The organism is Nocardia sp. JW2 (assembly GCF_051843015.1).
In the GTDB taxonomy this organism is placed as follows: domain Bacteria; phylum Actinomycetota; class Actinomycetes; order Mycobacteriales; family Mycobacteriaceae; genus Nocardia; species Nocardia coubleae.
Genome location: NZ_JBPXLK010000014.1, coordinates 1 through 56,779, shown reverse-complemented (window position 1 = coordinate 56,779; position 56,779 = coordinate 1). Strand labels below are relative to the sequence as shown.

The window sequence follows — 56,779 nt, the reverse complement described above, 5'->3', positions numbered from 1 at the left end:
GGCCGAGCACGGTGTGGTGGCGGATCACCCTGCCGCTGATGCGTCCCGCGCTCATCTCCGGTGCGGTGCTCGCCTTCGCCCGCGCGCTCGGTGAATTCGGCGCCACCCTCACCTTCGCGGGCAGCCTCCAGGGCCGCACCCGCACCCTGCCCCTGGAGATCTACCTCCAGCGGGAAGCCGATCCCGATGCGGCCGTCGCGCTTTCGGTAGTGCTCATCATCGTCGCGATCCTGATCGTCCTCCTCGCCTACCGCCGTACCAGCCCGATCCCAGGCACCCAGCTCGGCAGCGCCCGCACCGGAGGGAGAGCTGAATGAGCCCACACGACGAGCCGCGAAGCGTGCCGTCGGGCTTCGATCCGGCGAGCGCACACCACGAATCTGTGCGGAGCGAGCCGTCGTCCGGTCCGGCGGGGTTCTCCGCGAGCGCACCCGACGAATCGTCAGGGAGGTCGTCGCATCCGGCGGGCCTTTCGGTGGCCGCACGCATCGCGGATCGCGATCTGGACCTGGCGATCGAGGTCGCACCGGGCGAAGTCCTCGCCGTCCTCGGCCCCAACGGCGCGGGAAAGTCCAGCCTGTTGCAGGTGATCGCGGGCCTGCTCGTCCCCGATGCGGGCCACGTGCGCCTGGGCGCCGATATCCTCACCGAAACCGCGAAACGTGTTGCGCTCCCGCCACATCGACGCGGCATCTCGCTGCTCGCCCAGGAGCCGTTGCTCTTCCCGCACCTCACCGTCGCCGAGAATGTCGCTTTCGGCCCACGCAGCCGTGGTAACCGCGACGCGAAAACCGTCGTCGCCGAATGGCTCGAGGCCGTCGACGCCACGCACCTGGCCGACCGCTACCCCGCCGCCCTCTCCGGCGGCCAGGCCCAACGGGTCGCCCTGGCCCGTGCCCTCGCCGTCGACCCGCACCTGCTCCTGCTCGACGAACCCATGTCGGCCCTCGACGTCGATGTCGCCCCCGCCATGCGCTCGCTACTACGCCGCGTCCTGCGCGACCCCGCCCACCCGCGCTGCGCGGTCCTGGTCACCCACGACATCATCGACGCCATCACCCTCGCCGACCGCCTCGTCATCGTCGAAGGCGGCCACATCGTCGAATCCGGCCAGGTCACCGACGTGATGTCGCACCCACGCAGCCCCTTCGCCGCCCGCATCGCCGGCCTCAACCTCCTGCACGGCACCGCCACCGCGCCGCACGGGCCCGACCCGGCCTTCGCGGCAGTGTTGGTCGGACCCGGCCGACACAGCGAACCGATCCCGCCAGGTGACAGCGCAGCCCGGCACCGACCAGCAGCACACCCCGCCGATCGACCGGCGGACAGCGCCGCTACCAGTGCTTCGCTCGGCTCCACAGAACGGCCGACAACCAGCGTCGCCGATGGTGGATCGGGGTCGAGTTCGGCCGGCGGCGCCCGGCACTCGGCACCCGATGGCGAATCGGCGGTCGATGGTTGCGTTGTCGGCGATTTCACCGCAGGCACCCGTGCGGCGGCTGTCTTCTCCCCCGCCGCCGTCTCGGTTTTCACCCGGCCTCCCGGCGGCAGCCCACGCAACGTCTTCACCGTCGACATCACCGAGATCACCGATCGGGGTGGCATCGTGCGGGTGCGTGGTGACGCACCGAACGCGCCCGGCGTGTGCGCCGATCTCACCCCGGCCGCCGTGGCCCAGCTCGGCCTCACCGTCGGCGCGCGGGCGTATTTCGCGGTCAAGGCCACGGAGGTGCGGGTGTACGCCTGCTGAAGCGTGGTCCCGGTGCACGGCGCACAATGAGGGCGTTCATGCACGCGCGCAAACCGGAGGGCAGCATGCCGCTGGACCTGAACAGTGATCTGGGCGAGGGCTTCGGCCCGTGGCGGATGGGTGAGGACGCCGCCATGCTCGACATCGTCACCAGCGCCAACATCGCGTGCGGTTTCCATGCGGGCGACCCGACGATCATGCGCCGCACCTGCGAACTGGCCGTGGCCAAGGGCGTGCGGATCGGCGCGCACGTCGGCTACCGCGACCTGGTCGGCTTCGGCCGCCGCGATATCGCCATCGCGCCCGCCGAACTGCGCGACGAGGTGCTGTACCAGATCGGCGCTCTCGCGGCGTTCGCGCGCGCGGCGGGCGACCGGGTGCGGTACGTGAAGCCGCACGGCGCCCTCTATCACGCGGCCGCTCGCGATCGTCTGCTCGCCGACGCGGTCGCGACCGCCGTCGCCGAGGCCGAAACCGGTCTCGCCCTGCTCGGCCCGGCCGGAACCGAACTCGAACACGCCGCGAACCGGGCGAAAGTGCGTTTCGTCGGCGAGGGTTTCGCCGACCGCGCCTACACCGCCACCGGCACGTTGGCGCCGCGCGGGGTTGCCGGTGCGGTGCTGACGCCCGACGACGCCGTCGCCCAGGCGGTATCCCTTGCGTTGTCGGGGACCGCGCGTACCGTTGACGGTCCGGGTGCGGTCGCTGTGTCCGTGGCCAGTGTGTGTGTCCATGGTGACTCGCCCGCGGCCGTGGAGATGGCGCGCCGCATCAGGGGGGCGTTGGACGAGGCAGGCGTACCTGTCGAACCATTCGGTTGAGGGTGGGAGGCGCGATGGTGACCGACTGGAGCACACGGATCAGGCCCGCGGGTGACCGCGCCGTGCTCATCACCCTCGACGATCCACGGCCGGTGCAGCGCCTGGCGTCGGCGCTGCGGGTGCATGCCATCGCCGGTGTCCAGGATGTGCTGCCCGCGGCGGAGACCGTGCTGGTCACCCTGCATTCGGTGAACTACGGCACGCAGGTGCGCCGGGAATTGCTCGCGCTGCTCGACCGCCTGGATTCCGAATCCGCACAGCCGGATTCGCTCGATGTTTCCCGTGGAACACTGTCCGACCCGGACTGCCCCGACGAGGTGGTCGAGGTGCCGGTGCGCTACGACGGGGTCGACCTGCCCGAGGTCGCCCGGCTGCTCGACCTGTCTGTCGCGGAGGTGATCGCGGCCCATACCGGTACCGTCTGGCAGTGCGCCTTCGTGGGATTCGCACCCGGTTTCGGATATCTCGTCTCGCCCGACGGCAGGCTCACCGTGCCGCGCCGGGCCCAGGCCCGCACCGCCATCCCACCGGGTGCGGTGGCACTTGCCGGTGGGTACTCGGCGGTATATCCGCGTGGCACACCGGGCGGATGGCAATTGATCGGAAGTACCGATCTACGCATGTGGGCGGTCGATCGCGACCCACCCGCACTGATCCGGGCGGGAACGGCGGTGCGGTTCGTCGACATCGCGCAATAGGCAAGGGCTGCTCAATGGTGCGCCGCCTCGACAGATAATCGGGGAGAGATCGCATGGTGATCTTCATCGAGCGGGTGGGGCCGCTCGCGACGATCCAGGACTTGGGCAGACCCGGCTGGTTCGATTCCGGCGTGGGTCCGGCCGGCGCCGCCGACCGCGCGTCGCTGCGGCTGGCGAACCGGCTGGTCGGCAATCCGGAGGACCACGCGGGCATCGAGGTACTGCTCGGCGGGCTCGTCTTGCGTACCGATGCGCACGTCACCGTCGCGGTCACCGGCGCACCGGCGACGGCCACGGTGGACAGCACACCCGTCGGCCATGCGAGCGTTCTCGAACTCGAGGCGGGCCAGACCCTTCGCCTCGGCATGGCAGGCACCGGTCTACGCACCTACATCGGTGTACGTGGCGGCATAGACGTGCCGAAGGTCCTCGGTTCCCGCAGCCGCGACACCCTCTCCGGTATCGGCCCCGACCCGCTGCGACCGGGCATGCAGCTACCCGTCGGTCCCCCGCCGCGCACCTTCCCGACCGTCGAGTTCGCGCCGGTCCCCGTGCCGCCGGAGGTGCTCGTCGTCCGCGCCCGTCCCGGCCCGCGCGAAGACTGGTTCACCGACCCCGCCGCCCTGTTCCGGGGCTCGTGGCAGGTGAGCAGTGAGACCGACCGTGTGGGCGCCCGCCTCGACCGGGTCGCCGGGCCGCCGCTCACCCGCTCGATCACCCGCGAACTGCCCGCCGAAGGGGTCGCCCTCGGCTCGGTGCAGGTGCCACCGAGCGGTCAGCCGGTGGTCTTCCTCGCCGACCATCCGATCACCGGCGGCTACCCGGTCGTCGCGGTCGTGCTCGACGCCGATGTCGACCGCGTCGCCCAACTCCGTCCGGGTGAACGCCTGCGCTTCGAACCCGACGACTGACCGCGCACGGACGCTCTTCGGCGGATCAGGGTGCCCGCCGTGAATTCAGTGCGATCGCGACGATGCCGAGCGCGTACACCCCGGCGCCGACCAGCACCACCGGCAGTGAACGCCCGTCGGCCGGAATCACCAGGGCGGTCGCGGCGATGGCCAGCACGAAGGTCATGTTGAAGACCGTGTCCTGGAGGGCGAAGACCTGCCCGCGCCGGTCGTCGTCGATGTCGATCTGCATGCTGGCGTCGCCGGTGAGTTTGATCGTCTGGCCGGCGAGCCCGAGCCCGAACGCGCCGATCAGCAGCAGCCGGTGGGCGTGGTCGGTGGCCGATTCCGAGGACGCGAGCGCGGTCGGTGTCACCAGGGTGAGCTGCACGACGACGGCCGTCGCCAGCCCGACGAGCACGGTCCGCGGCCTGCCGAGCCGGGGAATCAGCACGGGCGCGAGGATCGCGGCGAGCAGCATGCCCGCCGCGGCCGCACCGATCGCGACCCCGAATCCGACCAGCCCGCCGCTCATTTCGCTCTGCCCCTCGGGCTGACGCAGTACCAGCACCATGATGAGCGTGTTCATCCCGAACACGATGCGATGCGCCCCGATGCCGATCATCGCGGCCGTCACCTGCGTCGATCGCCAGACCGCGCGCGCACCGGTGACCAACCCGGTCGCGATCGCACGCACAGCGCTTTCCGCTCCCGCCGAACCCTTTTCGGGCCCGAGGATGTGCGGTGCGAAACCGGCGGCGAGCAGCGCGCCGACCACCGACCCGACCCCGCTGAGCGCGACCGCCACGGCCGAGGCCGAATCCCCGGCCCCCAGCAGCGCGATCACCGCCACCGACGCCGCCGCGCCCACACCCGCGCAGGCGGACGCCACCGTTGCCAGCACGGAGTTCATCGGAACCAGCCAGCGCTGTTCGAGCACCCTCGGCAGCGCGGCCGACACCCCGGCAAGCACGAACCGGCTGATTCCGACGGTCGCCAGCGCGAGCACGAGCAGCACGCTCTCACCCGCCCCGGCGAACAGCGCCAGCGCGGCCGCCGCGATCAGCGTCGCCCGCGCGATGCTCGCCACCAGCAGCACATTGCGTCGATCCCAGCGGTCGAGCAGGGCGCCCGCGTAGGGGCCGAGCACCGAATACGGCAGCAGCAGCACCGCGAAACCGGCGGCGATGGCCAGGGGGTCGGTTTCGCGTTCGGGGTTGAACAGGATGGCGCCCGACAGCGCCGCCTGGAACATGCCGTCACCGAATTGGGCGGCCAGGCGCAGCAGCGCCAACCGTGGCATCCGTGGATTGCGCCGCACCACACCGCGGCTTTCGCGCAGCAGATGTCGCAGCGAGATCGGCCGCTCATCCGCCGGATTCGAGCCGTCAGCGCGATGGGTCGACACGTCGTGAGGATAGTGGTGCCAGAATTGAGGTGGCGGTACGGGTGCAGCGCAGGAGGAGGGTCATGTCCACATCGACGACACCGCGCATCGAGGTGCATCGGGCCGGTGACCGGATGAAGACCAGGATCTCCTGGCTCGACTCCAAGCATTCGTTCTCCTTCGGCGAGCACTACGACCCCGACAACACCCATCACGGCCTGCTGCTGGTGAACAACGAGGACGTGGTGCTGCCCGGCGAGGGTTTCGACACCCACCCGCACCGCGACATGGAGATCGTCACCTGGGTGCTCGGCGGCAGCCTGGTGCACCAGGATTCGCTCGGCCACAACGGCGTGATCTATCCCGGTCTGGCCCAGCGGATGAGCGCGGGCACGGGCATCCTGCACTCGGAGAAGAACGACTCCTGGCGCCTGGACGGCAAGCTGCCCGAGCACGACGAGCCGGTGCATTTCGTGCAGATGTGGGTGGTGCCCGACGAACCCGGTGTCGATCCGGGCTATCAGCAGCTCGAGATCGATGACGAACTCGCCCGCGGCGATCTGGTGACGGTGGCCTCGGGCCTACCGCGCTACCGCGACCGCACCGCCATCTCGATCAATTCCTCGCACGCGGCGATGCACGTGGCCCGGTTGACCGCCGACAGCGCCCCCGTGACCCTGCCCGATGCCCCCTACCTGCATGTTTTCGTCGCTCGCGGCGAGGTGGACATGGAAGGTGTCGGTACCTTGGCCCAGGGCGACGCCGTGCGGCTCACCCGCTCGGGTGGTCAGCTGATTCGTCCGCACGGCGACACCGAAGTGCTGGTCTGGGAGATGCACGCCCGGCTGGGCGGCTAGGCCGAGCCGGGTTCGCGCACCAGGGCGGTGGTTCTGGCGTTGGCGCGGGTGGCGGCGACGATCTGCGCGAAGTCGGGACGGTAGTCGCCGTCGGGCGGTTGCAGCCAGATGCGGTAGCCGCTGCGTTCGTCGGCCGGGGAGGGCAGCACCACGTCGCTGCCGGGCAGGGCGACCGAGGCGCACACCCGGAACATCTCGGCGAACAGTTCGGTGTCGAGGTAGGAATTGTCGGTGGGTCCGGTGAGGAAGGTCCAGCGGCCGGATCGGGGGTGCCCGATGATCGGCCCGCAGCGTTGACCACGGCTGAGCAGTTGTCCGCGCACTCGTTCGCCCAGCGTGGAGGGCATCACCACGGCTCCGACGGCCCCGATTTCGAGCACGATGCGCCCGAAGGTGGCCTCGACCACGGCATAGAGACCGTTGTGCTTGCGATAGTGACGACAGCGCGCGAGCGCGTCCTGGGTTTCCGAGTATTCCTCGGCGGCGGCATAGCCGCCCTTGCTGTCAGTGCGCTGGCTCATCACTACCTCGTCTCCGTCGACGGTGTGGAGCTTGCATTCGCTAGATATTTGCCGCTATCTACAGCCTAATGCGACACAACGACGCTGACAATAGTCAGTAGCAGGTGTGTTCACCCGGAGTACGATCAGCGCCCATGGCACCCGTTTCGCCTACCGCCGCGCGCTGGGAGCTGGTCCTGCGCCTGCGTGACCTGCGCGAACAGCGTGGTTTCGACTCCGCGGGTTTTGCCAAGCGGGTCGGTTTCACCCCCGCCAACTGGTCCCATGTGGAAAAAGGCCGACGGGTCCTCACACGCACGACTATCGAACCGGTGCTCGATGTACTCGATGTGCCCGCCGACGAACGCCGGGAATTGCTCGCGCTGCTCGAGGCCAGCAAACAGCGCGGCTGGTGGTCCACTTCCGCCGCGCTGATCGGCCCCGAACTGCAGCGTTTGTACGGCATGGAGGCGGGGGCGCAGAGCATCCGCAGCTACGACAGCCTGATCGTGCCCGGCCTGTTGCAGACAGAGGCGTACGCGCGGGCGCTCATCAGTGCCGACGTGATGATCCGCCCGGTGCAAGTAGACCAATTAGTCGCAATACGGTTGCGTCGCCAGCGGCGGCTGCGGGAACCGGAACCGCTGGAACTCACGGCCGTGCTCGGTGAGGCGACGCTGCGTCAGCAGACCGGCGGCCCGGAAGTGTTGCGCGGGCAGTTGCGTCACCTGGTGGAGTTGATGCGCGAACTCGACACCGTCGACGTCCGGGTGATCCCGTTCAGCGCGCCCGAGGGCGCGGTGCTCGGCGGTTCCAGCTTCCATCTGCTCGACTTCGCAAGCGATCAGCTACCGACCTTCGCGTGGGCCGAGAGCGCTGTTTTCGGTGGTCACGTCGACGACGCCGAACAGGTCCGCGATCTCGGCTACGCCTTCCTGCGGGCCAGGGAACAGGCGATGCCGAGATCCGAATCCCTTGCTCTGATCAGCGACTATGCGAGAGTGTAAGATTCGTGTTATGTCGATCACAGCTCGCCGCCGCCCGGCCGATCACGGCTGGTTCACCTCGTCGCGCTCCAACAACGGTAACCAATGTGTCGAGGTTCGCTTCGAAGGTGACGCCGTCCAGATACGAGACAGCAAATTCCGGCGCAACCCGATGAACCGTGGCCTCGACGAGCCGATCATCACCGTCCCCGCCTCCGTGTGGAACGCCTTCCTCGACTGCCTGCTCGCCCAGCGCCCGCACCCCTCCCTCACCACCCAGCACGCAGCCGACGGCGCCACGACCCTGCGCCACGGATCAACCGCCCTGCACTTCACCCCCGCCGAGTGGGAGGCCTTCGTCGCCGGCGTCCGCGACGACGAATTCGCCTGCGTCTAGGGCGGATCCGGCCGCCACCGATCAGAAATCCTCCGCCGCGTCGTCAGTTCTGATGTCCCTCGCACCGGTGGAAGGAATGCCGACATGACCGACGCCGGACCGCTGAGCGCCGACGAGGCCACGTTCCTCGAAGTTGTCCGCTCGGGCGATCCGGCGCGGTTCGCGGTCCTCACCGAGCGCCACCGGCGTGAGCTGCAGGTGCACTGCTATCGGATGCTCGCGAACTACGAGGACGCGCGGGACATGACGCAGGAGACATTCCTGCGTGCCTGGCACAAGCGGGAGTCGTTCAAGGGCAACGCCGCTCTGCGCACCTGGTTGTACCGGATCGCGACCAATGCCTGTCTCGACTTCCTGGACAAGCGCACGCCGATACCCTCGGAGCTGCCCGGTTCCGAGACAGCGCACCTGCAGCCCTACCCCGACCGGATGCTGCCCGAGGATCCGCAGGAATCGGCGGTCGCGCGGGAGACGATCGAGCTGGCGTTCATCGTCGCCGTCCAGCACCTGCCGCCGCGGCAGCGGGCGGTGTTCATCCTGCGCGACGTTCTCGGCTGGCCCGCGTCGAAGGTGGCCGAGGCCCTCGAGATCACCGTCGCCGCGGTGACCAGTGGCCTGCAGCGAGCGCGCGCGACGATACGCGAGCAGCTACCCGACCGCCGCCTCGACTGGCAACTCCCCGCACGCCACGAACTGTCGAACGACGAGCGCGGTGTGGTGCGGTCCTACATCGACGCCCACCAGCGCAACGACCTCGACGGACTGATCGCCCTGCTGCGCGAGGACCTGCGTTTCGTGATGCTGCCCGACTCGGGCATCGTCACCACGACAGCGAAGGACGCGGTGGACGGTTGGGTCGCCGGCGGGCTCTTCCGGCCCGGCCACGACGATTGGCGCGGGATCGCCACGACGGTCAACCGCATGCCTGCCGCCGCGCTGTACCTACGCACCCCCGACGCCCCCGAGTACCGATTGTTCGCCGTCGCCGCCCTGCACATCGTCGGCGGGAAGATCGCCGAGCTCATCGGATTCGACGCCACCGGCAAGCCCTGGCTGGGCCTGCCGACGACACTGCCGGTCGACGAGGCCTGGGTCCAGGGCACCGCGGAAGAGGCCTGAACCGATCGATGCTCACCGCCTCGTCTCGTATCGGGTCAGCACCACGCCGCCGGGAAACGTCCGCGTCTCGAGGAACTTCAGGTTCACCCAGCTGTCCAGCGCGGTGAAGAACGGTGTACCGCCGCCCACCAGCACCGGATGGGTGACCAGCAGGTATTCATCGATCAGCCCGGCTCGCATGGCGGCCGCGGCGAGCGTCGCACCGCCGATATCCATCGGACCGCCCTCCTCGGCCTTGAGCCGGCCGATCTCACCGACCGCATCGCCGCTGACCAGGCGCGTGTTCCAGTCGACCGCGCCGATGGTCGAGGAGAACACCACCTTCGGCATGTCCCGCCAGCGGCGGGCGAACTCGACCTCCGCCGGCGTGGCGCCCGGCTGCTCGTCGGCGGTGGGCCAATGTGAACTCATCGCCTCCCACAACTTGCGCCCGTACAGCGACAGCTCCGTTGCCGCCACCCGGTTGGACCACCACTGGAACAGTTCGTCGCTCGATGAGGAATCCGGCCCCTCACCCCCGCTCCAGCCGTGGTCGTCCCCGGGGGCGGCGATGTAGCCGTCCAGAGTCACATTCATCCCGAAGATCAATTTCCGCATGTCGTCTGCCTCCTGTGAGTCGATCTCCCAGGTACAGACGGCCACGGAGCGAAAAGCTGATCGGAGCGCGATCTGTGAGCGGTCGGCCGATCAGTGCGGCGTCGTCCGGCACGCCCCCGGTTCGCGGTGATGTTTCGGCATACTGGAGCGCGTGACTTCGGATCTGAGCAGCCCCTCCGGTATCGACCTGTCCTTCCGTGATCAGGATGTGCGGGTGCAGGACGATCTGTTCGCGCACGTCAACGGGCGGTGGTTGGCCGACTACGAGATTCCGGCCGACCGGGCGGTGGACGGTGCGTTCCGGACGTTGTACGACCAGGCCGAGATCGATGTGCAGACCATCATCACCGAGTGCGCCGATGGCGCGGCCGACAGCGCGGACGCTCGCAAGATCGGTGACCTGTACTCGAGCTTCATGAACACCGAGCTGGTCGCCGCCGCCGGGCTCACCCCGGTGGCCGACGAACTGCGCGCCGTCGCCACGGTCGCCGACGCGAGCGCGTTCGCCGCGCTGCTCGGCCGCTTGCAGCGCACCGGCGTGCGCGGCGCGCTCGCCTACTACGTCGACACCGACGACAAGGACTCCACCCGCTACCTGCTGCACGCCACCCAGTCGGGCATCGGCCTGCCCGACGAGTCGTACTACCGGTCCGACGAGTTCGCCGAGATCCGCGACGCCTACCGCGCCCACATCACCAAGATGTTCACTCTCGCCGCGTCCGACCCGGCCCTGGCCGGCCTCGTGCCGACCGATCCGGCCGACGCCGCGAACCGGGTGTTCGAGCTGGAACGCACCCTGGCGGCAGGCCACTGGGACGTGGTGCGCCGCCGCGATGCCGAAAAGAGCTACAACCTCACCACTTTCGACGAGCTCGCCACCGCCCACCCCGAATTCGATTGGGCTGCTTGGGCCGACGCCGTCGCCGAGGGTGTCGACCGTGCGGGCGCCGAGCTGTTCGCCGAACTCGTGATCCGCCAGCCCGGTTACGTCGGTGCCTTCGCGCGCGCGTGGTCTGATGTGCCGCAAGCGGATTGGCAGGCGTGGGCCGCGTGGCAGGTGCTGCACGCGCGCGCCCCGTATCTCACCGACGAGATCGTCGCCGCCAACTTCGACTTCTACGGCCGCACTCTCACCGGCGCGCAGGAGATCCGGGAACGCTGGAAGCGTGGCGTCGGCCTGGTCCAGGAACTGCTCGGCGAGGCCGTCGGCAAACTGTATGTGGCCAGGCACTTTCCGCCGGAGGCCAAGGCGCGGATGGTGGAACTGGTCGCCAATCTGCAGGAGGCCTACCGACGCAATATCGCCGAACTCGAGTGGATGGGCCCCGACACCCGCGCCGCCGCACTGACCAAGCTGGAGAAGTTCACCCCTAAGATCGGCTACCCCGACACCTGGCGCGACTACTCGGCGGTCGAGATCGACGCCACCGACCTCGTCGGCAACTACCGCCGTGGCTACGCCGCCGACCACGACCGTGACCTGGGCAAACTCGGCGGCCCCGTGGATCGCGGCGAATGGTTCATGACCCCGCAGACGGTGAACGCCTACTACAACCCCGGCATGAACGAGATCGTCTTCCCGGCCGCCATCCTGCAGCCGCCGTTCTTCGACATGAACGCCGACGACGCCGCCAACTACGGCGGGATCGGCGCGGTGATCGGCCACGAGATCGGGCACGGCTTCGACGACCAGGGCGCGAAGTACGACGGCGACGGCAATATGCAGGACTGGTGGACCGACGACGACCGCGCCGAATTCGGCAAGCGGACCAAGGCGCTGATCGACCAGTACAACGTGCTCTCGCCCGCTGACCTGTCCGACGAGCACACCGTGAACGGCGAGTTCACCATCGGTGAGAACATCGGCGATCTCGGTGGTCTGTCGATTGCCCTTGCCGCGTACAAGATCTCGCTCGACGGGAAAGAGCCGCCGGTCATCGACGGCCTCACCGGACTGCAGCGGGTGTTCTACGGCTGGGCGCAGGTGTGGCGCACCAAGGCGCGGCAGGAGGAGGCGATCCGCCGCCTCGCCGTCGACCCGCATTCGCCGCCGGAGTTCCGCTGCAACGCGGTGGTGCGCAACATCGACAGCTTCTACGAGGCCTTCGAGGTGACACCCGAGGACAAGCTGTACCTGGCACCGGAGGAGCGGGTCACCATCTGGTGATCGGGCGCGACCCTACCGCTGAGCCGGTAGGGTCGAAACCCACTGTCAGGGAGAGGTTTTCATGCGACATCGTCAAGTAGCCGACGACGTGTTCACCATCCGAGGCACGGACGTGAACATGGTCCTGCTGCGCGAGGGCCGCGACCTCACCCTGATCGACGCCGGCTGGTACGGCGACGCGAAGATCATCGAATCGGCGCTCCGTGCCCTCGGCCACCGCCCCGAAGACATCGTCGCCGTCCTGCTCACCCACGCCCACCTCGACCACGTCGGCGCCCTGAACCACCTGCACCGCCACTACGGCACCCCCGCCTACACCAGCCACACCGAGGTAGCGCACGCCCGAGGCGAGGTCCACGAGTCGGCCACTCCCCTCGACGTGATCAAACGCCTCACCGACCCCAGCACCGCGGCCTGGGCATTGCGCATCACCGCCGCCGGCGGCCTCCGCAAGAACCCGGTCCCCCACATCCAGCCCTTCCCTACCGCGGGCACCCTCGACCTCCCAGGCCGCCCCGTCCCCATCTCCTCCCCCGGCCACACCTCCGGCCACACCGCCTTCCACCTCCCCACCCAGGGCGCCATAGCCACCGGCGACGCCCTCATCACCGCCCACCCCACCTCCCCCCACCAGGGCCCCCAACTACTCCCCAAGTTCTTCCACCACAACACCGACCAAACCCTGACCGCCCTCACCACCCTCGAACCCCTCGACGCCCCCCTCGTCCTCCCCGGCCACGGCCTCCCCTTCCGCAAGGGCATCACCGAAGCAGTAATCCGAGCCCGCGAACACGCCACCACCCTCCTCCGATGAACTTGCCGGAGATGCTCGTTTTTCGGTGCATCTAACGCGAGCAAGGTCGGAGATAGTCGCGTTTATAGCAACTAAAGTATAGTAAGCAAATGCCTGCTGTACTTTCTGATCGCAGCTGCCGATGACCTGGCCACAGCATCGCCTCGAAGAACGCGCGTGGTCGCCGCGGCAACGCCAGGGCTCGCGTGACGACCGCCTGTTGGACCGTATTACGGTCTCTGTTCCCCCGCGTATCGCCGATCTGGACTATGTGCCGCCATCGCAAGTGGTGACCGCGGGCGAAGCGGCCGTGATCGCGGTGGCGCGGCTGGAAGCAGGATTCGGCCAGTACATGGCTCCGCTCGCCGACTTCCTGCTGCGCAGTGAGTCGGTAGCGTCGTCGAAGATCGAACACATCGACGCCGGCTGGCGGGCCTTCGGAAAGGCCGTCGGCGGCGCGAAGGCGAGCGATGAAGCGAAATCGCAGCTCGCCGCCGTCCAGGCACTCGCCACGATGGTGGATGCGGCAAGCAGCGGCCCGGTCACGACCTCGGATCTGCTTGCGGCACATCGGCTGCTCATGGCTCCGGACTATTACGCCGCTCGTGAGGCCGGCCGGTTCCGCGATGCGCAGAACTGGATCGGTGGTAGCGACTTCACCCCACTGCACGCGTTGTTCGTCCCGCCGCCGCCCGAGCTCGTCGGTGAGCTGATGGACGACCTGCTGACTTTCACCGCCCGAACCGACCTGCCGATCATGGCGCAGGCGGCGATCGCGCACGCGCAGTTCGAGTCCATCCATCCGTTCGTCGACGGCAACGGACGGATCGGGCGCGCGCTGATCAGCGCGATATTCCGCAGGCGTGGCCTGACCAGCCGGGTCACCGTTCCGTTGGCGTCGGTCATGCTGGCGAACACCGCACGCTACTTCGATCAACTCATGGCCTACCGCGCGGGTCGCGTCGACGAATTCGTCGAGTACGTGGCGCTCGCGGCCGTCCACGCCAGCGACGCTGCAATCGAATCCGCCCGGACGTTGGCGGACTTGCCCGCGCAGTGGCGCGCCTCGGCCCGGCCGAGGGCCGGATCTTCGGACGAGGCGCTGATCGCCGGACTGCTCGACCACCCGATCCTCAATATCGACACGGCACAGCGAATCGCCGGAACGACCGACTCCGCCACCTATCGAGCGCTGGATCGCCTGGTCGAGGCGGGCGTGCTCGAAGTGCTTTCGGCAGCGAAGCGGGGGCGAGTATGGGCGGCAACCGACATTCTGGCCGAACTCGACGCTCTCTCGGCAACGATCGGAAAGCGGACCGCCGCCGGACTGAAATAGGTCAGCGGAGGCGGAGTTCGGTTTCGGCGTCGAAGTAGAAGATTTCTTCGGGTTTGGGGCGGAGGTGGAGGGTTTCGCCGAGGGTGGTGTGGAAGCGGCGGTCTACCCGGACGACGATTTTGCCTGCGCGGGTGGACCAGTCGGTGCCCGCGCCGTGGGTGTAGACGAAGGATTCGGCGCCGAGTTCCTCGAGGAGTTCGGCGACCACGGTGATGCCGTCGGGGTCGGTGGTGACTTCCCAGGATTCGGGGCGGATGCCGAGGATCACGCGTTGACCGGAAACGCTGCGGGGCAGCGGGATTCGCAGCCCGTCGAGGACGGCGTGGCCGTCGACGACAGGCGCTTCGAGCAGGTTCATGCCGGGTGAACCGATGAAACCGGCGACGAAGGTGTTCACGGGGTCGTCGTAGAGTTCGCGTGGTGCGGCGATCTGCTGCAGGGTGCCTTCGCGCAGCACGGCGACGCGGTGGCCCATGGTCATGGCCTCCACCTGGTCGTGGGTGACGTACACCGTTGTGGTGCCGAGGCGCTGCTGCAGGGCGGCGATCTGCGAGCGGGTGCTCACCCGCAGTTTCGCGTCCAGGTTGGACAGCGGTTCGTCCATGCAGAACACCTGCGGGCGGCGCACGATCGCGCGGCCCATCGCCACCCGTTGCCGTTGTCCGCCCGACAGTTTCGCCGGTTTGCGGTCGAGCAGCGGCTCGAGTTCCAGCATGGCGGCTGCCTCGCGGACCCGAACCGAGGTGTCGGACTTCGACATTCCCGCGTTGCGCAGGGCGAAGCCCATGTTCTGCGCGACGGTCATGTTCGGGTACAGCGCGTAACTCTGGAACACCATCGCCACATCGCGCGCCCGGGGCGGCAGTCCGGTCACATCACGATCGCCGATGCGAATCGTGCCGTCCTCCACCGATTCCAGTCCGGCGAGCATGCGCAGACTGGTCGACTTCCCGCACCCGGACGGCCCGACAAGCACGAGGAATTCGCCGTCGGCGATGTCGAGATCGAGTGCGTCGACCGCGGCGTTCTCGCTGCCGGGGTAGCGGTGGGTGACACCGTCGAACTGCACTGTCGCCATGGACTTCTCCTCGAAAACGGACGAGCGGGCCCGCGGCGGTAACCGCGGGCCAACGGGGACTACTTGGGCAGCTTGGGGGTGATCTGCCGGTCGATGATCGCCTGGATGTCAGCGGCGACCTTCGCGAGAACTGTTGCGGGATCGGCGTTCTGCAGACCGATCTGTTCGTATCCGGTGCCGATGGTCTGGTCGGCGCCTGGCACGAACACCCGCGCGTAGTCCTGCGACTTGGTCACCGCGAGTTGGTCGATGGCGGTCCTGGAGTGCGGGTTCTTGGCGAGGAAGTCGACCTCGGTGGGATCGCTCACCGCCGACTTGCGTACCGGCATGTATCCCGTGTTCTGCGAGAAGTACGCCGTATTGGCCGCATTGGTCGCGAACTCGATGAACTTGAGCGCGTTCACTTTCCGCTCCGCGGAGATGCGCGACGGCACCGCAAGACCCGCACCACCGGTGGTGACGCCGGGCCCGCTGGGATGCGGCAGGAACGCCGTGCCGAGCTCGAACTTTCCGGTCGCGTTCTTCTGGATGCCCTTCAGGTCACCGGTGGAAGCGATGGTCGAGGCGGCGACCCCGGTCCCGAAGTCGACGGCGATCTGCGGACGGATCGCCGCGTACTTCTTCACATTGATCGATTCGCGCAGGTAGGTGGCGGCCGCGATCGAACCGGGATCGGTGAACTTCAGTGCCCACTTGTCGGAGTAGGCGCCGCCGAAAGTCCAGTTCGGCCCCTGGAAGGTCCAGCCGAGGTAGTTCTTGGCATCACCCCAGGCGTGTGCGAACTTGTCACCACCGACCACCGACTGGATCTTCGGCCCCCACTCGTCGAACTCCTGCCACGAGTTCGGTCCACGATCCGGCAGCCCCGCCTTGGCCCACACGTCCTTGTTGTAATAGAACAGCGGCGTCGAGCGCGCATACGGCAGCGCGTAGTGCTTACCGTCGAACAGATAGTCCGCGGCCAGCGAGTCGACGTAGTCGTCGAGCTTCACCCCCGCCTCACCGAACAGCCCGTCGAGCGGTTCGATGGCACCGGTCAGCGCGTAGTTGAACCACCAGACATCCGACAGCACAACAACATCGGGCAGGTCACCACCGGTGAGCGCGGCATTGAACTTCTGCGCCACCTCCTCGTAGTTCTTGCCCGCGTCGACGAGGTTCACCTTCAGCTCGGGGTGCTGCGCCTGGAACCGGTTGATGAGCTCGAGCTCGAGTTCCTTGGAGGTGCCGGGATGGTTGGACCAGAAGGTGATCGTGTTCGCGTCGCCGCCACCACCGGACCCGCCGCCGGTGCCCGCACAAGCGGTGAGCGCGAGACCGGCGGCGACACCGCCGGACAGGCCGAGGAAGCCGCGACGGCTCAGCGCCGGAAATCGTGAAGTGGACACGTGGATCTCCTGTTCGAGAATCAACCCTTGACCGCACCGGAGGTGAGGCCTTTGATCATGTGACGTTGCAGCGCGAGGAACACCACGAGAATCGGCAGCATGGTGAGCACGGTGCCCGCCATCACCGGACCCCAGTTGGTGACGCTCGGGTTCTCGGTGTTCTGCAGCAGCGTGAGCCCCACCGGCAGGGTGGCGACATCGGCGGAGTCGGCCATCAGGAACGGCCAGAGATATTCGTTCCACTCGTTCACCAGCGTGACCACCGCGAACGCCACCATCGTCGGCCCCGACATCGGCAGCACCACACGGGTGAGCAGCCGCCACCAGTTGGCGCCGTCCATCCGGGCGGCCTCGATCACCTCACCGGGCAGCGACAGGAAGTGGTTGCGCATGAGGAAGGTTCCGAAGGCCACGCCGCAGAGCGGAATGATGATGCCCTGGAAGGTGTTGCGCCAGCCGAGCTGCGCGATGAGCGCGTAGTTGGAGATGACGGTGATCTGGTTGGGCACCATCAACGCGGCGATGATCGCCAGGAACACGATGTTCTTGCCGGGGAAGCGCAGGAACACCAGGCCGTAGGCGCTGAACACCCCGAGCGTGAACTTCACCGCCGACACCACCCCGGTGACGATCAGCGAGTTGCGCAGGAACGTCCAGAACGGGACGGTGGTCGTGGCGTGCCCGTAGTTCTCCGGGTGCCAGCTGTGCGGCCAGTACACCGCGGGCTGGGTGTAGATGTCGGCGCGGTCCTTGAACGAGGTGATGAGGATCCAGAACAGCGGAACCCCGACCATGACGAGCACGCACAGCATCGCCGCGTATCCGAGCACGGTGATCGCGCGTTCCCGCCTGCGATACGAAACGGTTTCGGGACCAACGTGTTTCATCGTTCACCTCGATCCATCACGCGCACCTGGATCAGGGTCACCACGAGCAGCACGGCGAACATGATCGTCGCGACAGTCGCACCGTAGCCCGCGCGGAAATTGCGGAACGACTCCTCGTACACCTGGAACACCATGGTCGTCGTGCCGTTGCCGAGCGGCCCGCCACGTGTCATCACATTGATGATGTCGAATACCTGAAGCGAGTTCAGCAATACCGTGATCGAAAGGAAAAATGTAGTCGGACGAAGTTGCGGCAGAAGCACTTTGGTGAATGTCGTCCACCGGCTCGCGCCGTCCATTTCGGCGGCTTCCAGCAGTTCGCTCCGCACGCCCTGCAGTGCCGCCAGATAGATGACGAAGGTGTATCCGAGATTCTTCCAGATATAGGTGATCGTCACCATGAACAACGCCCACTGCGGATCCTGGTAGAAATCCGGCACATTCGTCACGCCGAGGCGGTGCAGCACATCTTGCACGAGCCCGAAACTGGGGTCGAAGATGAATTGGAATGCCACGCCGATCGCCGCACCGGAGATCACGAACGGCGCGAAGATGGCGGAACGAACCACATTGCGCCCGAACAACTTCCGGTCGAGCAACATCGCCAGCGCCAGCCCGAGCGCCATGCTAACCACCACCGCCGCGACGGTGAAGATCACCGTGTTGCCGACGACCTTCCAGGAGTCGTCGCGCTGCCACCACTCCACATAGTTGGCGAAACCGATGGGCGTGGCGACGGGATCGGCGATGTTCCAGTCGGTGAACGAGAGCCGGATGTTGTCGGCCAGCGGCCGGTAGACGAACATCCCGAGCAGAACCAAGTTCGGGACTACGAGTAACACGAACAACGCGTAGTCCTGCCACGGCCGATTTCTCAGGCCACGACCTCGCTGCACGGGAAGAACCCGCTCCGGACTGCTACGCACCGCGGCAGCTTTACGGCGCATGGCGAACCGCTGGTTAACCCTGCCCGCCGATTTCCTGAACATCGGGCGCACAAAGACGAGTACAGCAAAAAGCCGAACAACACGACCGGGTTTGATCGTATTGTTCGGCTTTTGTTCAGTGCCGCTGGGGAATCAGTGGCGCCGGGCTGTTAGTTCCAGTCGCCCAGGCCGTCGCCCGCGCTCAGGGTGGGGCCCTGGGTGCCGGTGACGATCACGGCATCACCGCGACGCGAGTTCTCCAGGAACCACTTGGCATCCTCGGTGCTCACGTTCAGGCAGCCGTGGCTGGCGTTGGAGTAGCCCTGCTGACCCACCGACCACGGCGCGGCGTGGATGAAGATGCCGCTGTTGGACAGGCGGGTGGCGTACTCGACCTCGAGCTTGTAGCCCTCGGGGTCGGTGACCGGCACACCGTAGGTCGACGAGTCCATCGTCATCTTCTCGAGCCGCTCGCCGACGATGTAGGTGCCGTTGGGGGTCTCGTAGCCGGGCTTGCCGAGCGAGGTCGGCATCTCGCGCACCACTTCACCGTTGCGGGTGACGGTGATGACCTTGGTGGCGTCGTCCACGGTGGCGACGAAGGCGTCACCGATGTGGAACGAGCTGGTGGTGCCGCCGGCGACGACGGTCACGTCGGTGTTGGCGGGCCAGAACTCGGCGGGCTTCCAGCGCACCTGCTTGTCGCCGGTCCAGTAGAAGTTGCCGGGCACGTTGGCGCTCGAGGTGACCTTGATGGCCCGCTCGGCGGCCGCACGATCCTCGATCGGCTCCTTGAAGGTGATGATGATCGGCTGTGCGACACCGACCGTCTCGCCGTCGGCGATGTTGATGTTCGGCGGCGCGAACGTCGCCTGCGGCGCGGGCTGCTCGACCACGGGGTTGCTGGAACCCGCGCCGGGAAGCGCGGGCTGAGCCTGCGCGGGAACAGCGATGAGCGCGCCGGTGGCGGCGATCGCCGCCGTCAGCAGCAGACCACGGCGAAGCCGATGGGATTGCTGCCGGTTTGCCTCGTAGTGCATTAGGTTTCCTCGTCTATATCTTCGAATGACGCGGAGTCCGCATGGGGTCTCCACGGGGTAACGACGCCCCGACCCTGACCGCTCATTCCTACCCGTCCGGGGTGACAACGTGCCAGCTCCGTTGCATCGCGATCACGGAACGGCAACGTTGTGCGCTGTGTCACATAACAACCTGTGACTCAGCGGCTTTCGTCAAATGCCACGCTCAGGGCGGCGAGTCGGAAAGGCGTCGGCACCACGGTCCGGAAGCACACGCATGTGAGTCTCAAACCTGGAGTGAGGGAGATCACGCCGTGCGTGTGAAGTGGATCGCCCGGTTCGGCGCGGTCGCGAGATTGTGCGGCACCGTGCGCGGCCGTCGGCCGAGGGCCAGCGCGGGGTCCAGGCGCAGCCGCGCGCTCGTGAGCAGGGTGGCGAGCACGACGCGCAACTCGTATTCGGCGAGCGTGGCGCCGATACACCGGCGATGACCGCCGCCGAACGGCGCGTACTCGAACGGTGTGTATTTGCGGCCGAGGAACCGGTCGGGGTGGAACAGCCGGGGTGCGGGCCAGGTCGAGGGTTGGCTGTGCAGCACACCGACGGCCAACCCGATCGTCTGCCCGGCGGCCACGTCGACCCCACGCCACCGCCACGGTTCGCGCAGCTGCCGCAGCACGATGGGCACGGCAGGGTGCAGGCGAAGCGTCTCCTGGCAGACGGCGTCGAGCAGCGGCGCGGTGGCCTGTTCGGCAGGGTCGTCCCCCGTCTGGGCCAGCTCGTCGGTGAGCCTGGCGAGCAGACCGGGTTCACGGTGCAGGTGATACAACGCCCAGGTGAGTGAGGTCGCGGTGGTCTCGTGCCCGGCGACGAGCAGGGTGCGCAACTGTTCGCACAGTTCGGCATCGGTCAGCGCGGAGCCGTCCTCGTAACGGGTGGCGAGCAGCAGATCGAGCAGATCGCCCGCGGCCGGGCCCTCGGCGCGACGGCGCGCGATGCCCGCGAGCAGCCGCCGATCGAGCCGTCCCCTGGCCGCGACGAAGCGGTCCCACGGCCCGAAACCGCCGGTGGCACGGCGCAAAACCGGCGCTACGAGCAGGGGTGTGGTGAACGTCGAGAGGAAATCGTCGACCGCGTCGCCGTATTCACTGTCGGCACCCGCGCCGAACACTGCCGCGAGGATCGTGCGCAGGGTGATGGATCGTGCCTTCGTCAGCACGTCGACCCGGCTGCCGACCGGCCAGGAAACGCCTGTACCACTGTGGGATTCGAGTTCGCGCAGCGTCGATGCCCGGATCACCTCGCCCAGTGCCCGTACCTTCGTGCGATGGAAAGCGGGCGCGAGCATCGCCCGATCCGTGCGATGACGCGGCCCCGAACTGAGGATCAGCGACGCCGTGCCGACCATCGGCTCGATCGGATTCGGCCGCGGCGGGTCGACGAGCTCGACCGGCGCCCGGAACAGTTCACGCGCACCCTCGGCGGTCCCGGTGAACAACACCGGCGGAAACCCAGGAAACCCGACCGCGAACGGGTCACCACTCGCGGCACGTCGACGCAGGTAACCCTCGAAATCGAGGCCCGCGGCCAGGCCGTGCAGCAGGGCAGGGCGTGGCGGGCGCTGACACTTCATGCTGTGTCCAATCGGCATGCTCGGGCGGCCTCCGTGGTTACGCTTCGCTGCCGCCTCCGGCCGCTGACCTCTCATGCCAGGTACTACGGCGTGCGCCCGCGCCTGGTTCGACTACCGCTCGGCGCGGGTGCGCCGCACGGTGCCCTGGGCGATGGCCGCGAGCTTGGCCAGCCGCGCGTCCCCGAGCGCGGTCACCGCGTTGCCGAGCCGGTTGGTGACGAACGCGATCGACATTCCCAGATCGGGATCGGCGTAGGCGCCGGAGCCACCGACTCCGTAGTGGCCGAAGGCATGTCGCGGTTGCTGCTTGGTCATCAGCACGGGCCGGTGGTAGCCGAGGGTGAACCGCAACGGCAATCCGAGTACATAGTCACGGCTCTCGGTCTGCTGCGTACGGTTGATCTGCTCGATCGTCTCCGGCCGCAGGAACTGCACCGGTGAATCGCCGTCGGCCGCAGCATTTTCCGCGTCACCGGTATAGACGACGCCACCGTTGGCCAGCGCGCCGTACATCCGTGCCAGCGCACGCGCCGAGAACACCCCGTTCCAGCCGGGCATCACCGCGTCGTGCACGCGCGGATCGCGGACCAGTTCGTCGAAACTCTCCGGCATCCCCGCCTCCGCGAGCCCGCGCACGGGCCGCACCCACGACAACACCGACGACGCGGTGTTCCAGCGAATACCCGGCGGCGCCAGATGCGGGAAGATCTTCGCGATCCGGCGGCGCTGCGCGACGGGCACCCGGAACCAGAACTCGTCGGTTCCCAAGGGCTGGGCCACTTCCCGGCGCAGCAGCTCGGTGAAGGATTCGCCGGTCGCGCGCTGCAGGATCTCCGCGACGAGCCAGCCGAAGGTGATCGCGTGGTACCCCGAGGTGCGGATGCGGCGCGGGTCGGCCGGGCTCTCGGCCAGGGCGGTCACCACCGCGCCGTAGTCGAGAATCCCCTCGCGGCCCGGAACCAGCCCGCGCACCCGGTGCAACCCGGCCCGGTGCGACAGCACATCGCGCACGGTGACGTCGTGCTTGCCGTGCGCGGCGAACTCGGGCCAGTACTCGGCGACCGGCGCCTCGTAGTCGATCAGCCCCCGCTCCGCGACCCGGTGCAGCACGGTGGCGGCCACACCTTTGCCGGTGGAGAAGGTGAGCGCCACATGCCCGCCGTTCCACCGCTGATCCTTGGCCGCCCACCCCGCCCACACATCGACGACGGGACGCCCGTCGAGGTAGACCGCCAGCGCACCGCCCCCGCGGCTCGGTTGCTGGAACAGCCCGAAGAAGTGGTCGGCCAGCCGGATGAACCTCGGATCGATGCGCATCTGCCGTGGCGCGGTCGGCGTACCCGCGCCCGGCTCGCCCGCCGTTGCTGACACCATCGGCCCAACCTCCTGATGCTGCGTAGCGATCCGCCGACCGGATCGGGTCGACGCCGGTGGCTTCGGTGGTGTATTCACAGTAGGTGTTTGCAGATCTGTCCATCCGCCGGTTGGCCGGCGCGCTCGCCATCACGGCAGTCGCGCTCGGTTCGAGCGCGTGCGGCGGCACCATCGACGGCTACGCCCAGCCGGCGATCGACGTGGTCCCCGCCACCAGCAGCGCCGCACCGACCACCAAGAAACCGGGCAAGTCGACGACGAGCAAACCGGCACCCACCACCAAGAAGGGTGGAACCACCGACTTCCAGGCCAGCGTCGGTGACTGTGTGAATCTCGGCGGCACCGCCGAGGACGCCACCATCGAGAAGGCCTCGTGCGGTAGCCGCTCGGCCAACTACAAGGTGATCGGCAAGGCGCCCAACCGCGACGGCTGTATCGCCGACAGCGACCAGAACTACTTCGAAACCCTCGACGGCGTCGAGACCGGCGCCCTGTGCCTCGACATCGACTGGGTGGTCGGTGGCTGCATGGATGTGGCCGCCGAACAACTCGTCGCGCGCCGGATCGACTGCAACGCCTCGGGCAACGAGCCGGTCCGGGTCGTCACCATCAAGAGCGACGCGACCAGCGCCAACGACTGCCCCGACGACGCCGACGTGGGCTATGTCTACGACACCCGCCGCTTCGTCGTCTGCGCGCAGACGCTGTAACCACCGACGACGAGACGGGCCGCACGGTGTGACCGCGCGGCCCGTTGTCTGTTCACTCGCCGATCAGATCGGGTGGAACCCGGATCCGTGACCGCCCCGCGCGTTCATGTCGTTCATGATCGCGGACATGTTCGTGCCGACCTCGGGGCCGAAGCAGGCCACCGCGAGATAGGCGTTCACCATCCCGACCAGCGTCGACCCGACCACCACCGGCGCACCGGAATCGCCTTCCACGACGCACATCTGCGACCACGTCTCCACATTGGTCGCGAACACGTCGCCCCAGGTGATGCCGCAGGTGTTGCCGGTGGTCCGGCCCTCCTTGCACACGATGGTCGGGAACTGGGCCGGCCCACCGACACCGGTGATGGTGACATTGCCGATCCGGTTCACCGGGGTGATCCGGCCGGGGGTGAATTCGATGACGGCGTAGTCGAGTTCGGTATTGCTGTAGACGAACCTGCCGATCTCGCCGTATCCGCGATCGACCTCGGCGGCCACCGGTGCGCCCGCGTCACCGCAGTGCCCGGCGGTGAGGCCGACGAGCCTGCCCGCGCCGTCGTGGCCGACCGTGGTGAGGGTGCATTCGAAGGTGTTGTCGATGACGATCCCGGATCCGCCGCCGATCACCGGTGGACCGGGTTGTGCCTGCGAGGTGCCCGCGCCGGTGCCGAGTAGAGCCGCACCGAGGGTGAGCGCGAAGGCGGCCGTGGCCACACGCGCGAGTTTGCTGAACATGTCCCTCCAGATGTCGGAAGTTCGCACGATATCAATACGGTCTGTCTATAGCCGCGGTATTCGATCCCGGGCGCGCCAGAGCGAAGCCCTCGGATTGCTGCTTACCAGGCGCCGCGACACCCCGCGCGGTGATAGCGATTCTCTATCGAAATCGTGATGAAGCCGGCCCTGGCGAGTTATACCCGTGATCTGTGCGGGAAATCGGACGTGTCATTCGTTATGTATGACAGTTTTCCGCAATATTCTTTCCGGCAGCCGCAGACGCTGGGAGTCCGCGCCCGGAAACGACATCCGGCGCAAACTCCGGAGCCGGACAATTCAGGGCTGTATGGTCCGTCATGGCAGTGGTCATAAGGGCCGCCGACAGTGATATCCATCTATGACAGCGCTCACATGTCGGTGGTGTGTTCTGCACTACTCCGTAGTAAGGTGCGTCAAGCAAACAAGTCGTCGGGGTGTTGATGGCCTGGCGTCGAGAGGGGTAATAGCAGTGCAGTCGACCAAGAGTCCGCCCGAACGTTCACGGGTCAGTGAAGCTGTGGACTGGACCAAGGGCCTTTGGGAAGACCATCCGAAGAAGTCCCTCGAAACCTTCGGTCGACAGATCACGATGGGTATCGAAGCCATCACGGAGCTGGTCGTCGCGATCTTCCGTAAACGCTTCCCCTTCGACGAATTCGTGCGTCAGTGCGCGTTCATGGCAAGCGTCGCCGCCGCTCCGACGCTGCTGGTCGCCATCCCGATCGCGGTCATCGTGTCCATCCAGGTCGGCGCGGTCGCCGGTCAGGTCGGCGCGACCTCGTTCATCGGCGCCGCCAACGGCCTCGGCATCATCCAGCAGGGCGCGCCACTGGTCACCTCGATCATGATCGCCGGCGCCGTCGGCTCCGCGGTGTGCGCCGACCTCGGCTCACGAACCATCCGCGAAGAGATCGACGCCATGAAGGTGATGGGTGTCGACCCGCTGCGCAGGCTCGTCGCCCCCCGGCTCGGCGCCGCCATGCTGGTGAGCTTCCTGCTCTGCGGTTTCGTCGTGTTCGTCGGCTTCATCACCGGCTACATGTTCAACATCTTCGCCCAAGCGGGCACGCCCGGTTCCTACATGAGCACCTTCGCCTCGTTCGCGGTCACCCGTGACCTCGCGGTGGCGCTGCTCAAGTCGGTCATCTTCGGCATCATCGCCGCGATCATCGCCTGCGACTCGGGCCTCAACGCCCGTGGCGGCCCCGGTGGTGTCGCCAACGCGGTGAACTCGGCGGTCGTGAGTTCCATGGTCATGCTGCTCGGCGTCAACGTCGCGATCACGCAGATCTACGCCGCTGTCTTCCCCCCACAGGTGGTCTGACCATGTCATCGACTTATGTACCTCCGCTGCTGCGGCCGATACGCCAGCTCAAGGCGGCGGGCAAAGCGCCCGTCGACGCGCTCGCGCGCCTCGGCCACCAGGTCTTCTTCTTCCTGCGGTCCGTCGGTTCCATTCCGCTGGCGTTCAAGCAGTATCCGAAGGAGATCTGGCGCCTGCTCTCCGACGTCACGTGGGGAAACGGCAACATCGTCGTCGGTGGTGGAACCATCGGCGTCATCCTCATCATCAGCGCCTTCGGCGGCATGACCGTCGCCATCCAGGGCCACACCTCGCTCGACCTGCTCGGCCTGAGCCCGATCACCGGTGCCATCTCGGCCTTCGCCACCACCCGTGAACTCGGCCCGCTGCTCGCGGCGCTGGCGTTCGCGGCTCAGGCGGGCTGTCGATTCACCGCGCAATTGGGCGCCATGCGCATCTCCGAGGAGATCGACGCGCTCGACTCCATCGCCATCCGCCCGCTGCCCTACCTGGTCAGCACCCGGATGATGGCCGCGGTCATCGCGATCGTTCCGCTGTACTGCATCGGCCTGGTGATGGCCTATCTGTCCTGCTCGGTCACCGTGCAGCTCATCGGTGGCACCGCGGCGGGCACGTACTCGCACTACTTCTACCAATTCCTGGTACCGACGGACGTGCTGTACTCGCTGCTCAAGGCGGTCATCTTCGTCATGATCACCACGTTCATCCAGTGCTACTACGGCTTCTTCGCCTCGGGTGGTCCCGAGGGCGTCGGCGTGGCCGCGGGCCGGGCGATCAAGATGTGCATCATCCTGGTCGTGTTCGCCGACCTGTTCATGACATTGGCGATCTGGGGCGTCGACCCCGGCATCAGGATCTCGGGGTAGGGCCAGATGATCATCGATCCCAGTGGGCGCGGTCCCACCATGAAACAGCTGTACGTCGCGGGCCTGTGCGGCCTGGTCGTCTTCGCTGTGATTCTCGCTTTCCTCATGGCCAGGTACCAGGGCTACTTCGTACCCAAGGTGAACGTGGCCGCGAACCTGTCGACCACCGGTGACGGGCTCCCGTCCAACGCCGATGTGAAGTTCCGTGGTGTGCTGGTCGGCACCGTGAAGGACGTCGACATCGTCGACCAGGGCGCCGTGCAGAAGGTGAACATCGAGCTCAAGCCCGAGTTCGCCAAGGGTGTCCCGAGCAATGTCACCGCCCGCATCGTGCCGAGCAACCTGTTCGCGGTCACCTCGGTGGAACTGGTCTTCAACGGCGCCTCCAACGACTACCTCGAAGAGGGTTCGGTCATCCAGGAGGACCGCAGCGAGGGCACCATCGCGCTGCAGGACACGCTCACCACGGTGCGCGACATCCTCAACGAGGTCGACCCGGTGCAGCTGGGCCGCGTGCTCGGCACCCTCACCCAGGCCCTCGACGGCAGCGGCCGCGTGCCCGGTTCGACCATCCAGCGCCTGGACGAGTGGATCACCACCGTCTCCGACGCGGGCCCGAACCTGGCAGGCATGCTCGACGACTTCTCGGCCTCGGCCAACGCGCTGAACCAGTCGGCGCCGGAACTGCTCGACGTGCTCGGCAGCTCGGTGCAGACCGCCAACACCATCGCGAGCAAGCGTGACCAGCTCGTCGCCCTGCTGATGGGATCGAGCGCGACCACCGACCGGGTCAACGACCTGTTCGCGAGCAACCCCGACGTGGGTAAGGAAGTCACCGTCGGCATGAACGCCACCCTCGGTGCCGTCGCCCACGAACCGAGCTCGATCACCAAGACCTTCCAGGTGTTCGGACCCGGACTCGCCGCGCTGAACACCACCTTCCACGGTGGTCCCAGCGGTAAGCAGATGGTCTGGAACGCGGGTCTCACGTTCACCCCGTACCAGCCCAACACCGTCGCGGACTGCCCGCGCTACGGCGATCTGCTCGGTCCGAGCTGCTTCACCGCGCCCGCCGAGGTGAGCCTGCCGCCGCTCCCGGAGAAGCTGCGTCCCCGGGCGCTCGACTCCGCCGCGGGTCTGCCGCCGCTGGTGAACATCCCCGGGCTGCCGCAGATTCCGGGCCTCACCATCCCGGCCGCGCCGCTGCAGGCGGCGGCCGGAACCGAGATCACGCCGTTCGCCGGTACTCCGCTCGAGGGGCTCGTCCCGTCGTTCCAGATCCCGGGCCTGCCCGGTGCGGCGCCCGCCGCCGCACCCGCGCCTGCGCCCGCGCCCGAGCAGGCACCCGCGGTGCCGTCGGGTACGCCCATCTCCTACCAGGGCAACGACGCCATCGTCGAACTCCTCGGCCGCAAACCGACGGTCTCCGAGCTGCTGCTGCTCGGTCCGATCATGAAGGGCGGAACTCTGACCGTGTACGACAACGAGGGTGGCGCATGAGTATCCGCAAGCCACTGATCGGATTCGGCATCTTCGCGATCGTCTCGATGCTCGTCATCGTGGTCGTGTGGAATACGCTCGCCCGTTCGGTAGACGGTGACACCCGCAAGTACACCGCCATCTTCACCGACGTCCTCGGGCTGCGTCCCGGCGACGACGTCCGGATGGCCGGTGTGCGTGTGGGCAAGGTCGAGAAGATCGAGCTCGACGGCAAGAACGACGCCAAGGTGTCGTTCATCGTGCAGAGCGACCAAGACGTCTTCGACGACACCAAAGCCCTTGTCCGCTACCAGAACCTGATCGGCCAGCGCTATGTGGCGCTCACCCCGGGCAAGTCGCCGAGCCCGCAGGTGCTGGCCAGCGGTTCGGTGATCCCGCTCGAGCGCACCGAGCCCTCGTTCGATATCTCCGCGCTGCTCAACGGTTTCCAGCCGCTGTTCCAGGCGCTGGAGCCGGCCCAGGTGAACGCGATGTCGGAAACGCTGATCCAGGCGTTGCAGGGTGACGGAGTCTCGTTGTCCTCCTTCATCATCCAGGCGGCGCAGATGGCCACCGACTTCCAGCGTCGCGACGCCATCCTGAGCGATGTCATCACCAACCTGTCGGCGGTGATGGCCGGTCTGGCCAAGCGCGGCGACGAACTGGAAACCCTGGTGACCCAGACCCGCGCGCTGATCGGCGGGCTCTACGACCAGGGCCAGTCGCTGCAGAACTCGACAGCGACGCTGGCCGACGCCACTACCTCGCTGGTGGCGATGATGAGCAAGATCCAGCCGCAGCTGGCCGCTACGCAGAACTCCACCACCGCGGCGCTGAACCTGTTGCTCGCCAACGGTGCCAAGCTCGACCAGGTGGCCATCGACATGCCGTCGATGCTCGCCGACCTCGGCCGTATGACGTCCGAAGGCACGCACGCCAACGCCTACCTGTGTGGCCTCGATGTCTCGCTGTACGGGGTGCTCTTCCCGCGCGGCCTGTTCAGCCAGATCGGTGGCACGTCGCACTCGGAGGTGTGCCGATGAGCAAGCTCAAGAAAACATTCCTCGGCAACCGCAACTTCTGGCTCGGCGTCATCGGTTCGCTGGTGGTCGTGCTGTTGCTGGTCGGCTCGAGCATCCTGCAGTTCATCGGGATCGGTAAGCAGAGCATCGAGGCCGAGTTCGTACAGGCCGCGGGCATCAGCACCGGCGACAAGGTCGCCGTGTCCGGTGTTCAGGTCGGCACGGTGTCGGGCGCCAAGATCGAGGGCGACCACGTGGTCATCACCCTCGACGTGGACTCGGGCATCAAGTTCGGACCCGACGCGCACGCCTCGATCAAGATGGCGACCCTGCTCGGTGCCCGCTACGTCGACCTGAAGCCGGGCGACGGCACGGGCCTGAAGAACGACACCATCCCGCGCTCCAATACCGATGTCCCCTACGACATCGCCGATGTGGTGCAGGTCGGTACCCCGAAGTTCGAGGCGCTGGACACCAAGAAGCTGGCCGCCTCGCTCAACACCATCAGCGGCGAACTCGGTGACTCACCGCAGCTGGTCGCCCAGGCGCTCGACAGCGTCGGCGCCCTGGCCAAGGTCGTCGACAAGCGCAAGGGCGAGGTCGACAGCCTGCTCAAGGATCTGGACCGCGTCACTCAGCTGCTCGCCGACAACCGCAACAGTGTGCTGCTCGTCATCACCCAGGGCGAGGCCATCGCCAGCCGGGTGATGGAACGGCAGAACCTGCTGCGTCAGCTGCTCGACAACATCGCCACCCTCACCCGTCAGCTCGAACAGATCGGCGGGGAGAACGGCAACCAGTTCGCGGGCACCATCGGCCAGCTCAACACCATGGCCCAGGGTCTGCAGAAGAACAAGGACAACCTCGACAAGCTGTTGCAGATCGGTGCGCCGACCGCGCGCTACTTCAACAACGCGCTCGGCAACGGTAACTACGGCTCGGTCGCGCTGCCGTGGATTCTCCCCGACAACTGGCTGTGCTTCGCACAGGTGATCCAAGGGTGCGCAGGATGAAACTGAATTTCCGACGCGGTAAGGAGCTCGGTCGCGCGTTGCTGATCGGCGCGACCGCACTGACCATCGGCAGTTGCTCGCTGCTGCCGAATCAGGTGGACGACGCCCTCGGCCGCTCGACCAAGATCACCGCGGACTTCGAGAACATTGCGGGTATGTACGAGGGCAACCAGATCATGGTCCTCGGCTTGCCGGTGGGCAAGGTCGACAAGATCGTGCCCAAGGGCACCTATGTCGAGGTCCACATGACCATCGAGTCGGGGGTGAAGATCCCCAAGGAGGCGATCGCCGCGATCATCTCCCCCTCGATCGTCACCGACCGCCACATCGAGATCACCCCGCCCTACACCGGCGGGGAGGCACTCGAATCCGGTGACCATCTGCCCAAGGCACGCACCAGGACTCCGGTCGAGCTGGACACGATGATCAAGACCATCGACCAGTTCGCCGCCGCGCTCAAGCCCGAAGAGGGCCAGGAAGGCCTCGGCCCGCTCTCGGGCCGGGTGCTGTACCCGGTGCTCAACGGCAACGGCCAGAAGATCCGCGAAACCCTCGACGCCCTGTCGTCGGCGCTGAAGATCGGTGTCGACAACAAGGACGCGATCTCCAACATCATCATCAAGCTCAACGAGCTCACCACCATGCTGGCCGACAACGACCAGTCGGTGCGCGACTTCAGCAACCAGGTCACCCAGATGTCGGGGCTGCTCGCCGAACAGGCCCCCGGCCTGCAGGCCACCCTCGACCAGCTCAACGGGTTCCTGGCCAACACCTCGAGCACCTTCGGCGAGCACGCCGACGAACTGTCGGCCTCGCTGACCGGCCTCACCACCGTCACCAACCAGTTGCGGGCCAACTCCCGCGACATGGTGGAGATCGTCGACGTCGTTCCGCTGCTGATGCAGAACATCGACGGCGCGATGAACAAGGAGAAGGGTTTCGTCCGGCTGCACGGCCTGATCGGTACGACCCTGTCCGGTGAGATCGTCAGCCTGTTCTGCGAGCGCATCCAGATGCGCTCGGACGGCTGCCGCACCGGCAAGGTCGAGGATTTCGGTCCCGACTACGGGTTCACCGCCGCACTGCTTGGACTCACAGAATGACCGGACCCATGACGAACAAGCTCCGCCGCACCCTGCTCGCGGCCACCGCGCTTGCCACCGTGACCATCACCACCGGTTGCGGTTTCACCGTGGAAGACCTGCCGCTGCCCAAGCCGGGCGCCGAAGGCGACACCTACACCATCCACGCCGAGTTCGACAACGCGCTGAACCTGCCCGACCAGGCCAAGGTGAAGATCGGTGGTTCCGATGTCGGGGTGGTGTCCTCGATCAAGACCAAGAACTTCACGGCCGTGGTGGACCTGCAGATCCGCTCCGACATCGACCTGCCCAAGGGCAGCACCGCCGAGCTGCGTCAGGCGACGCCTCTCGGTGACGTGTTCATCGCCCTGAACCGGCCGAAGAACAACACCGGCACCGGCGGCAACCTGGCCGAGGGCGACACCCTCACCCAGGAGTTCACCTCCGCGGGCGCCACCGTCGAGGAACTGCTGATCTCGGTGTCGATGCTGTTCAACGGCGGCGGTGTGGCCAGCCTCAGCCGGCTCGGCACCGAACTCGGGTCCATCCTCAACGGCCAGGGCGGCAACCTGGCGCACCTCATCACCCAGATGACCGGTGTGATCGGCGAATTGAACAACAACAGCGCCCGGGTCGACTCGGTGCTCTCAGAGTTCAACACCCTCGCCGACACCATCGAGGCCAACAAGGCCCAGCTCGGTCAGGTGGCCGACACCCTGCCGCAGGCCATCGGCGCGATCGCCGAGAACAACCGGGCCATCGGTGACCTGCTCACCAAGGTGTCCACGGCAAGCGCCGCGATCGGCGACTACGCCAACACCACCGGTGACCAGCTCTCCGAGCTGCTCACCAACCTCGACAACCTGATGAACGCCCTCGCGGCCTCCGGCGACAGCTTCGGTTACGTCATGGATCAGCTGATCGACATCAAGCCGAAGGTCACCCAGACCTTCCTCGGCAAGTCGCTCGCACCGTACGCGACGCTGACGAACCTCGATGTCGGCCTGCTGACCGACCCGGCCAACAGCAAGTTCCCCGATATGAAGGACGTGAACGACTTCGTCGGCAGCTTCATCCAGGTGCTGCAGATCGTTCAGGGCCGAGTGGGAGGCCACCGATGAACAGGGTCAAGAAGTTCTTCAGCAGCAAGATCGTGCTCGCGAACTCCGCGCTGGTCGTGGTGCTGATCATCGGTGCCAGCTACCTGCTGGTCAATGTGATGCGGGTGAACCCGCTGCGGTCGGAGTACGACGTCACTGTGACGCTCGACCGCTCCGGTGGTCTACAGCCGGGCAACGACGTGACGCTGCGCGGACACCGGATCGGCAAGATCGACACGGTGGACCTGATCGACGAGGGCCAGGCCATCGCGGTCAAGGCCGTGATCGACAAGAGCTACAAGATCCCCGTCGACACCATGATCCAGGTGGCGGCGCTGTCGGCGGCCGGTGAGCAGTACATCGACTTCCGGCCCAACAGCGACGCGGGCCCGTTCCTGCGCGACGGCGCGGTGATCGAGTACAACCCGGAGCAGATCAAGACGCCCGTCCCCGTGTGGGCGGTGCTCGACGATACGAGCGCGCTGATCGGCTCGGTGAATCCGCAGCAGTTCAAGACCATCCTCGCCGAACTCGACATCGCGCTCGGCGCGGGCCCGGATCGGCTGCGCGGCCTGATCAACGGCACGAGTCTCGCGGTGGCGGGTCTGCACAACCTGCTGCCACAGACGGTGAATCTCATCGCCAACCTGCGGGTGATCGCCGACACCACCTCCAACGCCCAGCCGGATCTGCAGACCCTGACCCGCAACTCGGGCTCGTTGCTGACGCAGTTCAACAACGCCAATGCCGAGCTGCAGGCGGTGCTCGACAACGCGCCGGCACAGTTCGAGGCGCTCGGCGCGGTGCTGGACAAGACCGCCGATCCGATCAGCGGGCTCGCGGCGAACTTCGTCGCGATCACCCGGGCGGCACAGTTGCGTCAGCCGGCCCTCCGGATGCTGTTCCCCTCGCTTGCGCAGGGCCTCGGGTCCATCGCGGTTCCCGCCCACGACGGTGAGTTCCACACCATTATCGATATCTGGCCGCGCCCGACGTGTAACTACAACACCGAGTACCGGCGCAACGAAGAGGTGCAGGACGGGTCGATCCCGAAGTGGAACTACTGCATCAACCCGCCCGCTGACCTGCAGATCCGTGGTTCGGCCAACGCGCCGCGCCCGAATGTGCCCGACAACGGCGCGCAGATGCCGGCGGGTGTGGATCCGAACGAACGGACCCCGATTCCGGCCAAGTGAGACCATGCCCGGTCCTACGCTCCGGCGTCGGACCGGGCATACTCGGCGGGGGACACTGTGGCCCGCCTCACGGGCCCACGAACGAAGTCGGTGCGAGTGTGTGCCGGGAAAGAGCAGGATTGATCTAGATGACCAGCGACGACGCCGAGAGCAAGAAGGACGCTACCCCGGCGGAAAAGCCCGAATCGGCCGCTACCGAGACCACCGCCGACGAGACGGTGAAGCTCGACAAGGCCGAGTCCGAGACGCCGAAGGCGGCCGAGCCCGCCGCCACGGCGGCAGCGGCCCCCGCGGAGCCCGCCGCGTCGTCCGGGGCCGAACGCCCGGTCGGCTGGCTGGTCGCGGCGGGTACGGGTGTTGTCGCTGTCGGCGCGATCACCGCCGCGGTGGTGTTCTTCCTGCAGAGCAGCGACCGGGGCGACAAGCTCGACGCCATCGAGGAGTCGACCAAGGCGGCCTGCGCCTACGGCCGGGTGGCCACCAACTACGACTACTCGAACAACATCGACAAGTACTTCGAGGACATGCGCTCGGGTGCCACCGGCGACATCAACGAGCAGTTCACCCAGGCCGGTGACATGCTCAAGGGCCTGATGGTCGAGCGTCAGGTGAAGTCGCGCGGCGAGGACATCCAGTGCGCGTACCTCAGCGGCGGCGAAAACCAGGCCAAGGCCATGGTGACGCTGGCGCAGTACACCTCCAATGCGGCCGCTCCCGAGAGCGAGCCGATGAACATCGCCATCGAGATGACCCTCGACCGCGAGGGCGACAAGTGGCTGGTGAGCAAGATGGAGTCGCCGGTGCTCAAGAACGGTGGCGGCCTGATGGGTGGCGTACCGGGTGGGGCTCCGCAGCAGCCCGCACCGGAGACGCCTGCTCCGGCTCCCGCGCCCGGCAACTGATCCGGTAGTACGACAGTGCCTCCGGCGGAATCGCTTCCGCCGGAGGCACTGTCGGTTGCGGACACACTCCGGTCGCGCCGCGTCAGAACAGGGTGAGTGTTCCCGACGCTGTCGGCGCGACCGGCTTCCCCGTGGTCCGCGGCTGGGTGGTTCGGGTGGCAACGGGTGTGGCGGCGTGTTCGTGGCCGTGTGCCGCGGCGTCGCGTGCGGCGATGCCCGCCAGTTTGTCGGCTTGCTCGTTGAAGTAGTTGCCCACGTGTCCACGGACCCAGCGGAATCGAACGGGCCCTTCGCGGGTGGTGATGGCGCGGTCGATCTGCTTGATGATCTCGACGTTCTTCACCGCACCGCCGGTGGAGGTGCGCCAGCCGTTGCGCCGCCAGCTGCCGATCCATTCCGAGGCGCATTTGATGGCGTATTGGGAGTCGCTCTCGATGAGCATCGGTTCGGTGCCGGGGTGGGCGAGGATGGCTTCGAGGACCGCGCGTAGTTCCGCGATCTGGTTGGTTCCGCTGGCCGCTCCCCCGCTGGCCACCGGTCCTTGATGATTCACCCAGGCCCAGCCGATGGCACCACCGGGATTGCGCAGGCAGGACCCGTCGGTGCTCACGATGATCATGACCGCCACCCTAGGCGATGCGGCCGACAAGATCGGTACCGTGGAATGCCTCTATCTCCCTTCGCAACCGCGATTCTGTGCGGCGCAGTGCCGATCTCGCGGCCGCGTCGACGAGGCCCTGGCACATGCGGCCGAACGCACCGCGTGGTGGTGGATAGCCGGCTTCGGCGGTCAGTACCGACCGTTCGTAGCCGAGTGGGTCGAACCGTAGTGTCACGGTTCCGTATACCCGCCCCCGCAGGGTATACCCGATCACCGCGCCGCGCCGGTATTCGGTGATCTCGCAGGTGAGTGTCATCGGGATCACTCCGCCCAGGCGAACTTTCAGCGAACAGCTCGCCCCGAGCCCCTGTGCCGGTGCCGCGCCCTGTGCGGTGACGGAGGTGACGCCTGCCATCCAGTGTGCGAGATGCTGGAAGTTCTCCGTATAGGCGAAGGCCGCGTCGGTGGGCGCGCCGACGTCGCTCGCGTACCTGATGTGGCCCACAGGCCAAAAATACTACAAGAATCCTATTTATTTGCTGGAAGCTGGATCTGATCCACCAGGTATCGGGCGATCGGCATGGCCGAGGTGGCGGCGGGTGAGGGCGCGTTGAGAACGTGGATGGACCGTGGCGTGCGCTCGATCAGGAAGTCGTGCACGAGGGTGCCGTCGCGCAGGACGGCCTGGGCCCGGATGCCCGCGCGATGGGGCAGCAGGTCGGCGATGCCGAGTTCCGGGCAGTACCGGCGGCATTCGGCCAGGTAACCGTGTTTGAACAGGGAGTTGCGCAACTCGCGCACGCCGGTGCGCAGGTGGGTGCGGGCCACCCGGTGCACGCCGGGGAAGCGCAGCACGTCGAGGGCGTCGCGCCCGTTCACGCTGCCCTTGCGGTAGCCCTCCCTGGCCAGCCCGAGTACCGCGTTGGGGCCGACGGTCAGCTCGCCGTCGATGGTCGGGCTCAGGTGCACGCCGAGGAACGGCAGGGCCGGATCGGGCACCGGATAGATCAGCGTCCGTACCAGTCCGGCACGTTCGGTGGGCAGGCGGTAGTACTCGCCCCGGAACGGCACGATGCGGAAGTCGTTGCGGATCCCCGCCATTCGAGCCAGGCGATCGGCCTGTAGGCCTGCGCAGACCACGAGAGTCTTCGCGACGACCGCACCACCAGGGCCGGAAACCGTGACAGCCGAGTCCGTTTCGACGATCGACTCGACGGTCGTGCCGAGCATGGTCCGGCCACCCATGTCCTGTACCTGCGCGGCCAGCGCGGCGGTGACCTTCGCGTAGTCGATGATGCCGGTTGCGGGCACGAAAAGCGCTCCGACACCACGAATTCCCGGTTCACGACGGGACAGTTCCGCGGCATCGATGGCCTCCACCTCCACACCGTTGGCGATGGAGCGCTCGTAGAGATCGAGCATCCGGGCGTGTTCGGTGGAATCGGTTGCCACCAGCAGCTTTCCGCACACCTCGAACGGAATGTCGTTGGCGGCGGCGAACTCCTTGGTCCACTGCGCGCCCGCGCGGCACAACCGGGCCTTGAGGCTGTCGGGCGGGTAGTAGATGCCGGAGTGGATCACGCCGCTGTTGTGCCCGGTCTGATGGGCGCCGAGCGAGTGTTCCTTCTCGATCAGCACCAGGCTCGCGCCGGGGTAGGCGCTCAGCAGGCGATGCGCGGTGGCGACACCGACGATGCCGCCACCGATCACGCAGAAGTCGTACACCCCGTCATGGGTACCGCCGGAAATCACACGCCGACGGTAGTCGGCTCTTCGACGGTCTCGGATCCGGGCTGGTCGCCGGGCGCTTCGATGCGCACGGTGTGCCGGCCGAGCGTGGGGTCCGTGAGCACGAATTCCACTGCGCCCTTGCGGGTGTCGACCTCGGTGTGCAGCGAGGTGACCCCCACCGGCTCGGTGGTGATGCCGAGATACTTGCCCGCCTTGTTGAGCGCGTTGGTATCGACGGTGAAGCTGACGATGTCGGTGCGCGGCGTCGCGGCCTGGGCGCCGACATAGGTGGTGCCGATGCGGAGTCTGCCCTCGAGTGCCCTGCCGTCCAGTGCCTGGTTGCTCTGCGGTGTCGCGGCAGTGGCGGTCTGGTGCTTGACGGCCGGTGCCCGGCCTGCCTCGGGGACGAAGCGTTCGGTGGTCCAGGCCAGTTCGACCACGTCGTCGGCGACGGCGCGGACGGAGTCGTCGGCCCGGTGGTGTTGCCCCGGGTCGGCGATGTCGGCGGGGGTCGGGTTGTCGTGCGGCGGCACGAGCTGGGGCATGTTGTTGACGATGTAGGCACCCGCGGCCACGGTGAGGCAGAGGCTGGCGGCCCCGGCGGCCACCGTCGCGGACAGCCGCGCGATCTGTGCAGGTCGATGTGCGGTCACGATGCAGTCCTCCCGGTGGGTGTGGATCTACCCGAGCGCTGTGCTCGCATCGTTGAAAGCCACGCGCTGATCCCCACGTTACGCCGGTGCTAGCTGGAGTTAGCACCCCTGATGCTGAGATCAGGGTCACATCTGAAACATGCGTGTATCGCACCTGGTCGGCGCGCGTGTCGACGGCGTGGTTGTTTTCCTCACGTCACACGGGGTATTCCGGGAGTGCAGGCGAGCGTCATTCACGACTGCCACGGGCCTACCCCGGCCAACGTCGTCCGGGGCAGTCAGGAATGGCGCTCAGGGAGGACGCTCGCCTGTGTCTTCCGAGCGCTGGCGCGCTCGAGCGCGGCCCCTGGAGGGCCACGCGATCAACGCTCGAGACTCGCGCTTCGCGCATGCGCTTCGAGCGCTGATCGCGCGGCCGGGCCGCTACGCCGCTTCGCGGCGGACCCTCCTCGAGGTCGGGTCGTGCGGGGCTGGGGATGTTGTCATGGCGGACTTCACGTGAACTGATTGGGCTCTCGGCCGGGTCCAGGTGGACCCGCGAAGGCCTGGGCGATGGTGAGCCAGTGGTCGGCGTCGGGGCCCTCGGTGGTGAGGGCGGTGTCTTCGCGGTGGCGGCGCTGGGTGGCTACCAGGCAGAAGTCGAGGGCTGGGCCCGATACTTTTTGTTTCGCGTCTTCGGGGCCCCAGGTCCAGAGGGTGCCGTCGGGGGCGGTGAGTTCTACGCGGAATTCTTCGGCCGGGCCGGCTTCGCCGTGGACGGTGTAGGCGTAGTTCCTGGCTCGCACGCTGATGTGGGCGACGGTGCGCAGGCGGTCGGTGGGGGTCCGGGTGACGCCGAGTGCGTCGGCCACGTCCTGACCGTGCGCCCAGGTTTCCATGATGCGGGCCGAGATCATCGAGGCGGCGCTCATGGGCGGGCCGAACCAGGGCAGTTTGGTGCCGGGCGGGACGGCGGCCAGGGCGGCGATGAGCTGTTCGCGGCCCGCGCGCCAGCGAGGCAGCAGGTCGGCGGGCGGAGTCTTGGCGAGTTCCTCGGCGGCCTCGTCGACGAAGGTGAACATCTTCGCGGCGGCCTCGGTGAGCAGCTCGGTGAACGCCGCGTTGTCGGTGGCGGCCAGGACGGAAACCTCGTCGGTCCAGGTCAGGTGGGCGATCTGGGTGGCGATGTCCCAGCCGGGAGCCGGTGTGGGGGTCTGCCACTGTTCGGGGGCGAGCGGGGCGACGAGTTTCTCCAGGTCCGCGCATTCGGCGGCGAAATCGTCGAGCAGCGCTGCGAGGTCAGCCATGTGGTTCCTTGGGGCGAAGCGTCGCGCCACCGGTCGGGTGCGCCGTCGTCACCAGAATCGCAGCGCCACCCGGAAAATGCAAGCACGCGTGCTTGTTATTGCCTACCAGCCGAAGATGAGAAGGTGAATCGCGCCGACGGCGATCCCGAGCGCGCCACCGTGCAGGTACAGCAACCAGGCGTCCTGCTCCACCGACGCGTAGAACATCTCCATGAACTCGCCTGGCGTGAGCGTGCGCAACTTGCGGGCCGCGAAATCGTCGATCTTCTTGGCCTGCTCCCGCACGAACTGCTCGTCCTCGACCATGCCCGGCGCCATGCTCAGCCCGGCCCCCGCACCCGAGACGGCGAGGTTCTCGAACTGCTTCTTACCCATCGCCGCGCGCACCATGAACGCGGTCGGCCCCAGCTGACGGTGGATCTCCTCCGACACCACCCGCTCGATGAGCTGGCGCGTCTTGTCCCCGTTGGGTCCCTCGAGCAACTCGTTGGACAGGTTTTCCACGGTGAGCACCTGGTAGGCCAGGATGTGGGCCAGATCGGTCGCGGCCTGCGGCTGGCGCTTGGCCAGCAATGCCTGGCGCCACAGGTACTTGTAGCGCGGCTGCGGGTCGCCCGGCTCGAACACCATCTTGATGGCGATGACGTTCACCGTCACGCCGATCATCGCCGAGGCGAACAGCACGATCACCCAGGCCGGAATGGCGCCCCAGTACGGGATCTGCGAGTGCACGTGCAGGTACAGCGCGAGAATCAGGCCGAAGGGCGCACCGAGCAGACCGATGCGCGCCATGAACTTCAGCTCGGGCGCGGCGATGGTCGTGGTGAGGTCCTTGAGGATCTGCGGGTTCTTCTCCAGGTACCGGATCACAAAGTTCTTCACGTCCAGCAACTGATCGATATTGTCGCCGAGGCTCTCGAACGCACGCCGCGACAAGGTCGGCAGCTGCCGGTCCACCCGCTGGTAGACCGCCTGCTTCATCTGCCGGGGCAGCGAGCGCCACAGGTCGGGATTCTCCCGGTACATGATCTCGTCGACGATCGACTGCACCTGCGGACGGGCATGTTCGGCCAGGTAGTCGCCGATGCCGTCGAGGTCGAGTTCGTGGATGAAGTCGCGCGGGCTGCCGATGCGCATCAGCGCCTTGTCCACGCAGATGCTGGCCATCTTCTCGGCGCGCGCGGGAATGAAGCCCTGGAAACCGAGCATCCGCCCGTCGCCGGAGAACGTGGGAAGCACCTGCACCCGGCGGGGCAGGTACGGGTAGAGGATGTGCAGCATCGGCACCCGGAAGCCCTTGAAATGCAAGGGCCAGAACAGCATCAGCACGCCGGTCCAGTTGGTGAGCCAGCCGGCCAGGGCGCTGAAGATCGGGAAGCTCACGAGATCGACGACGAATTTCGACTGGCCGGTGAGCTCTTCCCAATCGATGAAGAGTCCGGAGGCCAGTGTGGTCATCGAGGAGCCCCCTAGAGCTGACGCGCGAATTTCGTGAAGAACGTGAGGATAAGGCAACCACATTCTGACCGGTCATGACGGGGTGTCAACGAACTGAACACCCCCCGTCAGCGGCGCAGCAACCATTCGGCAGCCGGTTGGCGATAGGCTTGATCCGCGCTTGACGACGAGTTCTTCCCACCACCTGTGTAGAGGGAGTCACCGTGAGTGTTCCGCAGGATCATCTGAATCGTCCGGTCGCCGTGATCGGCGCGGGCACGCTCGGCAGGCGGATCGCCCTGATGTTCGCCACCCGGGGCGGCAAGGTCCACATCGTCGACCCGACCGCGCAGGCCGGTGCCGAGGCGGTGGATTACGTGCGCGAACAATTGCCCACCGTCGCCGCGTCGGTGCCGAGCGGGTCGCCGGGTTCGGTGGAGTACATCCAGGACCAGGCGAGTGCGGTGCGCGGCGCCTGGCTGGTCGTCGAGGCCGTGCCCGAGATCCTCGACCTGAAGAAGAAGGTGTTCGCCCAGCTCGACACGCAGGCCGACGCCGACGCGATCGTCGCCTCGAACTCGTCGTCGTACGCCAGCCGGTTGTTCACCGAGGACTGCGAGACCCGCGACCGCATGCTGAACACGCACTTCTACATGCCGCCCGCGTCCACGGCGCTCGATGTGATGTCGAACGGGCACACCTCGCAAGAGGTGCTCGATTTCGTGCTGCGCACTTTCCCCGAATACGGTCTGCACCCGTTCCTGTGCCGCAAGGAGAGCACCGGTTTCATCTTCAATCGCATCTGGGCCGCGATCAAACGCGAAGCACTCGAGGTGGTCGCCGAGGGCGTCTCGGTGCCCGAGGACATCGATCAGATGTTCGTCCTGAATTTCGGGACCAAGGCGGGACCGTTCCGGATGATGGATCAGGTCGGACTCGATGTGGTGCTCGATATCGAGGAGCATTATCAGAAGGAGAACCCGAATCTGCCCGAGGGCCCGATCACGGTGCTGCGCAAGTATGTCGACGCGGGCAAGCTCGGCGTGAAATCCGGGGCGGGTTTCTACGACGACTACCCGAAGCAGGGCTGAGCGGTGACCGAGTTGCTGGCCCTCGATCTCGCCGCCGGTGCGATCCTCGCCGTCTCGCTCGACGGCAGCGAGGTCCGCACGCTGGTGAGCGGGCTCGATCAGACACCGGACGGCATCGTCGTCGACCAGCTGCGCGGCCACATCTACTGGACCAACATGGGCCGCCCCGATCCCGGCGGGCGGCCGGGGATCGAGCCGGAGTTCTTCTCCCGCAACGGTTCTCTCGAACGAGTCGACCTCGACGGCGGCAATCGCACGACCGTCCTCGCTCCCGGGTCGTTCACCACGGGTAAACAGCTCACCGCCGATTTCGAAGCGGGCCGGTTGTATTGGTGTGACCGTGAAGGCATGTCGGTGCTCACCTGCGACCTGAACGGTGACGACCTGCGACCACTCGTCGTCGCGGGCAACGACGCACAGCTGCAGACCAATTGGTGCGTAGGTATTTGCCTCGACACCGATCGCCGCCTCGTCTACTGGTCGCAGAAAGGCTCTCCCGACGCGGGCGAGGGCCGGATCTTTCGCGCCCCGATCGACCTGCCCGCCGGCATGGACCCGGCCGCCCGCACCGATATCGAGATGCTGTGGGCGGGATTGCCGGAGCCGATCGATCTGGAACTGCGCGGCACCCACACCCTGATGTGGACCGATCGCGGCGCCGAACCCGACGGCAACTCGCTCAACGAGGCTGCCGTCCAACCCGACGTGGGCCGGCCGAAAATCTTGTCGCGCGGGTATCGCGAGGCCATCGGGTTGGCCGGGTTCGACGCCCACTTCTATGTGAGCGACCTCGGCGGCTCGATCCGCCTGGTCGACCTGGGCGCGGGCACCGACACCGAACTGGTCCGTATCGGTAACCCGCTCACCGGTCTCGCCCTAGCCGACCTGTAGCGCGGGGCGCAACACCACCCGGACGGTGATGTCGATCCACCGCCCGATCAGCAGCGACGGCGCGCGCAGACCGAGCTGGGTGCGGTCGAGGACCGTCGAGGCGGTGACGGTGACGGTCGTGTCGGTGACGTCGAAGGCGTCGACGGTGAAGATCAGCGGCACGGTCCGTCCGCGCGCCGAGGCGACCCCGGCGACGCGCCACCGGCCGTCCTCGGCGGTGATGTCCTCGGCGGTGAATGTCATCCGTGGATGACGGTCCAGGTCGAGCAGGCGTGGTTTGCGCAGGTCACGGTCGCGCCGGGCGTGGCCGGTGTCGATCGCGGCGAGGTCGATCACGCCGGTGGCGGTGACCGGCCGGCCGTCCGGCGCCAGCGTGAGCAGGCCTGCCATCACCGGCGCCTCGCCACGGACGTGGTGGCCGAAATGGCCCACCTGGAAGGCGGCGGTGCTGTGTTCGGTATCGGCCACCCAGTCGGTGGCCGTCATGATCGGGTTCATGACCGTGCTCCTTCGGCGTAGATGGTCGCCCGGTCGCGGTGCACGTGGACCGGGTAGATCTCCACCCGGTCGGGGCCGGGCAGCAGGGTCGGGTCCTCACCCGGCAGCAGGTCGGTGGCGAGGATGGCCGCGCGCACGGCGTGGATGGCGGCCTCGGTTTCGGCGATGCCGATCACCAGCCCCGATCCGTCGTGGCGGCGCAATTCGTAGAAGTCGAGCAGGCCGGGCACGGTGGCGACGGCGGGCTGGATGCGGTGGGTGGCGGCGAAGTCGGCGGCCGCCAGTTCGGCGGCGCCGCGCGGGCGGTCGAACCAGACGAGGTGTGCGTACATGATGTGCTCCTGACCTGCGATGATGTGGTGATCTCAGGATCGCCGCGGGCGGGCTCGCGCGGATCAGTGCCGGTACGTATTCGCGGTACTGAACTTCGCCCGATGCGCGGATACTGGGACGATGCAGACTCCGGTCGTCGGGCGGCACGAGGAGCTCGCCCGGTTGCGGGCCGCGGTGCTGGCCGCGCAGTCGGGTTCGGGTCGTTTCGTGCTGGTGAGCGGGCCCGCCGGGATCGGCAAATCGTGGCTGGCCGACCGGGCGGCCGAGCTCGCCGCCGAAGCGGATATGCCGGTGGCGCGCGGCAATGCCGTCGACGACGCGGGTATGCCGCCGCTGTGGTTGTGGCGGCGCGCGGCCCGTTCCGTGCCCGGCCTGGCCGCCGCGCTGGAAACGGTCGCCGAGCCGGGCGCCGCGGCCGAACGCCGATTCCGGATGTTCGCCGAGGTCGCCGACGTCCTCACCGCCGCGTCCTCGGGCCCCGGTCTGCTGCTGATCCTCGAGGACCTGCACTGGGCCGACCCCACCTCGCTCGCCCTGCTCGGCCACGTCGCCGCCCAGACCGAGCGCACCGGACTGCTCATCGTCGCCACCGCCCGCGAACCCGCGGGCGACAACCTCCTCGCCGTCCAGCCCGACTGGCTACGCCTCCCCCACGCCCACTTCCTCACCGTCCCAGCCCTTTCCGAGCCCGAGGTCCGCTACTGGCTCGAATGCCACCATCTCCCTGCGGAATACGCACCCCGCGTCCACGCACGCACCGACGGAAATCCCCTCCTGGTCCGCCTGGTCATCGACTCCGACCCCGCCCGCTCCGGCGATCCCCTGATCGAGGTCCCCGGCTTCCGCCGCCTCATCCTCACCCGCCTCGACCACCTCTCCCCCGAACAGATCGACATCCTCGGCACCGCAAGCGTCCTCGGCGAACGCATAGACGTGGATCTCCTTGTCCGCGTGTACGAGTCGACCTGCGCGCAGTCGGCACCGGGGTACCGGCTGGATCAGGGCACGAGCGTCGAACGGGACGCCTTGCCTGCCGACATGCACACGAATCGCGGTGCTACTGGTGGTCGGAACCGGCCGGAGGTGGACGGCGCGGTCGAGGGTGCCCGCGAGGGCGAGTCCGGTATGGGTGATGGTGGCGTGCACCGCGAGGGCGCACGGCAGCGGGTGCTGCGGGCGCTCGACGCGGCGACGGCGGCGGGGATCGTGCGCCGTTTCGCCGAGGGTGCGAACGGGTTCGCGCACGCGTTGATCCGGGATGCGGTGTATGCCGATCTGGCGCCGTCGCGCCGGGCGGTGCTGCATCGGGCGGCGGCGATCACCTTGGCCGAGACCTGCGGGGACGGGCTTGCGGGACTGATCGCGACGCATTGGCGGCAGGCGAGTGGGTGCGGGGAGTCTTCGTCGTGCCTGTACTGGTCACGGGTGGCGGCCCGTTCGGCACGCGCGGCGGCAGCGTATGCGGAGGCGATTCGGTTCGGGGAGTGGGCCATCGACGCGGTGGGGTCGGCTGCCGAGGAGCGGGCCGAGTTGCTGATCGACCTCGCGCGCGATGAGTTCGCGGACGGACGGATCGCCGACAGCCTCGCGCACTGCGTGCGGGCGAGCGATCTCGCCGAGCAGGCGGGCCGCCCCGATCTGCTCGCCGAAGCGGGTCTCGTCGTCCACGGCGTCACGACGCCGACCGTGATGACACAGCTGGATCACCTGTGTAGCAGAGCCTTACAGCAGTTGGATCCCGCCGAGCACGCCGACCTGATCGCCCGGATACTTGCCCAACGGGCCCTGGCGGCGGCCGATCGCGGCGCGGGTGCCGAGGCCAGACGTCTGTCGGAGCAGGCGATGCGCGCCGCCGAGGGTTCCACCGATCCCGATGTCGCGCTCGATGTCATCCATGCCCGCCACCTCGCGCTGGCCACCACCGAATACCTCGACGAGAGAACGGCACTGGCCGCCCGCGCGATCGAGATCGCCGTCGATGCCGAACAACCACTGGCACAGCTCTGGGGATATGTGTGGACAGCCGACGCCGCCCTGCAACGCGGCGACCTCCCCGCCTTCGACAACGCCCTCGACCACATCGAACTCCTGGCCGACCGCCGCAAACTCCCGGTGGCCCGCTGGCACCTGCTGCGCTTGCGCGCCACCCGCGCGGCCCTGGTCGGCGAACTCGACGCAGCGCTCGAATTCGATGCCGCCGCCTATGAATTGGCACTCGGCATCGGTGACTACTCCCTCGCCGGGCTGCACCACGCCTTCCGGGGAATGCATGCGGTGATCGTCGGATACGTCGACCGCACCGTCCTGGACGAAGCTGTCGCCGCGCTGGCCTTCGCCCCGAAAATACCTATCGCACAACTGTTCTCCCCGATGATGCACGCCCTGGCAGGTGATCTCGACGAGGCACGCACCCTGTTCGAGCCGCTCCGCTCGCTCCCCGACACCCTCGAGATCGGCCCACGCTGGAACGGAACGGTGTACTCGGTCGGCTTGGTAGCCGAACTGCTCGACGACGCCGACACCGCCGACCGGGTCTACCGTGTCCTGGCAGGCCGCGAGCACAACTACGCCGCCGACGGCACGGGCGCCCTGATCTGCGTCGGCTCCCTGGCCCGCGTCCGCGCCGACAACGCCAGGGTGGCAGGCCACCTGAACGCCGCCATCGACCTCTACCGCCTCGGCCTCACCATGGATACCGAAATCGGCGCCCACCCCTTCATCGCCCTCGGCCACCTCGGCCTTGCCCGCACCCACCTGGCCCGCGCCACCCGCGTTCTCAGCGACCCCGCCCGGAGCGACGACGCCGACCCTCTTGCCGGGCGTGCCACCGGCCCGCGTGCCGATCCCACCGCCGTCTCCTCCGCCGACCTGAACGGTGGTGGCCGGACCGCCGGCCCGCATGCCGCCCACACCAGCCCCGGCGCGGACCGCATCACCGACCTCGCCGCGGCTCGCGCAGCCGCCGAACAGGCCGCCACCGCATTCCGGCGTCTCCACATGCCTCACCGCCTGCGGCAAGCCGACGACCTGCTCGCCGCGATCACCACCGCTACCCACACCGCCGACCCCCTGACCGCCCGCGAACGGGAGGTACACGACCTCGTCGCGGCGGGCGCGACCAACCGCGAGATCGCCCATCGCCTGGTGCTTTCCGAGCGGACCGTCGAAACGCACGTCCGACATATCCTCGCCAAACTCGGCATCACCACCCGCACCGAGATCCCTCGCCGCCCCGCCGAGCGCCGGCATTCCGGATAACCTCGCGAGGTAGTTCGTTCGAAGGGGACCTCACGCGATGCAGCCGTTGAACGCCGACGACCCGCGCCGGATCGGGGACTACCGGCTACTCGGTGTCCTCGGCGCGGGCGGTATGGGCAAGGTGTATCTGGGCCGTAATTCCGGTGGTCGCACGGTGGCGGTGAAGGTGATCCGGCCGGATCTGCTCGGCGATCCGGAACTGCGCGCGAGGTTCCGCCGGGAGGTCGCGGCCGCCCGACGCGTGGCAGGCGCTTTCACCGCACCCGTCCTCGACGCCGAAGTCGACGCTCACCCACCCTGGCTGGCAACGGGTTACGTGGCCGGTATCTCCCTGTCGGACGCCGTCACCGAGTACGGCCCTTTCCCCGAGTGTTCCCTGCTCGCCCTCGCGCACGGCCTGGCCGAGGCGCTGGTCGCGGTGCATTCGGTCGGCATCGTGCATCGCGACCTGAAGCCGTCGAACGTGCTGCTCGCCGTCGACGGCCCCAAGGTGATCGACTTCGGTATCGCCCGCGCCACGGAGGACACGGCGCTCACCACCACCGGAAGAGTCATCGGCTCACCGGGTTTCATGTGTCCCGAACAGATCACCGGCGAACCGCTCGGTCCCGCCTGCGATGTCTTCGCCCTCGGCGGCGTCCTGACCTTCGCCGCCTGCGGGCACGGCCCGTTCGGCACGGCCGACATGGTGCAACTGCTCTACCGCATCGTCTATGAGCAGCCGAGCCTCGACGCCGTGCCACCGAACTTCCGGCCGCTGATCGAGGCGTGCCTGGCCAAGAACCCCGCCGACCGCCCGACTCCACAACAGGCGCTTGCCGAGCTGAGGAAGATCGGCACCCCCGACGGGGCAGGCTGGCTCCCACCACTCGTCATGCAGGACGTGAGCATGCGCGCGGTGCGACTGCTCGACCTCGACACCGACCCGGGCGCCCGCCCGACGGCCGTCCCCCCGAGCCACCGCACGGACCCGACTGCCCTCGCAGGCATCACCCCGCCCGACCGCCCGCACACCATGTCGTACCCGCCCCCGGTCGCGCGGACAGCCGGGCACACCTCGGCGCCGCATGGGCATGCCCCGTCACCGGGGAACGCCCCTCATCGCACCAGAACCCGCACCCTTCTGATCGCGGCCGTCTCCGTGACAGCGGTCGTCGCCGCCGTCATGGCCTCGCTCATCGGCATCCGGCTCGGCGACCAATCGGGCACCGCCACGCTGACGATCCCGCCGGGCATGCCCCCGACCGGCACCGAGACCAGCACCCAATCGGTATCGACCGTCCCGGATTCCTTCATCGGCACCTGGACCGGCCAGGCCGCCGACGGCCTCGTCACCTTCGACATCGTGCTGACCATCCGTCCGGGCGAGGTCGGCCAGGAGCTGGCCACGGCGTCCAATACGGGCCAGATCTCGCAGACGCGCTGCGAACGGGCCGAGACCCTCATCCAGGCGACCGCCGACCGCCTCGTCTTCCGCGCCCGCCTCACGGGCGATACCCACGGCGACTGCGTCGACGAGGGCAACACCTCCACCGTCACCCGCCAGCCGGACGGCACCCTCCGATACAGCACGCCGGGAGTGTTCGGCGGTTCCATCGCGGGCACCCTGCACAAGAAGTAGGTAGAACAGGTTGCTGTTCAATTGCCGGAAGTCCGCCGAACGCGCCCCTAATCGGGCGACTGACCAGTAACCTGAGGCCCTGTCGGACGTCCTCGAATGGCCGATATCGCGATAGTGACAATCTACAAACGCACAGGTGATACCCGTCTCAGAAATTCTGCCGTTGCGACCTGAGTCACTCCTGTGCCAGACTCTCGTCCCACACTGTGAAGCCGTTCGGTCTCACAATGTCCGGAAAGGGAGTTGATTGAGTAGGCGGCAGGCGCACGTATTTGCCACCCTCTCGTCGGCTGCGCGCGAATCAATCGAAATCGACAAGTGCCAAGGCGGCACCGGTCAGCAGATCCACCAGTTCGCTGACCGGCGGCCGGGACTCACGCAACAGCCACTCGTGCGCGACTCCGGTCACCGCACCGGTGAGCAGGGCGGTGGTGAGTTCGGCGTCGCCACGCAGGCGCACGCCGATGTCCACCAGTGCCGAACCGATCAGCACCGACCACGCGTGCCTGCGCGAGCGGCGGTGGTTCTCCATCCGGTCGCTCACCCCGACCACCTCGATGAGCGCGACCTGGGCCCGGTACGGGTCCGAGCCGAGCGATTCGAGGTACGCGCGGAACCCCGCGTGCAGCGCGAGCTCGGGGTCGGTGGGCGTGGTGAGTTCGGCGAGCGCGGCGGCGACGGCCGCGGCGGCGTCGTCCTGGATGCGGTCGTAGGCCGCGACCAGCACGTCTTCGCGGGTCTCGAACTCCTCGTAGAACTGCCGCTTGGACAGCCCGGCGGCCGCGCACACCTCGGCAAGCGAGCACGTGGCGTACCCGCGTTCGGCGAAGATTCGCGTCGCTGCTTCCAGGAATCGCTGTCGGCGCTCGGCTTTACGCGCGACGACCGTACGACCCCCATACCGTCTGTCCGCTGTAGTCACCTCTCCAAAGTATCTGAAACTCCGGATAACACAGACATTCCTGTGAATTCCGGGTCGCTCCATTTATCCACCGAACGAAGGACGGCCGACCAGTGCTGAGCACCCGAGGATCGCGGACCGCAGTGTCTGCTTTCGTACTAGCGGCGAGTGCTGTACTCGTGGCGCCCACGCCAACCCTGGCCGCACCGCAGCACGCGGCGCAGCAGAGCGTTCCCGCCATCGCGGAGAACGTGCCCTCCGAGACGCTGGCAGCGCTGGCACCGACGATCGTAGGCGCCATCTCCGGTCCCGGCCTCATCGCCGACGGCGGACAGGCCGCGATCCTGGCCCAGGCGCGCCTGCTGCTGGCAACCCCCGGCATCCCCGCGCAGGTCAAGTCGACCCTCGAGCGGATCATCAAGTTCCTCGACGGCAGCGGCGGTGGCGGCCCCGAGCTGCCGCCCGCGGACGGACCGCGCATCGCGCAGTTCCTGTACCCGACCATCGGCAAGGGCTGCATCGGCCCCACCTCCGACTCGGTCGGTACCGCGCTCGCGGTCCCCGGACCGGCCGAACTGCCCCCGCCCGGACCGGGTGCGGGCCAGACCGGCTTCGTGTTCACCGCGCTCGGCACCAAAACCCCCACGGTCGAGCAGAACCCGCCGATGACCGTGCAGTGGGTCAACCTGGACAACCGCCGCACCGGCACCCAGGTGCTCACCAACGCGGCGGGCATCAACCCCGACGGCCCCGCCACCCTCTCGGCCATCGCCGACACCGGTGCGGGACGGGTCGTCGCGGTCGTCACCGGCTCGCTCACCACCGAAACCGCCGACGGTAACCGGACCTGCTCGTTCGCCCCGACCATCGGGTTCTTCTCCGTCGCCTGAACCGGCACAACGCAATTGGAGTTCGATCTATGAAGTTTGCCGTCCCCGGCCTGATCAGCGGGCTGGCCGGCGCGATCCTCGGGGTGATTGCCGTGTTGGGCATCACCGCTGGCGCGCAACAGAATTCGATTCCCGAGCCGGAGACGACCGGTGACCCGGGTTCGTCGCTGCTCGGCAACGTCACGTACGGCAGCCGATGAGCAACGTGCGCAGGATCATCGCCTGCATCCTCGTCGGTCTCGGTGCGCTGCTGCTCGCGTGCGCCGCCATGATTCCCACCTACACCGTCGGCAAGGTGGCCAAGACGCCACTGGACCTGCGGATCACCACCATCGCCAAGAGCGTTCCCGGCGAGGAAGCCCTCGTGCTCGACGCCAAGTCGCTCACCTCGCCCGAGGGCTCGGCCAAGATCGACACCAATGTGCCGATCGTGTCGCAGCGCTTCCTCACCGTCGAAGAGCCGTCGGACGCCGACGAGATGACCGTGCAGGCGGGTCAGACGCTGCGTCGCGACGACCGCGACGGTGACACCGGGCTGCTCACCGCCTCGGTCGACCGGGTCACCATCGACCGCAAGACCGGCGAGCCGATTCCGGTCTCGCCCAACGGTTCCATCGCCGTCAACGTCGACAAGTCGGGCGCCTCGGTGGCCGACCCGTCGCAGCGGCGTGGTCTGCAGTACCGGTTCCCGATCGGCACCGAGAAGAAGTCCTACCCGTACTTCGATCTCAACGCCCGCGCCACCTACGACATCGACTTCGTCGAGGAGTCCGAGGTCAACGGCGTGCCGGTGTACCACTTCCGCCAGACCATCCCGGTGACGAACATGTGGGACGTCGTCCCGGCCGCCACCAACAAGCTCACCCTGCCCGCCGCCAAGTGGGGCCTCGAGGGTGAGGAGCCGGTCACCATGACCCGCTACTACACCAACACCCGCGACGTGTGGGTGGAGCCGAGGACCGGCGCGGTCCTCAAGGGTGGGGAGTCCATCCACCTGTTCTACGGCCGCAGCGCCGACAAGGTCGACGTCACGGCGCTCAAGGCGCACCTGGTCTTCGACGAGGAGACCATCAATGCCCAGCTCGCCGTGACCCAGGAGAGCCTCGACAAGCTCGATCTCTTCGGTAAGACCCTGCCGGTGGTCTTCGGCATCCTCGGCGCGATCCTCGTCATCGCGGGCATCGTCCTCGGTGTGCTGAGCAGTCGTGGCCGCACTATCGATCCCCCGACCGAAAGGCTCCAGCGCAACCTCTAGAACCCTCGAAACACCATCAACGCACGAACGCCCTCGGCTCCCACCTACCCCTCGGGAGCCGGGGGCGTTCGGCGTTTCGTTCGCCGTGAGTGAACGGTTGCCGGGGTCGGAACAAAGTGCGATCTTCTGTAGTTGAGTCAGCAAAGCTCAACTTTTGGAAGGGTCGATATGACTACAGCTCAGAACCTGCCGGTGCTGTTCCTGACCGATCCGATCGTGCTGCCGGGCATGGTCGTGCCCATCGAACTGGACGAGTCCGCGCAGGCCGCCATCGACGCCGCGCAGGCAGGCAAGACCGGCGCCGTGCTCGTGGCGCCGCGCCTGGACGAGGGCTACGCCTCCTACGGCGTGGTCGCCACCATCGAACAGATCGGCCGGATGCGCGGTGGCGCGCCCGCGGCCGTGCTCAAGGCCGAGCGCCGGGCGCGGATCGGGCACGGAGTCACCGGGCCGGGTGCTGCGCTGTGGGTCGAGGCCGAACCCGTCGAGGCGCCCGCGCCCGACGAACGGACCACCGAACTCGCCGCCGAGTACCGCAAGCTGGTGATCGCCGTTCTGCAGCGCCGCGAGGCCTGGCAGATCATCGACATCGTCAACCAGCTCGACAACCCCGAAACCATCTCCGACACAGCCGGTTACGCGCCCTACCTGTCCAACGAGCAGAAGCGCGAACTGCTGGAAACTCCCGATGTCGCGCAGCGGCTGACCAAGCAGATCGAGTGGATCAAGGCGCATATCGCCGAGGTCGAGGTCACCGAGAAGATCAGCGAAGAAGTGCGCGACGGCATGGAGAAGAGCCAGCGCGAATTCCTGCTCCGCCAGCAGCTCAACGCCATTCGCAAAGAACTCGGCGAGGACGAACCCGACGGCGCCGACGACTACCGCACCCGTGTGGAGAACGCCGACCTGCCCGAGAACGTGCGCGCCGAGGCGCTGCGCGAGGTCGGCAGGCTCGAACGCGCCAGCGACCAGAGCCCCGAGTCGGGCTGGATCCGCACCTGGCTCGACACCGTCCTCGACCTGCCGTGGACGGTGAAAACCGAGGACAACACCGATGTTTCGGGTGCCCGCGCCATCCTCGACGCCGATCACCACGGGCTCGACGAGGTGAAGGACCGCATGGTCGAGTACCTCGCGGTGCGTTCACGTCGCGCGGCGCGTGGGCTCGAGGTGGTCGGTGGCCGCGGCTCGGGTGCGGTGATGGTGCTCGTCGGCCCGCCCGGTGTCGGTAAGACCTCGCTCGGTGAGTCGGTCGCGAAGGCCTTGGGCCGCAAGTTCGTTCGCGTCGCCCTCGGTGGTGTGCGCGACGAGGCCGAGATCCGTGGCCACCGGCGCACCTACGTCGGCGCCATGCCGGGCCGCATCGTGCGCGCGGTGAAGGAGGCGGGATCGATGAATCCCGTTGTCCTGCTGGACGAGATCGACAAGGTCGGTTCCGACTTCCGCGGTGATCCGGCGGCGGCGCTGCTCGAGGTGCTCGACCCCGCGCAGAACCACACCTTCCGCGATCACTACCTCGACCTGGACCTCGACCTGTCCAACGTGCTGTTCATCGCGACCGCCAACGTCATGGACACCATCCCCGGTCCGCTGCTCGACCGCATGGAACTCATCACGGTCGACGGCTACACCGAGGCCGACAAGGTGGCCATCGCGCGCGACTTCCTCGTCCCGAGGCAGCTGGAGCGCAATGCGCTGACGGCACAAGAGGTCTCGATCACCGAAGAGGCGCTGCGGGAGGTCGCGGCGAACTACACCCGGGAGGCCGGCGTTCGCCAGATGGAGCGTTTGGTCGCGAAAGCCTTGCGCAAGGCGGCAACCCGCCTGGTGACCGGTGATGCGGAGCCGAGTAGTGCGGCGTCCACGGGCAAGGCGCAGGTCGGCGCCGCGACGGACGGCGAGGCGACGCTCGGGTACGACCCCGAACTCGGCTACGACAATGTCATCGACATCAGCACCGGTCCGCAGCCGGCGGGCCAGGTGCAGAGCCTGGTGATCGATGTGGACAACTTGACCGACTACCTCGGCCGCCCCCGCTTCACCCCGGACTCGGTGGAGCGCACCGCCGTCCCCGGTGTGGCGACGGGCCTCGCGGTGACCGGCGCCGGAGGCGATGTCCTCTACATCGAGGCCAATGCCGCCGAGGGCGAGCGTTCGCTCACCCTCACCGGCCAGTTGGGTGACGTGATGAAGGAGTCGGCGCAGATCGCCCTCACCTACGTGCGTTCACACCTGGAGGAGATCGGGATCGAGCCGAAGGTGCTCGACCGCAATATCCACATCCACTTCCCGGCGGGCGCGGTCCCCAAGGACGGTCCGTCGGCGGGTGTCACCATGGTCACCGCCCTGGTGTCGCTGGCGCTGGATCGTCAGGTGCGTGCCGATGTGGGTATGACCGGCGAGGTCACCCTCAACGGCCGGGTGCTGCCGATCGGCGGGGTGAAGCAGAAGCTGCTCGCCGCGCAGCGAGCCGGGCTGAAGACGGTCTTCATCCCGGCCCGCAACGAACCGGACCTGGACGAAGTGCCCGCCGAGGTGCTCGAGGCCCTGGACGTGCGCCCCGTCGCCGACGTGGCCGACATCCTGGCCTACGCCATCGAGCCCATCGCCGAACCGGCCGCCGACGGTACGTTCGCCGTCAGTGCCTGATCGAAAAGGGGGGCCGTGCATTCGCGCACGGCCCCTTTTTCGTGCGCCGGGCTACCGGCTGACGGTCGGCGGTAGCTCGGCCATGTCGGCGGTGACGACGGTGAGCTGGTCGGTCTCGTACTCGTCCTCGTCGTCCTCGAATTCGGTGTCCTCGTCCGTTTCGGCCGTGGGGGTGAGATCCTTCTCGACGCGGCGGGTCGTGCCCTGGGCCACGGCGCAGTGGATCGGTTCCTCGCCCTCGGTCTCGGCGTACACGTCGCAGTGGGTGACGGCCTGGCGGCGGGTGGCGCCGAGCACGGTGGCGTGCACGCGCAGCCGCTCCCCCTTGGCCGGACGCAGGTAGGTGATGGTGAAGCCGCCGGTGAGGACATTGGGGCCGAGTACGGTTCCGGCGGCGAAGGTGAGTGCGTTGTCGGCGGCGTAGGCGAGCACCCCACCGTGCACGAAGCCGAACTGCTGGCCGTGCTCTGGCTGGATCTCGATCACCAATGTGGCTGCGCCGTCGCCGAATTCGGTCAGCTCGGTACCGACGAGACGAGCGAAGGGTTGCGCGGCGAGTACCTGCCGGGCCAGGTCGAGGTCGAGGGAGGTGGCTTCGGTCGGCATCGGGTGTTCCGTTCTTCGAGTGGCGGTGCTCGGTGACTATTCGGCGCCCTCGACCCGCAGGGTCGCCCAAGCGGCTGCGGCGAGTTCGGGAGCGACATCGGTTGGCGCGGTACGGATATTGCCACCAAGCCATTGGCGGCTGAATTCCTGTGCCGCCCCGAGCCACAGGGCATAGACGAGGTCGAGTTCGAGGTCGCGCACCGTGCCGTACGCGACATGGGTCCGCCACCAGCGGCGGACCGAGGTGAAGAACTCCAGATTGCGCTCGCTCTCGCGCACACCCGGCGGGCGCGCGGCGGTGAGAACGGTTGCCCGGTACTGGTTTTCCTGCACCCAGCGCAGATGTGCGTGCACGCCCGCGACGACGCCGGTCTCGGCGTCGGCACAGTCGGCGACGGCGGCGTAGAAGTGCTGTTGATAGTCGGTGAGCGCGTTGACCCAGACCTGCCGGTACAGGTCGGCCTTGTCGGGGAAGTGGTGGTAGAGCGCGCCGACACTGGCTTCGGCGGCGGCGCGGATGTCGTTGAGCGTGGCATCGAGGACACCGTGTTCGGCGAACTGCCGCTCCGCGGCGAGCAGCAACCGATCTCGGATCTTCATGACCAGAATTTAGTTCTGTTTTACGCCGTGCGCAAGAGCTGGGCTCCCTCGCGGCGGTGATGCGATAGAACGGAGCAGTGCCCCAGTGGCTCCTGCATGTCGATCTCGACCAGTTCCAGGCGGCGGTGGAATTCCGGCGTCGCCCCGAGCTGCGCGGACAGCCCGTCATCGTGGGCGGTGAGGGCGACCCTTCCCAGCCCCGCAAGGTCGTGACCTGTGCTTCCTATCCGGCCAGGGCCTTCGGCGTGCGCGCGGGGATGCCGCTGAAAGCCGCGCAGCGCAAATGTCCCGCAGGCGTGTTCCTGCCGCTGGACATGGCGACCTACGAGGTCGCCTCCGCGGAGATCATGGCCACGCTCGCCCGGGTGGCCGGTGCCGTCGAGGTGTGGGGCATGGACGAGGCCTTCGTCGCCACCGACGGTGACCCCTGGCAGCTCGCCACCGAGATCCGGAGTGCTGTCACCGAACTAGACCTGACCTGCTCCGTCGGCATCGGGGACAACAAGCTCACCGCCAAATTGGCCACCGGTTTCGCCAAGTCCACCGGCAAGACGTCCGCCGAACCCGAACACGACCCGGGTGCCGCCGGGGGTATCTTCCAGCTCACCGCCGCGAACTGGACCGAACTCATGGGCCACCGCCCCACCGATGCGCTCTGGGGCGTCGGGGCACGCATCGCCAAACGCCTGGCCGAACTCGACATCGCCACCGTCGCCGACCTCATGGCCGCCGACCGCCAACGCCTCGCCGCCGAATTCGGCCCCAACACCGGCCCGTACCTGTGGGTCCTCGGCCACGGCAAGGGCGACACCGAACTGACCACCACTCCGCGAATCCCGGTCGGCCGCAGTAAGTCCGAGACCTTCCCGCACGACCTCACCGACCCCGACGAAATCCGTCGCGAGGTCGCCCGCATCGCCACCGAGGTCGCCGAGGAGATGCTCGCCCATCACCGCGTGAGCACCCGAGTCTCGGTCACCGTGCGAACCAAAACCTTCTACACCCGCAGCAAGCAGCGCAAACTCCCCCAGCCGACCACCGACATCGCCACCATCGTCGACACGGCCCTGGCCGTCATCGACCGCTTCGAGCTCGACCGCCCCGTCCGCCTCCTCGGCGTCCGCCTCGAACTCCTGCCCTTGGACGAGTGATCACCACGCTCTGTGGCGGCATCGCCCGGGAGGCTCGCGCCACCAGAGCGTGGTGATCGAATGTCCAGGATTTGATTCGTCGCTGGACGGGTGGATGACTCGTATGCTCGGCTCATGAACTTCTCCGCGATGGTGGCCCGTGAGTCGGATGGTGGGATCGTGCTCGGTCGGGAGGAGGTAGGGGACGACTTCCTCGGCACCGGCGATGTGACGATCAAGATCCACTACTCGAGTGCGAACTACAAAGACCTGCTGGCGATCACACCGCGCGGCGGGGTCGTCCGCAACTACCCGATCGTCCCCGGCATCGACCTCACCGGCGAGGTGACCGCCTCGGAGTCCGAAGACTTCGCCGTCGGTGACCAGGTGATCGCGCACGGCTACGACCTCGGCGTCGCCCGCAATGGTGGCTTCGCCGAATACACCAGGGTGCCGGCCGAATGGGTGGTGAAACTCGACGGCCTCGACACCCGCGACGCCGCGACCATCGGTACCGCCGGCTTCACCGCCGCGATGAGCGTGCAGGCCCTGCTCGACCACGGCCTCACCCCCGACGACGGCGCGGTGCTCGTCACCGGCGCTACCGGCGGCGTCGGCACCGTCGCCATCGACATTCTGTCCGGCCTGGGCTTCGAGGTGATCGCCTCGACCGGCAAGACCGACGCGGGCGATTTGCTCGCCGAACTCGGCGCCAACGAGGTGATCGGTCGTCTTCCCCTCGATCCTGAGGCCAAGCCGCGCCCGCTGAACAAGGCGAACTGGGCAGGTGCTGTCGACAGCGTGGGTGGCAAGTCTCTCGCGTTCGTCCTGAGCTCCATCGGCTATGGCGGCGCGGTCGCGGCCAGTGGTCTCACCGGTGGCTCCGACCTGCCCGCCACGGTGCTGCCGTTCATTCTGCGTGGGGTGAGTCTGTTGGGTATCGACTCGGTGTTCCTGCCTATCGAGAAGCGGCGTGCTCTTTGGGCTGCGCTGGGTAAAGAGTTGCGTCCGCAGCATCTTTCGGCGATCGAATCGTTCGCGTCGATTACCGATGTTGACGCTGTTCTGCAGTCGATCAAGGACGGCAGCCACTCCGGTCGCACGGTCATCGGGGTAGCTAACGAGTTCTGAGATATTCGCGGTCGGCGGTCGGCGGTCGGCGGTCGGCGGTCGGCGGTCGGTACGGCACAACCTCGGTGTTTTTGTGCACCACGGAGGTATTGGGCTGTGTTTATTGGAGCGCTGGCGCGCTCGAGCGCGGCCCCTGGAGGGCCGCGCGAACAGCGCTCGAG

General features: G+C 67.5%; 53 protein-coding genes and 1 pseudogene (1 of these 54 cut by a window edge). 32 read left to right on the top strand and 22 right to left on the bottom strand.

Going from position 1 to position 56,779, the window contains the following annotated elements:
- The 5 genes from ACSVDM_RS20010 to ACSVDM_RS19990 form a co-directional block, all read left to right on the top strand.
- A protein-coding gene (locus ACSVDM_RS20010) for an ABC transporter permease (protein ID WP_439266966.1) crosses the window boundary here: on the top strand, window positions 1-317 show its end. Its footprint begins 514 nt before the window's first position; 317 of the gene's 831 nt are visible here — the last part of the coding sequence; its start codon lies off the left edge, out of view; it ends in the stop codon at window positions 315-317.
- Window positions 314-1,750, top strand: coding sequence for a sulfate/molybdate ABC transporter ATP-binding protein (locus ACSVDM_RS20005; protein WP_439266964.1), 1,437 nt, complete (start codon window positions 314-316; stop codon window positions 1,748-1,750). Before ACSVDM_RS20010 ends, ACSVDM_RS20005 begins: the two co-directional genes overlap by 4 nt.
- Before the next feature lie 65 nt (window positions 1,751-1,815).
- Window positions 1,816-2,571, top strand: coding sequence for a LamB/YcsF family protein (locus ACSVDM_RS20000; protein WP_067644304.1), 756 nt, complete (start codon window positions 1,816-1,818; stop codon window positions 2,569-2,571).
- A gap of 14 nt (window positions 2,572-2,585) precedes the next feature.
- Window positions 2,586-3,269, top strand: coding sequence for a 5-oxoprolinase subunit B family protein (locus tag ACSVDM_RS19995; RefSeq protein ID WP_439266962.1), 684 nt, complete (start codon window positions 2,586-2,588; stop codon window positions 3,267-3,269).
- A 53-nt stretch (window positions 3,270-3,322) separates the two neighbouring features.
- Window positions 3,323-4,180, top strand: a complete 858-nt coding sequence (locus ACSVDM_RS19990; RefSeq protein WP_439266960.1) for a biotin-dependent carboxyltransferase family protein — start codon at window positions 3,323-3,325, stop codon at window positions 4,178-4,180.
- Between the two features lie 25 nt (window positions 4,181-4,205).
- Here ACSVDM_RS19990 and ACSVDM_RS19985 read toward each other — a convergent pair whose 3' ends face one another.
- The gene (locus ACSVDM_RS19985) at window positions 4,206-5,462 is read right to left on the bottom strand and encodes an MFS transporter (RefSeq protein ID WP_439267052.1); all 1,257 of its coding nucleotides are present in this window, start codon (window positions 5,460-5,462) and stop codon (window positions 4,206-4,208) included.
- 167 nt (window positions 5,463-5,629) lie between these two features.
- Between ACSVDM_RS19985 and ACSVDM_RS19980 the strand changes: the two genes are divergently transcribed.
- The gene (locus tag ACSVDM_RS19980) at window positions 5,630-6,403 is read left to right on the top strand and encodes a pirin family protein (RefSeq protein ID WP_439266958.1); all 774 of its coding nucleotides are present in this window, start codon (window positions 5,630-5,632) and stop codon (window positions 6,401-6,403) included.
- On the opposite strand, the gene ACSVDM_RS19975 is transcribed toward ACSVDM_RS19980, so the two are convergent.
- Window positions 6,400-6,924, bottom strand: coding sequence for a hypothetical protein (locus ACSVDM_RS19975; protein ID WP_220139377.1), 525 nt, complete (start codon window positions 6,922-6,924; stop codon window positions 6,400-6,402). The genes ACSVDM_RS19980 and ACSVDM_RS19975 overlap by 4 nt on opposite strands.
- A 134-nt stretch (window positions 6,925-7,058) precedes the next feature.
- On the opposite strand from ACSVDM_RS19975, the gene ACSVDM_RS19970 reads away from it, so the two are divergent.
- The 3 genes from ACSVDM_RS19970 to ACSVDM_RS19960 all read left to right on the top strand — a co-directional run bounded on the left by ACSVDM_RS19970 (window position 7,059) and on the right by ACSVDM_RS19960 (window position 9,405).
- Window positions 7,059-7,910: a helix-turn-helix domain-containing protein gene (locus ACSVDM_RS19970; RefSeq protein WP_357151865.1), complete on the top strand. Its 852-nt coding sequence runs from the start codon at window positions 7,059-7,061 to the stop codon at window positions 7,908-7,910.
- A 10-nt stretch (window positions 7,911-7,920) separates the two neighbouring features.
- Window positions 7,921-8,286 (top strand): DUF397 domain-containing protein, encoded by a 366-nt coding sequence (locus tag ACSVDM_RS19965; RefSeq protein ID WP_067495043.1) that lies wholly within the window; start codon window positions 7,921-7,923, stop codon window positions 8,284-8,286.
- Window positions 8,287-8,370: 84 nt separating this feature from the next.
- Entirely contained in the window at window positions 8,371-9,405 is a 1,035-nt protein-coding gene (locus ACSVDM_RS19960; RefSeq protein WP_439266956.1) for an RNA polymerase subunit sigma-70, read from the top strand.
- A gap of 12 nt (window positions 9,406-9,417) precedes the next feature.
- On the opposite strand, the gene ACSVDM_RS19955 is transcribed toward ACSVDM_RS19960, so the two are convergent.
- Entirely contained in the window at window positions 9,418-10,002 is a 585-nt protein-coding gene (locus ACSVDM_RS19955) for a dihydrofolate reductase family protein (RefSeq protein WP_439266954.1), read from the bottom strand.
- 151 nt (window positions 10,003-10,153) lie between these two features.
- Here ACSVDM_RS19955 and ACSVDM_RS19950 point away from each other — a divergent pair, with 151 nt between their 5' ends.
- The 3 genes from ACSVDM_RS19950 to ACSVDM_RS19940 all read left to right on the top strand — a co-directional run bounded on the left by ACSVDM_RS19950 (window position 10,154) and on the right by ACSVDM_RS19940 (window position 14,298).
- Window positions 10,154-12,169 (top strand): M13 family metallopeptidase, encoded by a 2,016-nt coding sequence (locus ACSVDM_RS19950; protein WP_439266952.1) that lies wholly within the window; start codon window positions 10,154-10,156, stop codon window positions 12,167-12,169.
- A gap of 61 nt (window positions 12,170-12,230) precedes the next feature.
- Complete coding sequence (locus ACSVDM_RS19945; protein ID WP_439266951.1) at window positions 12,231-12,983, top strand: MBL fold metallo-hydrolase; 753 nt, start codon at window positions 12,231-12,233, stop codon at window positions 12,981-12,983.
- 121 nt (window positions 12,984-13,104) lie between these two features.
- The gene (locus ACSVDM_RS19940; RefSeq protein WP_439266949.1) at window positions 13,105-14,298 is read left to right on the top strand and encodes a Fic family protein; all 1,194 of its coding nucleotides are present in this window, start codon (window positions 13,105-13,107) and stop codon (window positions 14,296-14,298) included.
- Window position 14,299: 1 nt separating this feature from the next.
- Here ACSVDM_RS19940 and ACSVDM_RS19935 read toward each other — a convergent pair whose 3' ends face one another.
- The 7 genes from ACSVDM_RS19935 to ACSVDM_RS19905 form a co-directional block, all read right to left on the bottom strand.
- On the bottom strand, window positions 14,300-15,376 hold the full coding sequence (locus tag ACSVDM_RS19935) for an ABC transporter ATP-binding protein (protein WP_439266947.1): 1,077 nt from the start codon (window positions 15,374-15,376) through the stop codon (window positions 14,300-14,302).
- Between the two features lie 59 nt (window positions 15,377-15,435).
- Window positions 15,436-16,764, bottom strand: coding sequence for an ABC transporter substrate-binding protein (locus ACSVDM_RS19930; protein WP_439266945.1), 1,329 nt, complete (start codon window positions 16,762-16,764; stop codon window positions 15,436-15,438).
- Between the two features lie 20 nt (window positions 16,765-16,784).
- Window positions 16,785-17,651 (bottom strand): carbohydrate ABC transporter permease, encoded by an 867-nt coding sequence (locus ACSVDM_RS19925; RefSeq protein ID WP_439266944.1) that lies wholly within the window; start codon window positions 17,649-17,651, stop codon window positions 16,785-16,787.
- Window positions 17,648-18,598: a carbohydrate ABC transporter permease gene (locus ACSVDM_RS19920; protein WP_439266943.1), complete on the bottom strand. Its 951-nt coding sequence runs from the start codon at window positions 18,596-18,598 to the stop codon at window positions 17,648-17,650. Before ACSVDM_RS19920 ends, ACSVDM_RS19925 begins: the two co-directional genes overlap by 4 nt.
- Before the next feature lie 149 nt (window positions 18,599-18,747).
- Window positions 18,748-19,617 carry a L,D-transpeptidase gene (locus tag ACSVDM_RS19915; RefSeq protein ID WP_439266941.1) on the bottom strand — a complete coding sequence of 290 codons (870 nt, stop codon included), beginning with the start codon at window positions 19,615-19,617 and terminating at the stop codon, window positions 18,748-18,750.
- A 286-nt stretch (window positions 19,618-19,903) separates the two neighbouring features.
- Window positions 19,904-21,229 (bottom strand): cytochrome P450, encoded by a 1,326-nt coding sequence (locus ACSVDM_RS19910; RefSeq protein WP_439266939.1) that lies wholly within the window; start codon window positions 21,227-21,229, stop codon window positions 19,904-19,906.
- A gap of 111 nt (window positions 21,230-21,340) precedes the next feature.
- Window positions 21,341-22,603, bottom strand: coding sequence for a serine hydrolase domain-containing protein (locus tag ACSVDM_RS19905; protein ID WP_439266938.1), 1,263 nt, complete (start codon window positions 22,601-22,603; stop codon window positions 21,341-21,343).
- An 83-nt stretch (window positions 22,604-22,686) separates the two neighbouring features.
- Between ACSVDM_RS19905 and lppU the strand changes: the two genes are divergently transcribed.
- Window positions 22,687-23,313 (top strand): LppU family putative lipoprotein, encoded by a 627-nt coding sequence (lppU, locus tag ACSVDM_RS19900; RefSeq protein ID WP_439266936.1) that lies wholly within the window; start codon window positions 22,687-22,689, stop codon window positions 23,311-23,313.
- A gap of 63 nt (window positions 23,314-23,376) precedes the next feature.
- On the opposite strand, the gene ACSVDM_RS19895 is transcribed toward lppU, so the two are convergent.
- A complete protein-coding gene (locus tag ACSVDM_RS19895) occupies window positions 23,377-24,051 on the bottom strand; it encodes a S1 family peptidase (protein WP_181698550.1) in 675 nt (224 codons plus the stop codon).
- Window positions 24,052-24,541: 490 nt separating this feature from the next.
- Here ACSVDM_RS19895 and ACSVDM_RS19890 point away from each other — a divergent pair, with 490 nt between their 5' ends.
- From ACSVDM_RS19890 to ACSVDM_RS19850, 9 genes are all read left to right on the top strand, one after another.
- Window positions 24,542-25,396, top strand: coding sequence for an MlaE family ABC transporter permease (locus ACSVDM_RS19890; RefSeq protein ID WP_067495005.1), 855 nt, complete (start codon window positions 24,542-24,544; stop codon window positions 25,394-25,396).
- 2 nt (window positions 25,397-25,398) lie between these two features.
- A complete protein-coding gene (locus tag ACSVDM_RS19885; RefSeq protein WP_067495001.1) occupies window positions 25,399-26,262 on the top strand; it encodes an MlaE family ABC transporter permease in 864 nt (287 codons plus the stop codon).
- Between the two features lie 6 nt (window positions 26,263-26,268).
- The gene (locus tag ACSVDM_RS19880) at window positions 26,269-27,762 is read left to right on the top strand and encodes an MlaD family protein (protein ID WP_439266934.1); all 1,494 of its coding nucleotides are present in this window, start codon (window positions 26,269-26,271) and stop codon (window positions 27,760-27,762) included.
- Window positions 27,759-28,784, top strand: coding sequence for an MCE family protein (locus ACSVDM_RS19875; RefSeq protein WP_067643952.1), 1,026 nt, complete (start codon window positions 27,759-27,761; stop codon window positions 28,782-28,784). Before ACSVDM_RS19880 ends, ACSVDM_RS19875 begins: the two co-directional genes overlap by 4 nt.
- Window positions 28,781-29,776 (top strand): MCE family protein, encoded by a 996-nt coding sequence (locus tag ACSVDM_RS19870; protein WP_439266932.1) that lies wholly within the window; start codon window positions 28,781-28,783, stop codon window positions 29,774-29,776. The genes ACSVDM_RS19875 and ACSVDM_RS19870 overlap by 4 nt, the downstream gene beginning before the upstream one ends.
- A complete protein-coding gene (locus ACSVDM_RS19865; protein ID WP_067643950.1) occupies window positions 29,773-30,879 on the top strand; it encodes an MCE family protein in 1,107 nt (368 codons plus the stop codon). The genes ACSVDM_RS19870 and ACSVDM_RS19865 overlap by 4 nt, the downstream gene beginning before the upstream one ends.
- An 8-nt stretch (window positions 30,880-30,887) precedes the next feature.
- The gene (locus ACSVDM_RS19860) at window positions 30,888-31,979 is read left to right on the top strand and encodes an MCE family protein (RefSeq protein WP_439266930.1); all 1,092 of its coding nucleotides are present in this window, start codon (window positions 30,888-30,890) and stop codon (window positions 31,977-31,979) included.
- Window positions 31,976-33,154 carry an MlaD family protein gene (locus ACSVDM_RS19855; RefSeq protein ID WP_439266928.1) on the top strand — a complete coding sequence of 393 codons (1,179 nt, stop codon included), beginning with the start codon at window positions 31,976-31,978 and terminating at the stop codon, window positions 33,152-33,154. The genes ACSVDM_RS19860 and ACSVDM_RS19855 overlap by 4 nt, the downstream gene beginning before the upstream one ends.
- Window positions 33,155-33,282: 128 nt before the next feature.
- Window positions 33,283-34,056 carry a hypothetical protein gene (locus ACSVDM_RS19850; protein ID WP_439266926.1) on the top strand — a complete coding sequence of 258 codons (774 nt, stop codon included), beginning with the start codon at window positions 33,283-33,285 and terminating at the stop codon, window positions 34,054-34,056.
- An 82-nt stretch (window positions 34,057-34,138) separates the two neighbouring features.
- Here ACSVDM_RS19850 and ACSVDM_RS19845 read toward each other — a convergent pair whose 3' ends face one another.
- From ACSVDM_RS19845 to ACSVDM_RS19820, 6 genes are all read right to left on the bottom strand, one after another.
- Window positions 34,139-34,675, bottom strand: a complete 537-nt coding sequence (locus ACSVDM_RS19845) for a ribonuclease H family protein (RefSeq protein WP_067644290.1) — start codon at window positions 34,673-34,675, stop codon at window positions 34,139-34,141.
- Between the two features lie 10 nt (window positions 34,676-34,685).
- On the bottom strand, window positions 34,686-35,162 hold the full coding sequence (locus ACSVDM_RS19840) for an SRPBCC family protein (RefSeq protein WP_067643940.1): 477 nt from the start codon (window positions 35,160-35,162) through the stop codon (window positions 34,686-34,688).
- A 23-nt stretch (window positions 35,163-35,185) separates the two neighbouring features.
- Entirely contained in the window at window positions 35,186-36,409 is a 1,224-nt protein-coding gene (gene lhgO / locus ACSVDM_RS19835; RefSeq protein WP_439266925.1) for an L-2-hydroxyglutarate oxidase, read from the bottom strand.
- Entirely contained in the window at window positions 36,406-37,041 is a 636-nt protein-coding gene (locus tag ACSVDM_RS19830; RefSeq protein WP_439266923.1) for a hypothetical protein, read from the bottom strand. The genes lhgO and ACSVDM_RS19830 overlap by 4 nt, the downstream gene beginning before the upstream one ends.
- A gap of 494 nt (window positions 37,042-37,535) precedes the next feature.
- Window positions 37,536-38,327: a TIGR03084 family metal-binding protein gene (locus ACSVDM_RS19825; RefSeq protein WP_439266921.1), complete on the bottom strand. Its 792-nt coding sequence runs from the start codon at window positions 38,325-38,327 to the stop codon at window positions 37,536-37,538.
- Between the two features lie 102 nt (window positions 38,328-38,429).
- A complete protein-coding gene (locus ACSVDM_RS19820) occupies window positions 38,430-39,785 on the bottom strand; it encodes a hypothetical protein (protein ID WP_067643933.1) in 1,356 nt (451 codons plus the stop codon).
- Window positions 39,786-39,988: 203 nt separating this feature from the next.
- On the opposite strand from ACSVDM_RS19820, the gene ACSVDM_RS19815 reads away from it, so the two are divergent.
- Window positions 39,989-40,855, top strand: coding sequence for a 3-hydroxyacyl-CoA dehydrogenase family protein (locus ACSVDM_RS19815; RefSeq protein WP_439266919.1), 867 nt, complete (start codon window positions 39,989-39,991; stop codon window positions 40,853-40,855).
- Window positions 40,856-40,858: 3 nt separating this feature from the next.
- Window positions 40,859-41,746 carry a hypothetical protein gene (locus tag ACSVDM_RS19810; protein ID WP_439266917.1) on the top strand — a complete coding sequence of 296 codons (888 nt, stop codon included), beginning with the start codon at window positions 40,859-40,861 and terminating at the stop codon, window positions 41,744-41,746.
- On the opposite strand, the gene ACSVDM_RS19805 is transcribed toward ACSVDM_RS19810, so the two are convergent.
- Entirely contained in the window at window positions 41,732-42,244 is a 513-nt protein-coding gene (locus ACSVDM_RS19805) for a YceI family protein (protein WP_439266915.1), read from the bottom strand. The genes ACSVDM_RS19810 and ACSVDM_RS19805 overlap by 15 nt on opposite strands.
- Complete coding sequence (locus ACSVDM_RS19800) at window positions 42,241-42,576, bottom strand: hypothetical protein (protein WP_439266913.1); 336 nt, start codon at window positions 42,574-42,576, stop codon at window positions 42,241-42,243. Before ACSVDM_RS19800 ends, ACSVDM_RS19805 begins: the two co-directional genes overlap by 4 nt.
- A gap of 121 nt (window positions 42,577-42,697) precedes the next feature.
- On the opposite strand from ACSVDM_RS19800, the gene ACSVDM_RS19795 reads away from it, so the two are divergent.
- Window positions 42,698-45,835 carry an AAA family ATPase gene (locus tag ACSVDM_RS19795; protein ID WP_439266912.1) on the top strand — a complete coding sequence of 1,046 codons (3,138 nt, stop codon included), beginning with the start codon at window positions 42,698-42,700 and terminating at the stop codon, window positions 45,833-45,835.
- Window positions 45,836-45,872: 37 nt separating this feature from the next.
- Window positions 45,873-47,456, top strand: a complete 1,584-nt coding sequence (locus ACSVDM_RS19790) for a serine/threonine-protein kinase (RefSeq protein WP_439266910.1) — start codon at window positions 45,873-45,875, stop codon at window positions 47,454-47,456.
- A 301-nt stretch (window positions 47,457-47,757) separates the two neighbouring features.
- Here the strand turns inward: ACSVDM_RS19790 and ACSVDM_RS19785 are convergent, their stop codons facing one another.
- Window positions 47,758-48,378 carry a TetR/AcrR family transcriptional regulator gene (locus tag ACSVDM_RS19785; RefSeq protein WP_067643913.1) on the bottom strand — a complete coding sequence of 207 codons (621 nt, stop codon included), beginning with the start codon at window positions 48,376-48,378 and terminating at the stop codon, window positions 47,758-47,760.
- 92 nt (window positions 48,379-48,470) lie between these two features.
- Here ACSVDM_RS19785 and ACSVDM_RS19780 point away from each other — a divergent pair, with 92 nt between their 5' ends.
- The 4 genes from ACSVDM_RS19780 (at window position 48,471) to lon (ending at window position 53,151) form a co-directional block, all read left to right on the top strand.
- Window positions 48,471-49,247: an Rv1157c family protein gene (locus ACSVDM_RS19780; protein WP_067497329.1), complete on the top strand. Its 777-nt coding sequence runs from the start codon at window positions 48,471-48,473 to the stop codon at window positions 49,245-49,247.
- 29 nt (window positions 49,248-49,276) lie between these two features.
- Window positions 49,277-49,447 carry a DUF2613 domain-containing protein gene (locus ACSVDM_RS19775; RefSeq protein WP_084457534.1) on the top strand — a complete coding sequence of 57 codons (171 nt, stop codon included), beginning with the start codon at window positions 49,277-49,279 and terminating at the stop codon, window positions 49,445-49,447.
- Entirely contained in the window at window positions 49,444-50,502 is a 1,059-nt protein-coding gene (locus tag ACSVDM_RS19770) for a DUF3068 domain-containing protein (RefSeq protein ID WP_439266907.1), read from the top strand. The genes ACSVDM_RS19775 and ACSVDM_RS19770 overlap by 4 nt, the downstream gene beginning before the upstream one ends.
- A 168-nt stretch (window positions 50,503-50,670) precedes the next feature.
- On the top strand, window positions 50,671-53,151 hold the full coding sequence (gene lon / locus ACSVDM_RS19765; RefSeq protein ID WP_439266905.1) for an endopeptidase La: 2,481 nt from the start codon (window positions 50,671-50,673) through the stop codon (window positions 53,149-53,151).
- A 177-nt stretch (window positions 53,152-53,328) separates the two neighbouring features.
- On the opposite strand, the pseudogene ACSVDM_RS19760 reads toward lon, so the two are convergent.
- Window positions 53,329-53,757: pseudogene (locus tag ACSVDM_RS19760) on the bottom strand (PaaI family thioesterase); the annotation flags it as partial.
- 36 nt (window positions 53,758-53,793) lie between these two features.
- Window positions 53,794-54,357 carry a TetR/AcrR family transcriptional regulator gene (locus ACSVDM_RS19755; RefSeq protein WP_439266904.1) on the bottom strand — a complete coding sequence of 188 codons (564 nt, stop codon included), beginning with the start codon at window positions 54,355-54,357 and terminating at the stop codon, window positions 53,794-53,796.
- 77 nt (window positions 54,358-54,434) lie between these two features.
- On the opposite strand from ACSVDM_RS19755, the gene ACSVDM_RS19750 reads away from it, so the two are divergent.
- Both ACSVDM_RS19750 and ACSVDM_RS19745 read left to right on the top strand, forming a co-directional pair.
- Window positions 54,435-55,508, top strand: a complete 1,074-nt coding sequence (locus tag ACSVDM_RS19750; protein ID WP_439266902.1) for a DNA polymerase IV — start codon at window positions 54,435-54,437, stop codon at window positions 55,506-55,508.
- Window positions 55,509-55,622: 114 nt separating this feature from the next.
- A complete protein-coding gene (locus ACSVDM_RS19745) occupies window positions 55,623-56,618 on the top strand; it encodes an acrylyl-CoA reductase family protein (RefSeq protein ID WP_439266900.1) in 996 nt (331 codons plus the stop codon).
- The last annotated feature ends 161 nt before the right edge of the window (window positions 56,619-56,779 follow it).

Bases quoted from the DNA above. Each gene is read 5' to 3' on its own strand.
- ACSVDM_RS20005 (WP_439266964.1), top strand. From the start codon at position 314: ATGAGCCCACACGACGAGCCGCGAAGCGTGCCGTCGGGCTTCGATCCG.
- ACSVDM_RS20000 (WP_067644304.1), top strand. From the start codon at position 1,816: ATGCCGCTGGACCTGAACAGTGATCTGGGCGAGGGCTTCGGCCCGTGG.
- ACSVDM_RS19995 (WP_439266962.1), top strand. From the start codon at position 2,586: ATGGTGACCGACTGGAGCACACGGATCAGGCCCGCGGGTGACCGCGCC.
- ACSVDM_RS19990 (WP_439266960.1), top strand. From the start codon at position 3,323: ATGGTGATCTTCATCGAGCGGGTGGGGCCGCTCGCGACGATCCAGGAC.
- ACSVDM_RS19985 (WP_439267052.1), bottom strand. From the start codon at position 5,462: ATGCCACGGTTGGCGCTGCTGCGCCTGGCCGCCCAATTCGGTGACGGC.
- ACSVDM_RS19980 (WP_439266958.1), top strand. From the start codon at position 5,630: ATGTCCACATCGACGACACCGCGCATCGAGGTGCATCGGGCCGGTGAC.
- ACSVDM_RS19975 (WP_220139377.1), bottom strand. From the start codon at position 6,924: ATGAGCCAGCGCACTGACAGCAAGGGCGGCTATGCCGCCGCCGAGGAA.
- ACSVDM_RS19970 (WP_357151865.1), top strand. From the start codon at position 7,059: ATGGCACCCGTTTCGCCTACCGCCGCGCGCTGGGAGCTGGTCCTGCGC.
- ACSVDM_RS19965 (WP_067495043.1), top strand. From the start codon at position 7,921: ATGTCGATCACAGCTCGCCGCCGCCCGGCCGATCACGGCTGGTTCACC.
- ACSVDM_RS19960 (WP_439266956.1), top strand. From the start codon at position 8,371: ATGACCGACGCCGGACCGCTGAGCGCCGACGAGGCCACGTTCCTCGAA.
- ACSVDM_RS19955 (WP_439266954.1), bottom strand. From the start codon at position 10,002: ATGCGGAAATTGATCTTCGGGATGAATGTGACTCTGGACGGCTACATC.
- ACSVDM_RS19945 (WP_439266951.1), top strand. From the start codon at position 12,231: ATGCGACATCGTCAAGTAGCCGACGACGTGTTCACCATCCGAGGCACG.
- ACSVDM_RS19940 (WP_439266949.1), top strand. From the start codon at position 13,105: ATGACCTGGCCACAGCATCGCCTCGAAGAACGCGCGTGGTCGCCGCGG.
- ACSVDM_RS19935 (WP_439266947.1), bottom strand. From the start codon at position 15,376: ATGGCGACAGTGCAGTTCGACGGTGTCACCCACCGCTACCCCGGCAGC.
- ACSVDM_RS19925 (WP_439266944.1), bottom strand. From the start codon at position 17,651: ATGAAACACGTTGGTCCCGAAACCGTTTCGTATCGCAGGCGGGAACGC.
- ACSVDM_RS19920 (WP_439266943.1), bottom strand. From the start codon at position 18,598: ATGCGCCGTAAAGCTGCCGCGGTGCGTAGCAGTCCGGAGCGGGTTCTT.
- ACSVDM_RS19915 (WP_439266941.1), bottom strand. From the start codon at position 19,617: ATGCACTACGAGGCAAACCGGCAGCAATCCCATCGGCTTCGCCGTGGT.
- ACSVDM_RS19910 (WP_439266939.1), bottom strand. From the start codon at position 21,229: ATGAAGTGTCAGCGCCCGCCACGCCCTGCCCTGCTGCACGGCCTGGCC.
- ACSVDM_RS19905 (WP_439266938.1), bottom strand. From the start codon at position 22,603: ATGGTGTCAGCAACGGCGGGCGAGCCGGGCGCGGGTACGCCGACCGCG.
- ACSVDM_RS19895 (WP_181698550.1), bottom strand. From the start codon at position 24,051: ATGTTCAGCAAACTCGCGCGTGTGGCCACGGCCGCCTTCGCGCTCACC.
- ACSVDM_RS19885 (WP_067495001.1), top strand. From the start codon at position 25,399: ATGTCATCGACTTATGTACCTCCGCTGCTGCGGCCGATACGCCAGCTC.
- ACSVDM_RS19880 (WP_439266934.1), top strand. From the start codon at position 26,269: ATGATCATCGATCCCAGTGGGCGCGGTCCCACCATGAAACAGCTGTAC.
- ACSVDM_RS19875 (WP_067643952.1), top strand. From the start codon at position 27,759: ATGAGTATCCGCAAGCCACTGATCGGATTCGGCATCTTCGCGATCGTC.
- ACSVDM_RS19870 (WP_439266932.1), top strand. From the start codon at position 28,781: ATGAGCAAGCTCAAGAAAACATTCCTCGGCAACCGCAACTTCTGGCTC.
- ACSVDM_RS19865 (WP_067643950.1), top strand. From the start codon at position 29,773: ATGAAACTGAATTTCCGACGCGGTAAGGAGCTCGGTCGCGCGTTGCTG.
- ACSVDM_RS19860 (WP_439266930.1), top strand. From the start codon at position 30,888: ATGACGAACAAGCTCCGCCGCACCCTGCTCGCGGCCACCGCGCTTGCC.
- ACSVDM_RS19855 (WP_439266928.1), top strand. From the start codon at position 31,976: ATGAACAGGGTCAAGAAGTTCTTCAGCAGCAAGATCGTGCTCGCGAAC.
- ACSVDM_RS19850 (WP_439266926.1), top strand. From the start codon at position 33,283: ATGACCAGCGACGACGCCGAGAGCAAGAAGGACGCTACCCCGGCGGAA.
- ACSVDM_RS19845 (WP_067644290.1), bottom strand. From the start codon at position 34,675: ATGATCATCGTGAGCACCGACGGGTCCTGCCTGCGCAATCCCGGTGGT.
- ACSVDM_RS19825 (WP_439266921.1), bottom strand. From the start codon at position 38,327: ATGGCTGACCTCGCAGCGCTGCTCGACGATTTCGCCGCCGAATGCGCG.
- ACSVDM_RS19820 (WP_067643933.1), bottom strand. From the start codon at position 39,785: ATGACCACACTGGCCTCCGGACTCTTCATCGATTGGGAAGAGCTCACC.
- ACSVDM_RS19805 (WP_439266915.1), bottom strand. From the start codon at position 42,244: ATGAACCCGATCATGACGGCCACCGACTGGGTGGCCGATACCGAACAC.
- ACSVDM_RS19800 (WP_439266913.1), bottom strand. From the start codon at position 42,576: ATGTACGCACACCTCGTCTGGTTCGACCGCCCGCGCGGCGCCGCCGAA.
- ACSVDM_RS19795 (WP_439266912.1), top strand. From the start codon at position 42,698: ATGCAGACTCCGGTCGTCGGGCGGCACGAGGAGCTCGCCCGGTTGCGG.
- ACSVDM_RS19790 (WP_439266910.1), top strand. From the start codon at position 45,873: ATGCAGCCGTTGAACGCCGACGACCCGCGCCGGATCGGGGACTACCGG.
- ACSVDM_RS19775 (WP_084457534.1), top strand. From the start codon at position 49,277: ATGAAGTTTGCCGTCCCCGGCCTGATCAGCGGGCTGGCCGGCGCGATC.
- ACSVDM_RS19770 (WP_439266907.1), top strand. From the start codon at position 49,444: ATGAGCAACGTGCGCAGGATCATCGCCTGCATCCTCGTCGGTCTCGGT.
- lon (WP_439266905.1), top strand. From the start codon at position 50,671: ATGACTACAGCTCAGAACCTGCCGGTGCTGTTCCTGACCGATCCGATC.
- ACSVDM_RS19755 (WP_439266904.1), bottom strand. From the start codon at position 54,357: ATGAAGATCCGAGATCGGTTGCTGCTCGCCGCGGAGCGGCAGTTCGCC.
- ACSVDM_RS19745 (WP_439266900.1), top strand. From the start codon at position 55,623: ATGAACTTCTCCGCGATGGTGGCCCGTGAGTCGGATGGTGGGATCGTG.